At 65.1% G+C, this 54,662-nt stretch carries 62 protein-coding genes, 1 tRNA gene and 1 pseudogene (2 of these 64 running past the window's edge); 44 read left to right on the forward strand and 20 right to left on the reverse strand.

What is annotated here, in order from left to right; translation table 11 throughout:
* The 4 genes from HTIA_RS09925 to HTIA_RS09940 all read right to left on the reverse strand — a co-directional run.
* A protein-coding gene (locus HTIA_RS09925) for a histone deacetylase family protein (RefSeq protein ID WP_008528210.1) crosses the window boundary here: on the reverse strand, nt 1-351 show its 5' portion. 660 nt of this gene lie to the left of the window's left edge; the window shows 351 of its 1,011 coding nt (coding positions 1-351); it begins with the start codon at nt 349-351; the stop codon falls past the left edge of the window.
* Nucleotides 348-788, reverse strand: a complete 441-nt coding sequence (locus HTIA_RS09930; protein WP_008528211.1) for a histone family protein — start codon at nt 786-788, stop codon at nt 348-350. Before HTIA_RS09930 ends, HTIA_RS09925 begins: the two co-directional genes overlap by 4 nt.
* A gap of 53 nt (nt 789-841) precedes the next feature.
* Nucleotides 842-2,320, reverse strand: coding sequence for a single-stranded DNA binding protein (locus tag HTIA_RS09935; RefSeq protein WP_008528212.1), 1,479 nt, complete (start codon nt 2,318-2,320; stop codon nt 842-844).
* 194 nt (nt 2,321-2,514) lie between these two features.
* Nucleotides 2,515-3,231 (reverse strand): twin-arginine translocation signal domain-containing protein, encoded by a 717-nt coding sequence (locus HTIA_RS09940; RefSeq protein WP_008528213.1) that lies wholly within the window; start codon nt 3,229-3,231, stop codon nt 2,515-2,517.
* A gap of 123 nt (nt 3,232-3,354) precedes the next feature.
* Here HTIA_RS09940 and HTIA_RS09945 point away from each other — a divergent pair.
* Nucleotides 3,355-3,427: transfer RNA gene (locus tag HTIA_RS09945), tRNA-Arg, on the forward strand.
* 371 nt (nt 3,428-3,798) lie between these two features.
* On the opposite strand, the gene HTIA_RS09950 is transcribed toward HTIA_RS09945, so the two are convergent.
* A complete protein-coding gene (locus HTIA_RS09950; RefSeq protein ID WP_008528214.1) occupies nt 3,799-5,349 on the reverse strand; it encodes an alkaline phosphatase family protein in 1,551 nt (516 codons plus the stop codon).
* Nucleotides 5,350-5,426: 77 nt separating this feature from the next.
* On the opposite strand from HTIA_RS09950, the gene HTIA_RS09955 reads away from it, so the two are divergent.
* Genes HTIA_RS09955 through HTIA_RS09970 form a run of 4 tightly spaced genes read left to right on the forward strand, consistent with a single transcriptional unit; the run spans nt 5,427 to nt 8,346 of the window.
* Nucleotides 5,427-6,107, forward strand: coding sequence for a glycosyltransferase family 2 protein (locus HTIA_RS09955; protein ID WP_008528215.1), 681 nt, complete (start codon nt 5,427-5,429; stop codon nt 6,105-6,107).
* Nucleotides 6,104-6,454, forward strand: coding sequence for a DUF2304 domain-containing protein (locus tag HTIA_RS09960; RefSeq protein ID WP_008528216.1), 351 nt, complete (start codon nt 6,104-6,106; stop codon nt 6,452-6,454). The genes HTIA_RS09955 and HTIA_RS09960 overlap by 4 nt, the downstream gene beginning before the upstream one ends.
* The gene (locus tag HTIA_RS09965; RefSeq protein WP_008528218.1) at nt 6,447-7,310 is read left to right on the forward strand and encodes a polysaccharide deacetylase family protein; all 864 of its coding nucleotides are present in this window, start codon (nt 6,447-6,449) and stop codon (nt 7,308-7,310) included. The genes HTIA_RS09960 and HTIA_RS09965 overlap by 8 nt, the downstream gene beginning before the upstream one ends.
* Nucleotides 7,303-8,346, forward strand: a complete 1,044-nt coding sequence (locus HTIA_RS09970) for a lysylphosphatidylglycerol synthase transmembrane domain-containing protein (RefSeq protein WP_008528219.1) — start codon at nt 7,303-7,305, stop codon at nt 8,344-8,346. The genes HTIA_RS09965 and HTIA_RS09970 overlap by 8 nt, the downstream gene beginning before the upstream one ends.
* Before the next feature lie 22 nt (nt 8,347-8,368).
* On the opposite strand, the gene HTIA_RS09975 is transcribed toward HTIA_RS09970, so the two are convergent.
* A complete protein-coding gene (locus tag HTIA_RS09975; RefSeq protein WP_020936307.1) occupies nt 8,369-10,132 on the reverse strand; it encodes an ArnT family glycosyltransferase in 1,764 nt (587 codons plus the stop codon).
* Between the two features lie 127 nt (nt 10,133-10,259).
* Between HTIA_RS09975 and HTIA_RS09980 the strand changes: the two genes are divergently transcribed.
* A complete protein-coding gene (locus HTIA_RS09980) occupies nt 10,260-10,874 on the forward strand; it encodes a DUF309 domain-containing protein (RefSeq protein ID WP_008528224.1) in 615 nt (204 codons plus the stop codon).
* 49 nt (nt 10,875-10,923) lie between these two features.
* Here the strand turns inward: HTIA_RS09980 and HTIA_RS09985 are convergent, their stop codons facing one another.
* The 3 genes from HTIA_RS09985 to purS form a co-directional block, all read right to left on the reverse strand.
* Nucleotides 10,924-11,343, reverse strand: coding sequence for a CBS domain-containing protein (locus HTIA_RS09985; protein ID WP_021029363.1), 420 nt, complete (start codon nt 11,341-11,343; stop codon nt 10,924-10,926).
* 124 nt (nt 11,344-11,467) lie between these two features.
* Complete coding sequence (purQ, locus tag HTIA_RS09990) at nt 11,468-12,142, reverse strand: phosphoribosylformylglycinamidine synthase I (protein WP_008528226.1); 675 nt, start codon at nt 12,140-12,142, stop codon at nt 11,468-11,470.
* Complete coding sequence (gene purS / locus HTIA_RS09995; RefSeq protein ID WP_008528228.1) at nt 12,139-12,390, reverse strand: phosphoribosylformylglycinamidine synthase subunit PurS; 252 nt, start codon at nt 12,388-12,390, stop codon at nt 12,139-12,141. The genes purQ and purS overlap by 4 nt, the downstream gene beginning before the upstream one ends.
* 193 nt (nt 12,391-12,583) lie before the next feature.
* Between purS and HTIA_RS10000 the strand changes: the two genes are divergently transcribed.
* From HTIA_RS10000 to HTIA_RS10025, 6 genes are read left to right on the forward strand one after another with little or no spacing between them, the layout of a single operon-like run.
* Nucleotides 12,584-12,934: a hypothetical protein gene (locus HTIA_RS10000; protein ID WP_008528230.1), complete on the forward strand. Its 351-nt coding sequence runs from the start codon at nt 12,584-12,586 to the stop codon at nt 12,932-12,934.
* Nucleotides 12,935-12,939: 5 nt separating this feature from the next.
* On the forward strand, nt 12,940-13,515 hold the full coding sequence (locus HTIA_RS10005) for an NADH-quinone oxidoreductase subunit B family protein (RefSeq protein WP_008528231.1): 576 nt from the start codon (nt 12,940-12,942) through the stop codon (nt 13,513-13,515).
* Nucleotides 13,490-13,960, forward strand: coding sequence for an NADH-quinone oxidoreductase subunit C (locus tag HTIA_RS10010; RefSeq protein WP_008528232.1), 471 nt, complete (start codon nt 13,490-13,492; stop codon nt 13,958-13,960). Before HTIA_RS10005 ends, HTIA_RS10010 begins: the two co-directional genes overlap by 26 nt.
* Nucleotides 13,961-13,962: 2 nt before the next feature.
* Complete coding sequence (locus HTIA_RS10015) at nt 13,963-15,222, forward strand: hydrogenase large subunit (RefSeq protein ID WP_008528233.1); 1,260 nt, start codon at nt 13,963-13,965, stop codon at nt 15,220-15,222.
* Nucleotides 15,219-16,205, forward strand: a complete 987-nt coding sequence (locus HTIA_RS10020; protein WP_020936309.1) for a complex I subunit 1/NuoH family protein — start codon at nt 15,219-15,221, stop codon at nt 16,203-16,205. Before HTIA_RS10015 ends, HTIA_RS10020 begins: the two co-directional genes overlap by 4 nt.
* Nucleotides 16,202-16,561: an NADH-quinone oxidoreductase subunit I gene (locus HTIA_RS10025; protein WP_008528235.1), complete on the forward strand. Its 360-nt coding sequence runs from the start codon at nt 16,202-16,204 to the stop codon at nt 16,559-16,561. The genes HTIA_RS10020 and HTIA_RS10025 overlap by 4 nt, the downstream gene beginning before the upstream one ends.
* A gap of 14 nt (nt 16,562-16,575) precedes the next feature.
* Here the strand turns inward: HTIA_RS10025 and HTIA_RS10030 are convergent, their stop codons facing one another.
* Nucleotides 16,576-17,049: a hydrogenase maturation protease gene (locus HTIA_RS10030; RefSeq protein ID WP_008528236.1), complete on the reverse strand. Its 474-nt coding sequence runs from the start codon at nt 17,047-17,049 to the stop codon at nt 16,576-16,578.
* Nucleotides 17,050-17,350: 301 nt separating this feature from the next.
* On the opposite strand from HTIA_RS10030, the gene HTIA_RS10035 reads away from it, so the two are divergent.
* From HTIA_RS10035 to HTIA_RS10060, 6 genes are all read left to right on the forward strand, one after another.
* Nucleotides 17,351-18,841, forward strand: a complete 1,491-nt coding sequence (locus HTIA_RS10035) for a complex I subunit 5 family protein (protein WP_020936310.1) — start codon at nt 17,351-17,353, stop codon at nt 18,839-18,841.
* Complete coding sequence (locus HTIA_RS10040; protein ID WP_008528238.1) at nt 18,838-19,386, forward strand: NADH-quinone oxidoreductase subunit J; 549 nt, start codon at nt 18,838-18,840, stop codon at nt 19,384-19,386. Before HTIA_RS10035 ends, HTIA_RS10040 begins: the two co-directional genes overlap by 4 nt.
* Entirely contained in the window at nt 19,383-19,667 is a 285-nt protein-coding gene (locus HTIA_RS10045) for an NADH-quinone oxidoreductase subunit K (protein ID WP_008528239.1), read from the forward strand. Before HTIA_RS10040 ends, HTIA_RS10045 begins: the two co-directional genes overlap by 4 nt.
* Nucleotides 19,661-21,541 (forward strand): NADH-quinone oxidoreductase subunit 5 family protein, encoded by a 1,881-nt coding sequence (locus HTIA_RS15465; protein WP_020936311.1) that lies wholly within the window; start codon nt 19,661-19,663, stop codon nt 21,539-21,541. The genes HTIA_RS10045 and HTIA_RS15465 overlap by 7 nt, the downstream gene beginning before the upstream one ends.
* A gap of 185 nt (nt 21,542-21,726) precedes the next feature.
* Complete coding sequence (locus HTIA_RS10055; protein WP_008528244.1) at nt 21,727-23,010, forward strand: COG1470 family protein; 1,284 nt, start codon at nt 21,727-21,729, stop codon at nt 23,008-23,010.
* A 145-nt stretch (nt 23,011-23,155) separates the two neighbouring features.
* Complete coding sequence (locus HTIA_RS10060) at nt 23,156-24,130, forward strand: formyltetrahydrofolate deformylase (RefSeq protein WP_021029364.1); 975 nt, start codon at nt 23,156-23,158, stop codon at nt 24,128-24,130.
* A 35-nt stretch (nt 24,131-24,165) separates the two neighbouring features.
* Here the strand turns inward: HTIA_RS10060 and HTIA_RS10065 are convergent, their stop codons facing one another.
* Both HTIA_RS10065 and HTIA_RS10070 read right to left on the reverse strand, forming a co-directional pair.
* Nucleotides 24,166-24,387 (reverse strand): hypothetical protein, encoded by a 222-nt coding sequence (locus HTIA_RS10065; RefSeq protein WP_008528246.1) that lies wholly within the window; start codon nt 24,385-24,387, stop codon nt 24,166-24,168.
* Between the two features lie 339 nt (nt 24,388-24,726).
* On the reverse strand, nt 24,727-25,755 hold the full coding sequence (locus HTIA_RS10070) for a phosphoribosylaminoimidazolesuccinocarboxamide synthase (protein WP_008528247.1): 1,029 nt from the start codon (nt 25,753-25,755) through the stop codon (nt 24,727-24,729).
* A gap of 129 nt (nt 25,756-25,884) precedes the next feature.
* On the opposite strand from HTIA_RS10070, the gene HTIA_RS10075 reads away from it, so the two are divergent.
* Nucleotides 25,885-27,237 (forward strand): ATP-binding protein, encoded by a 1,353-nt coding sequence (locus HTIA_RS10075; RefSeq protein ID WP_008528248.1) that lies wholly within the window; start codon nt 25,885-25,887, stop codon nt 27,235-27,237.
* Nucleotides 27,238-27,276: 39 nt separating this feature from the next.
* Here the strand turns inward: HTIA_RS10075 and HTIA_RS10080 are convergent, their stop codons facing one another.
* Nucleotides 27,277-28,083, reverse strand: a complete 807-nt coding sequence (locus HTIA_RS10080) for an aldo/keto reductase (protein ID WP_008528249.1) — start codon at nt 28,081-28,083, stop codon at nt 27,277-27,279.
* Nucleotides 28,084-28,206: 123 nt separating this feature from the next.
* Here HTIA_RS10080 and HTIA_RS10085 point away from each other — a divergent pair, with 123 nt between their 5' ends.
* Nucleotides 28,207-29,082: an MBL fold metallo-hydrolase gene (locus HTIA_RS10085; protein WP_008528250.1), complete on the forward strand. Its 876-nt coding sequence runs from the start codon at nt 28,207-28,209 to the stop codon at nt 29,080-29,082.
* 23 nt (nt 29,083-29,105) lie between these two features.
* Here the strand turns inward: HTIA_RS10085 and HTIA_RS10090 are convergent, their stop codons facing one another.
* A complete protein-coding gene (locus HTIA_RS10090; protein WP_008528251.1) occupies nt 29,106-29,414 on the reverse strand; it encodes a hypothetical protein in 309 nt (102 codons plus the stop codon).
* 154 nt (nt 29,415-29,568) lie between these two features.
* Between HTIA_RS10090 and HTIA_RS16665 the strand changes: the two genes are divergently transcribed.
* Nucleotides 29,569-29,880, forward strand: coding sequence for a hypothetical protein (locus tag HTIA_RS16665; protein ID WP_021029367.1), 312 nt, complete (start codon nt 29,569-29,571; stop codon nt 29,878-29,880).
* 400 nt (nt 29,881-30,280) lie between these two features.
* On the opposite strand, the gene HTIA_RS10095 is transcribed toward HTIA_RS16665, so the two are convergent.
* Nucleotides 30,281-31,114, reverse strand: coding sequence for a hypothetical protein (locus HTIA_RS10095; RefSeq protein ID WP_021029368.1), 834 nt, complete (start codon nt 31,112-31,114; stop codon nt 30,281-30,283).
* Nucleotides 31,115-31,236: 122 nt separating this feature from the next.
* Here HTIA_RS10095 and HTIA_RS10100 point away from each other — a divergent pair, with 122 nt between their 5' ends.
* Both HTIA_RS10100 and HTIA_RS10105 read left to right on the forward strand, forming a co-directional pair.
* Nucleotides 31,237-31,884 carry a hypothetical protein gene (locus HTIA_RS10100; protein ID WP_008528255.1) on the forward strand — a complete coding sequence of 216 codons (648 nt, stop codon included), beginning with the start codon at nt 31,237-31,239 and terminating at the stop codon, nt 31,882-31,884.
* 72 nt (nt 31,885-31,956) lie between these two features.
* Complete coding sequence (locus tag HTIA_RS10105) at nt 31,957-32,169, forward strand: hypothetical protein (protein WP_008528257.1); 213 nt, start codon at nt 31,957-31,959, stop codon at nt 32,167-32,169.
* Between the two features lie 16 nt (nt 32,170-32,185).
* Here HTIA_RS10105 and HTIA_RS10110 read toward each other — a convergent pair whose 3' ends face one another.
* A complete protein-coding gene (locus tag HTIA_RS10110; protein WP_008528259.1) occupies nt 32,186-33,154 on the reverse strand; it encodes a DUF5787 family protein in 969 nt (322 codons plus the stop codon).
* A 129-nt stretch (nt 33,155-33,283) separates the two neighbouring features.
* Between HTIA_RS10110 and HTIA_RS10115 the strand changes: the two genes are divergently transcribed.
* From HTIA_RS10115 to HTIA_RS10140, 6 genes are all read left to right on the forward strand, one after another.
* Entirely contained in the window at nt 33,284-33,835 is a 552-nt protein-coding gene (locus HTIA_RS10115; protein WP_008528261.1) for a mechanosensitive ion channel domain-containing protein, read from the forward strand.
* A gap of 132 nt (nt 33,836-33,967) precedes the next feature.
* On the forward strand, nt 33,968-35,203 hold the full coding sequence (locus tag HTIA_RS10120) for a translation initiation factor IF-2 subunit gamma (protein WP_008528263.1): 1,236 nt from the start codon (nt 33,968-33,970) through the stop codon (nt 35,201-35,203).
* Nucleotides 35,200-35,574: a PIN domain-containing protein gene (locus HTIA_RS10125; protein WP_008528265.1), complete on the forward strand. Its 375-nt coding sequence runs from the start codon at nt 35,200-35,202 to the stop codon at nt 35,572-35,574. Before HTIA_RS10120 ends, HTIA_RS10125 begins: the two co-directional genes overlap by 4 nt.
* A 1-nt stretch (nt 35,575) precedes the next feature.
* Entirely contained in the window at nt 35,576-36,145 is a 570-nt protein-coding gene (locus HTIA_RS10130; RefSeq protein WP_008528266.1) for a DNA-directed RNA polymerase, read from the forward strand.
* Nucleotides 36,142-36,342 (forward strand): transcription elongation factor subunit Spt4, encoded by a 201-nt coding sequence (gene spt4, locus HTIA_RS10135; protein ID WP_044950789.1) that lies wholly within the window; start codon nt 36,142-36,144, stop codon nt 36,340-36,342. The genes HTIA_RS10130 and spt4 overlap by 4 nt, the downstream gene beginning before the upstream one ends.
* 3 nt (nt 36,343-36,345) lie before the next feature.
* Nucleotides 36,346-36,960: a GTP-dependent dephospho-CoA kinase family protein gene (locus tag HTIA_RS10140; protein WP_008528270.1), complete on the forward strand. Its 615-nt coding sequence runs from the start codon at nt 36,346-36,348 to the stop codon at nt 36,958-36,960.
* Here HTIA_RS10140 and HTIA_RS10145 read toward each other — a convergent pair.
* Entirely contained in the window at nt 36,946-38,406 is a 1,461-nt protein-coding gene (locus HTIA_RS10145; RefSeq protein WP_008528272.1) for a PAS domain-containing sensor histidine kinase, read from the reverse strand. The genes HTIA_RS10140 and HTIA_RS10145 overlap by 15 nt on opposite strands.
* Nucleotides 38,407-38,768: 362 nt before the next feature.
* Between HTIA_RS10145 and HTIA_RS10150 the strand changes: the two genes are divergently transcribed.
* From HTIA_RS10150 to HTIA_RS10165, 4 genes are all read left to right on the forward strand, one after another.
* Nucleotides 38,769-39,548, forward strand: a complete 780-nt coding sequence (locus HTIA_RS10150) for an electron transfer flavoprotein subunit beta/FixA family protein (protein WP_008528273.1) — start codon at nt 38,769-38,771, stop codon at nt 39,546-39,548.
* A gap of 1 nt (nt 39,549) precedes the next feature.
* Nucleotides 39,550-40,593, forward strand: coding sequence for an electron transfer flavoprotein subunit alpha/FixB family protein (locus HTIA_RS10155; RefSeq protein ID WP_008528274.1), 1,044 nt, complete (start codon nt 39,550-39,552; stop codon nt 40,591-40,593).
* Nucleotides 40,594-40,676: 83 nt separating this feature from the next.
* A complete protein-coding gene (locus HTIA_RS10160; protein WP_044951108.1) occupies nt 40,677-42,017 on the forward strand; it encodes an FAD-dependent oxidoreductase in 1,341 nt (446 codons plus the stop codon).
* Between the two features lie 2 nt (nt 42,018-42,019).
* Entirely contained in the window at nt 42,020-42,337 is a 318-nt protein-coding gene (locus tag HTIA_RS10165; protein WP_008524030.1) for a ferredoxin family protein, read from the forward strand.
* A gap of 46 nt (nt 42,338-42,383) precedes the next feature.
* Here HTIA_RS10165 and HTIA_RS10170 read toward each other — a convergent pair whose 3' ends face one another.
* Both HTIA_RS10170 and HTIA_RS10175 read right to left on the reverse strand, forming a co-directional pair.
* On the reverse strand, nt 42,384-42,836 hold the full coding sequence (locus tag HTIA_RS10170) for a hypothetical protein (protein WP_020936318.1): 453 nt from the start codon (nt 42,834-42,836) through the stop codon (nt 42,384-42,386).
* 122 nt (nt 42,837-42,958) lie between these two features.
* Nucleotides 42,959-43,816 carry a ZIP family metal transporter gene (locus HTIA_RS10175; protein ID WP_008524024.1) on the reverse strand — a complete coding sequence of 286 codons (858 nt, stop codon included), beginning with the start codon at nt 43,814-43,816 and terminating at the stop codon, nt 42,959-42,961.
* Nucleotides 43,817-44,008: 192 nt separating this feature from the next.
* On the opposite strand from HTIA_RS10175, the gene HTIA_RS10180 reads away from it, so the two are divergent.
* Complete coding sequence (locus tag HTIA_RS10180) at nt 44,009-45,058, forward strand: NAD(P)-dependent alcohol dehydrogenase (protein ID WP_020936319.1); 1,050 nt, start codon at nt 44,009-44,011, stop codon at nt 45,056-45,058.
* A 65-nt stretch (nt 45,059-45,123) separates the two neighbouring features.
* On the opposite strand, the gene HTIA_RS10185 is transcribed toward HTIA_RS10180, so the two are convergent.
* Entirely contained in the window at nt 45,124-45,540 is a 417-nt protein-coding gene (locus HTIA_RS10185; protein ID WP_021029371.1) for a hypothetical protein, read from the reverse strand.
* 177 nt (nt 45,541-45,717) lie between these two features.
* Here HTIA_RS10185 and HTIA_RS16385 point away from each other — a divergent pair, with 177 nt between their 5' ends.
* The 10 genes and pseudogenes from HTIA_RS16385 to tgtA form a co-directional block, all read left to right on the forward strand.
* Nucleotides 45,718-46,359: a hypothetical protein gene (locus tag HTIA_RS16385; protein ID WP_148290951.1), complete on the forward strand. Its 642-nt coding sequence runs from the start codon at nt 45,718-45,720 to the stop codon at nt 46,357-46,359.
* Entirely contained in the window at nt 46,352-47,110 is a 759-nt protein-coding gene (locus HTIA_RS16390) for a hypothetical protein (RefSeq protein WP_021029373.1), read from the forward strand. The genes HTIA_RS16385 and HTIA_RS16390 overlap by 8 nt, the downstream gene beginning before the upstream one ends.
* Before the next feature lie 61 nt (nt 47,111-47,171).
* Nucleotides 47,172-47,285, forward strand: a pseudogene (locus HTIA_RS17455) (NAD(P)-dependent alcohol dehydrogenase); the annotation flags it as partial.
* Between the two features lie 85 nt (nt 47,286-47,370).
* Entirely contained in the window at nt 47,371-48,294 is a 924-nt protein-coding gene (gene rnz, locus HTIA_RS10190; RefSeq protein ID WP_044951111.1) for a ribonuclease Z, read from the forward strand.
* 75 nt (nt 48,295-48,369) lie between these two features.
* Nucleotides 48,370-49,521, forward strand: a complete 1,152-nt coding sequence (locus HTIA_RS10195; protein WP_008524012.1) for a sensor histidine kinase — start codon at nt 48,370-48,372, stop codon at nt 49,519-49,521.
* Nucleotides 49,522-49,578: 57 nt separating this feature from the next.
* On the forward strand, nt 49,579-49,968 hold the full coding sequence (locus tag HTIA_RS10200; RefSeq protein ID WP_008524010.1) for a VOC family protein: 390 nt from the start codon (nt 49,579-49,581) through the stop codon (nt 49,966-49,968).
* Nucleotides 49,965-50,834 carry a polysaccharide deacetylase family protein gene (locus tag HTIA_RS10205; protein WP_008524008.1) on the forward strand — a complete coding sequence of 290 codons (870 nt, stop codon included), beginning with the start codon at nt 49,965-49,967 and terminating at the stop codon, nt 50,832-50,834. The genes HTIA_RS10200 and HTIA_RS10205 overlap by 4 nt, the downstream gene beginning before the upstream one ends.
* A gap of 83 nt (nt 50,835-50,917) precedes the next feature.
* Nucleotides 50,918-52,894, forward strand: a complete 1,977-nt coding sequence (locus HTIA_RS10210; protein WP_020936321.1) for a DUF460 domain-containing protein — start codon at nt 50,918-50,920, stop codon at nt 52,892-52,894.
* 78 nt (nt 52,895-52,972) lie between these two features.
* On the forward strand, nt 52,973-53,497 hold the full coding sequence (locus tag HTIA_RS10215) for a hypothetical protein (RefSeq protein ID WP_008524005.1): 525 nt from the start codon (nt 52,973-52,975) through the stop codon (nt 53,495-53,497).
* A 312-nt stretch (nt 53,498-53,809) separates the two neighbouring features.
* Nucleotides 53,810-54,662, forward strand: partial view of a tRNA guanosine(15) transglycosylase TgtA gene (gene tgtA, locus HTIA_RS10220; RefSeq protein WP_008524001.1) — the 5' portion only. The gene runs 617 nt beyond the window's last position; 853 of the gene's 1,470 nt are visible here — the first part of the coding sequence; it begins with the start codon at nt 53,810-53,812; its stop codon lies off the right edge, out of view.

The following is a 54,662-nucleotide window of genomic DNA, read 5'->3' on the forward strand; positions in this document are numbered from 1 at the left end:
CCGACCCAGCGCGAACGGCGTGTCCGCGCCGTCGGCCCCGTCGAGCGCCTCGCGTGCGGCCCACGTGGCGAGCGCCGCACTCGCCATCGCCGCGTCCCAGGTCGCTTCGACGGCGACGGTGTCGGCGTCCCAGTTGCCGCCCCCATTGGCACAGAACTGCCGGACGTCCCGGAGATACTCGTCGTCGTGGATCCCGTGGACGGCGTCACGAGGGAGATCGTTCGCCGGCACGTACTCGACGTGGTCGGTCTCGGCGAGCGTGCGCTTGATCGCCCGCAGTCGGTCGGGACTCTCCGGATGCCGACTGCCGGTGTCGTGTTCGAGACAGAGCTCGCGATACCCAAACTTCATTCAACGTAGTTGGTCAGTTCGGCGTAGCGTTCAACGTCCGCTGCCTTGATCGTTCGGCGGCCGGCGTGCTCGGCCAGCAGTGCCGCCGCGGCCGCGACGTTGTCAGCCTCACGCTCCAGGATCGACGCCAGCGCGATGCGTGCGTCCATCGCGACGCGATACCGGTCGTCGATGTCGAGGCGTGCGATACGATCGACCGGGGCGATCGGGAGTTCGAGTTCGTCTTTCTCGGGTACCCCTTCCACCCCGAAATCCGTCGCCATCAGCGTCTTCCGTCCGTCGGCGCTGGCCGCCGCCGCGGCGTCGACGGCCAGCGCGGCCCCCCGCGACTGGATGCGGCGGGTGAGTGCCTCGGTCGCTTCGGCGCTCACCCGCAGTCCGTCGGCGTTGCGCCGGATGATCGAATCCACGGGGGCAAACGGTAGCTCGACGCTCATACGCCACAAGCGGGCGGTTTCCGTCTTAAGCGTTTCCTCACGCCGCCGACGATCTAGAACAGTTCTTCGGCGTCGATCTCGCCATCGCGTCGCTGGCCTCTGATCGTGACTTCCTCGCCAAGGCGGACCGACTCGGCGGTGTCGACGGTGACGGTCTGCTCGCCGTCGTCGACGATCACCGGATCACCAGTCTGGACGACGGTCCCGGTGAACTCGATTTGCTCGCCATCCGCGTCCGTGTCGTCTGTCTTCGCTCCGTCCGTTCGGCCACTCTCAGCGTCCGAATCATCGCTCGCTGTCTCCCCGCCGTCTCCGTCATCGGCGAACGCCGAGAGCCCGGTCGAACTGCCAGCGTCCCGACTGGCACTATCGCTCCCGTCACCGCCAGAATCGCCCGCGTCGGGCGTCCTCACCATCGACGCGCCGTCCTCGAGAACGACGACTGTCGATCCCCACCCGGCCGAGGCTTCGAGGTCGTCCTGCCAGCCGTCCTGGATCTCGACGTCCGCACAGACGACCTCGTCGCCCGGCGCGAGGTCGCGGTCGGCCTTCTCGCCCCACAGCGCCACCCGGATGTCGCCGGTGTCGTCCTGGATCCGGATGTTCTTGACCTGGCCCTCCGAGCCGTCGTCGCGGTCGAACGTCCGCGTCGGATCGGTCGAACGAACGACGCCCCCGATGTCGACTGTCTCGTCTAACTCCACGTCATCGATCGGCGTCGTCTCCGGCGCGTACGCGACATCCCCGTCCTCGAGCTCGTCGATCGCCCCTTCCTCGCCGACGTGAACCTCCAGGTCACCCTCGCGTTCCCGGACGTAGCCGTCGACGACCTCGACGGTCGCGCCAGCGTCGATCTCTTCGACCCGGTCGGCCCGCTCGTCCCACAGCGTCACCCGCACGCGCCCGGTCTCGTCGCCGATCGAGAGATTGGCGACCCGCCCTTCCGAGCCGTCGTCGCGGTCGAAGGTCCGGACCGGTTCGGTGTCGAGGACGACGCCCTCGACGTTGACGTTCGACTGCCCCATTGTGAGCGCGTCGATGGTCTCGCCGTCGCCGGGTTCGACGTCGATCGACGCGTCGAGGTCCTGTTCGGCCTGATCGACGCTGACCTCCAGGCCGTTGTAGCCCTCCTGCGGGCGACCCTTCACCCGGAGAACGTCGCCGACTTCGACCTCACCCTCGTCGACGGCGACGGCCTCGCCGTCCCAGAAGGTCAGCCGGAGGCTCCCGGTCTCGTCGGCCGCCTCGACGTTGATCACGCGGCCGTCTTCGTCCGCCCCGTCGCGTTCGAAGGTCCGCAACTCGCCGATCGAGAGCACCTTCGCCAGAAACCGGACCTCCTCCATGCCGGCCTGGACGTCGGCGACCGTCTGGGCCTCGTTCTCGGTGAGTTCGTGGGCGATCAACATCGCCGCGGTTTCCTCGTCGGCCAGTCCCCCCATCTGTTCGACCTTCTCCTCGACGGCTTCCCTGAAATTGTCCTCGGAGACGTCGGCGTCGAGATCCGCGTATACGTCCTCTATCGCACCCATCTGTCTACCGAGGCCAGGGTTGCGCTCCGTTTAAGCGTTGTCGTCGACAGTTCGACCCACCGCTGTCGGGTGATTCACTCGCGAGATCGTGAACGGACATGAGCGACGGTGGTCGCCCTTTCGGTTAAAAAGATACGGTGAACCTACCGTTCGAGCGGGTGTGGAGCCTCACCCCTTCGGACGAGCGTGAAGCCTCACTCCTCGGGTGGCGTCGCACTCGAAGAGCCGTAGGCGGCACTCATCCCGAAGCGATCGCCGTGACTGATCGCAACCTCGGATGGAATGTCGTCCTCGAAGGAAAAAGTCGCCTCGTAGGGGATATCGACGAGGCACTGGCCGCCGACCCCGCCGTCCTCGCACTCCTCGCGGTCGACAGCGTCGACAGACACGGCGAGCCGGTCGGCGTCGGTGTCGTGGGAGACATCACCCAGCTGGGCGCGCTTACAGAGGTCGCTCCCACGGCGAATCCCCTTGACGACGATCTGCCCCTCCTCGGGCTGGAACTCGACGTTTGCATCATCGGTCCCCTGCCCGCACGTCGGTGCGCGGGAGGTGAACTCGAAGGCGACGCCGTTCATCTCGCCGCCGGCGGACCAGGCCTGTTCGCCCGAACCTGAGTCTCCGTCGTCGGGGGTTGCTGTTTGATGGTCCCCGTCCGATCCAGCCGTCTCCTCGTTCTCGTCGGGCGTTGTGATGGATTCGTCGCCGGATTCGCCACCCTGGTCGTCGGTAGCGTTCGCGGGCGAATCAGTGGGCGAGGGGGACGGCGTCTGGTCCGGTTGCTCGCTCGGGTCGTCGGTCGGGGAATCCGTGTCGGTGGGATCGTCGGTGCTCGCGCCGCCGAGACAGCCGGCAAGGAGGCCGATCGCACCGGTCGACGCGCCGATCTGGAGGAATCTGCGTCGGTTCATGTTCGAAGAAAGGGACGATCGGGAAAAGGGCCTTCCGGAGGGTCAAACGAACGTTTGTCCCGTCCGGCGGATGGGTCGGTGAATCGTAACCCCTTTATTTGCAACCGCGGTAGAGGGAGTCGAGTCCGGGTAGGGTAGTGGACTATCCTCTTGGCTTGCGGAGCCAGGGACCGGAGTTCAAATCTCCGTCCGGACGCTCACTCCTCGCGAGTGCTTCGCATTGCTCAGCACTCGCTTCGTGGCTCGGTCCGGACGTGCCCAACGCTCACTTCGTTCGCGTTGGACTCCGTCCGGACGTCATTCTCTCGAAGTAAACCAGCGAGCACCGCGTAGCGTGTGCCCGCAAACGCGAAGGGAGATGACGGCCAGAGGAGATTTGAGCAGACGAGGAACGCGCAGCGAAGCGAGCATTTTCTCGGCGAGTTCAAATCTCCGGTCGAACGGAGTTCGACCGTGCCCTACGTTCGCTTCGCTCGCGTGGGACTCCGTCCAGACGTTTTCATCGGCGTAGACCGTGAGCGGAGCGAGCGGCTACACCGATGCAACGGCTAAAAGAAGATTGACCATCTACTCCATGTAGCCGAGTTGCTGCAGCCGGTCGGCAACTGCCTCACCAGCCTCACTGCGTGCCTCCTCGTCGATCCGGATCGGATCACGCCGGCCCCAGTCGGGATCGCCGGCGACGATCGGGAGCACGTCGCCAGTCATGTCGTGGGGGACGTCACACCCGGCCGCGACCAGCAGCGTCGGGGCCATGTCGAGAATACTGATCCGGTCGAGTTCCCCGCCGGCCGTGAAGTCCGGGCCGTTCGCGAGGAAGATGCCCTGGCGGGTGTTCTCGGCCGCCCAGCGGTCCGGGCCGGCCGTGATCTCGCCGCCGCCGACGCCGTCGTTGACGTGGACGCCGGGGCGCATGTCCACGACGATCTCCGGCGCGTCCTCGACGTATGGTCCCGAATAGACGTCCTCACCCCGATAGATGCCGTCGAACAGCGCCCCCTCGCTGTCCTCGACTGCCCGAAGGTCGGCCATCAACGACTCGCGGACCGATGCGTCGTCGAACGTGGGGTTAAGATAGATCGGTCCCTGGCCGCTCGCGACGGCTTTCGTGCGGTCGAGGTCGATCGCTTCGAGCTTGCGATCGCGCTTGAGTCCCGCCTGCTGGGGCACGAGTGCCTGGAGTCGTTCAGGGACGACACGAGCGAGCACGTCGACGATCCCGAGGCGCTTGGCCACGCCGAGGGCAGTCTCCCGATCGAGGCCGATCCGCCGGAGGGCATCGTCGACCGTCGCCGTCCGGGCCTGGTAGCCGTTCTCGGCGAGCCACTCGTTGACGTAGAACTCCGTCGTGGTGGGGGCGCTGCCGTGGTCGGACATGAGGACGACGTTGAGGTCGTCGATCTCCGCCAGGCGGCCGAGATACTCGTCGACGAGTTGCCACGCCCGGTGGGTCGGTTCCGCGTCCCAGAAGAAGTGATGGAGGACGTTGAGGTAGAACAGCGTGACGTGGACGAAATCCCGATCGCGCTCCTCGAGCAGCCACAGCGCGACTTCGAAGCGCTTCTCCAGGACGTCGAGGATCGCCTCGACCTCTGCCCCCCGCTCGTCGTTGCTCGAGAGGAGCGGATCCGGGTGGACGCGGTAGTCGAAGCGCGATTCGATCTCGTCTTCGAGTTCCGGCGGGTGGGTGTACCCGCCCGAGATCGAGCGGTACTCGCCCTCGACGGCGTCGGGGCCGCCGGCGACGATCATCCCCGCGTCGTCCCGGGGCGGGTACATCGTCGGCATGTTGACGACGCCCGTCGAGCGGCCGGCGTCCGCGAGGTAGTCCCAGAGTTCGGCAGTGTGAAAGTCGCTCCCGTCGGCGACCGTGATCTCACCGCCCGCCAAATCGACGTGCTCGAACCAGAAGACGCCGAACCCGCCCGGATCCTTCCCCGACGAATAGCACTTCCAGTTCGGGAACGTCACGGGCGGGAGACAGCTCTCGGTCTCGGCCCACGACCCGGACTCGCGGAGGGCAGCGAGGTTCGGGAGGTCGCCGGCCGCGATCCAGGGGTCGAGCAGACGCCAGCTCGCGCCGTCGAGCCCCACGACGACGGTCCGATTGCCGGTCATTGTCTCGCGGGACGCGGGCGATCCACTAGTGGGTTTCGAACGATACGCCTAAGTGACCTCCCGAAGGCGATCCTACCGTGCGAACGGTCGCCGTCATCCCCGCGTACAACGAGCGCGAGACCGTCGGGTCGGTGATCGACGGGGCGAGCCAGCACGTCGAGGAGGTCGTCGTGGTCGACGACGGCTCGACGGACGGCACGCCCGACCTCGCCCGAGAAGCCGGCGCGACGGTGATCGAACACGTCTTCAACACGGGCGTCGGCGGCGCGGTCCGGACCGGCTATCGGTACGCGATCCGGGAGGACTTCGACTTCGTCGTCCAGGTCGACGCCGACGGCCAACACGACCCCGAGGAGATCCCCCAGCTGCTCGGGGTGGCCGAGGACGCGGACATGGTGATCGGCAGCCGGTATCTCAACGAGAGCTTTCAGGAGTACTCCTGGCTCCGGGATCTCGGGATCCGGTCGTTTACCGCGGTCGTCAACCTGCTGGGCGGCGTCGACGTCACGGACGTCACCAGCGGCTTTCGGGTCTATCGCGTCACCGCTCTCAGACGACTGTTGCATCGCTCGGACAAACACTGGGCGGTCGAACAGACTCTGGAGGCCGCCAGGCGCGATATGGACATCCGGGAGGTCTCGATCGCGATGCCGACCCGCGAGACGGGCTCCTCGCAGTTCACGGTCGAGACCTTCGCGCTCTATCCGCTGCGCATGACCGACGCCATCCTCCGGGTACTCCTCTTTCGAAATCCATGACCTACAGCCTCGTCAACGTCCTCGCCGTGCTCGTGGGAGTCGCCTTCCTCTGGAACGCCTATCGCCTCGTCGATCGCGGCCGGGAGGATCTGGCCATCCTCGCGCTGTCGCTCGTCCTGGGCGGCGGCCTTATCTTCGTCGCCATCTTTCCGAACACCTTCGAAGTCGTCGCGACGGTGCTGGGCCTCGAATGGAAGGCACGGGCGATGCTCGTCCTCTCGAACCTGACGCTGTTCGTGGTCGTCACCTATCTCTTCGATCGCCTCGGCCGACTGAGCGAGCGGGTCTCGACGCTCAACGAGGAGTTGAGTCTGCTCGAAGCCGAACGCGACAAGCGCGATGACTGACCACCGGGCGGTCCTCTCGATCGACGTCGAACTGTTCGACCAGACGCCCGCGTATCGGAATGCCTCGGGGAGTACCGGGGAGAGCGGTGTCGGTCTCGACGGCCTTTCCTTCCTTCGGGACGCGCTGGCCGAACACGACGCGCGGTCGACGGGCTTCGTCGTCGCCGAACTCGCCGAGACCTATCCAGACGCGATTCAAGCGTTCGCCGACGACGGCCACGAGATTGGCTCGCACACCCACTCTCACCGCCTACTATCGGACCTCGATCCGGCGACACAGCGCGAGGAGATCGAGCGCTCGCGAGCCGTGCTGGCTGAAACGACCGGCGCGAAGGTTCGTGGCTTTCGCGCACCGGCGTTCGACCTGGCCGAGAATCACTTTCAGGTGCTCGCGACAGCGGGATACACCTACGATTCGAGCGTCGTGTCGAGTCGGGCGATTCCGGGGTGGTACGGCGGCGAGTACGACGTTCATCGGCCGACGCCGGCAGCGGAGATCGACACCGACGCGCCCGGAAGCATTCGCGAACTACCGGTCAGCGTCATGCCGAGACTGCGGCTGCCACTGACCGGAACGTGGCTCCGGTTTTTTGGCCCGCGATACACGATCCTGGGAATGCGATGGCTGGCTCGCCGCGGAATCACGCCGGTTCTGTACGTCCATCCCTGGGAGTGTGTCGATCTTCCCGACGTCGAGGGTGTTCCATCGCGGGTGTACTACCACACCGGCGCGTGGATGCGCCGGGCGATCGAGCGGATCCTGTCGAGCGAATTCACGTTCGTTTCGGCCGGTGAGGTCGTGGCCGGGGGCGACAGCGGGAGTCCCGAAACCGGCACGATCGACGGAGGTGACTGACGTGGACGCGAATCGCCTCCGCGACGTCGCCGTCACGCTCGCCCAGTACGCGATCGCGCTCGTGACGCTTGCGTGGGCGCTCTCACAGACCGACCCGGCCGAGGCACTGTCGCTGCTCGCCGGACTCGACGCGCTCACAATCCTGGCGCTGCTCGGCGTGACCGTCCTTGGACTGCTCGCCCGCTTCGACACCTGGCAGGCTGCGATCGGTCCCGTCGAGTCGACCGACCTCCGGACCGCCGGGCGAATCGACCTGATCGTCAACTTCGTCAACCAGTTGCTGCCGTCCCGGTTGACCGGCCGCCTCGCCGCCCCGTTCGTCCTCCGGAGCGAACTCGGGGTGTCCTACGCCGACGCGACCGCCGTCTCGGGCGTCCACACCGCACTCTACGCGCTGCTGTACGGTGCCGTCGCGACCGTCGGCCTCGCGTTCGCCGTCGGTCGACTCTCGATCGGGCTCGCGGCCGTCCTCGCGCTCTCGATCGGGCTCTATCTCGCTGCGGGCGTAAGCGTCCTCGCCGCCGGGACGAACCTCGAACGGCTGGACTGGGTGTTCGGCGGGATGACGCGACTACTCGGTTATCTCCCGCGGGTCGGGGATCGACTCGCCGCGCAGGCCGAAGACGCAGTCAGCTTCACGGCCGACGCGACGGACGCGTTCCGCTCGATCGCCTTCGATCCGGGTGTCTGGGCCCGGTACGCCGCCGGCTGGACTGTGGCGATGGTACTCGCGCCCGGCGCGCGTGTGTTGTTGCTGTTCAGCGGCTTCGGCGTGGCCTTCGAGCCCGTCGCGCTCGTGCCGGTCTACCTCGTGATGGCCTACAGCGTGACGCTGCTGCCGCTGACGCCGGGTGGCTTCGGCGTGACCGAGGCGACCACGACGGCCGTCTTCGTCGCGCTGGGAGTGCCGAGCGCGGCGATCGTTCCCGTCGTGTTCGTCGATCGTTTCCTCGGCGTGTACCTCCCGGCACTCGCGGGCTGGTATCCCTCGCTCGGGATCGATCGGGCGTCACTCAGGACTGGCGACGGGGAGTGAACGCGCGTCACGCCGTCGCCACTCAAAACGGCGGGTCGCGGTCGGGACTGCACTCGCCGGTCGACCGAAGCACGAGCGTGTACTGGTTGGGGCGCAGTTCCTGTTCGTCGGCGTACTGATCGACGTGCGGGACGATCCCGTGCGGAAGCAATTCGAGCAACGAGCCCGGCGTCGGCCGCTGTGGGACGAAATCGGGCGGGCGCGGGCCGAACTCGGCGACGGGTTCGTAGCTGTCGTTTCCGTCGAGCAGCCCCCGTACGTACGCTCCTCGAAGCGACGATGTCCGGTAGTACGTATCCTCGTCGAGGTAGAGCAGGTCGCGATAGGTCAGCATGATGTATTCCGGACAGGCGGTGAATTCGCCCTCCCGGTGGGTCACCGTCGCGCCGTGGGGGAGTGCCGTGTCCTGGAAGTGCCGCGTGTACACCTCGATCGTCTCGTTCTCGCCGATGGTGTCGTCCAGCCAGGCCGCGGCCCGATCGCGTGGCATGTCGGCGTACCCGGCGGCGCCGACGCCGGCGTAGGCGGCCGAACTCACCACCAGCGCGACCGTGAGAACGCGAGCGACTGTCGCCCGGCGCTCGCGCAGGTCGACCAGCCACGCCGCGACGAGAATCGCGAGCAGCGGGAACGTCGCCAGGAGGTGATGGACGCGGAAGTCGTGCCAGGGGACGAACAGCGCGACGAACGCGAGGAAGGCGATGAGAACGAACACTCTCCCGGCCGAAAGCCGGCGACGCACCGCGAGCGCGACCGTCGCAACGACCGCGGTGAGGCTGGCGACGACCATCGGGAGCCCGAGACCACTGAAATACTGCCGGGCGAACCACCACCACGTCGGCGCGTCGGGACCGGTGGCGTGGGTCGCCCGCCCGACCGGTCCCCCGAAGATCCGTTCGAGGAACGGCTCGAACGCGCCGACCAGCGCCGTCGGGAAGCCGAGCAGGATCGTCAGAGCCCCGAGCGCGGCTCCCGTCGCAAGGAGTCGCGGCCGGTACAGCGATCGGGGCCACTCCGTACTCTCGCGGGCCCGCAGCAGGTGGGCGACGGCGATCAGCCCGATGACGGGAGCCGTCGTGAGTTTGAACGCGATGGCGACGCCGCCGGCCGCGCTCGCGGCGAAGAACTGCCAGTCAGCGCCGGTATGGACGTAGCGAACCAGCAGATACACCGCCACCAGCAGGAAGAACAGCGCCGGCATGTCCTCGCCACCCTCGTGGGCGATGGTCAGGAATCCGAAGGTCAGCGTCAACAGAAGCGCCGCAAGCCGACCCGTCGATCGATCCGCGATCGTCCTGGCGATCCGGTACGTGAGATACACCGAACCGACCGCGAAGGTGACGTTGAAGAGCCGAACCAGCCCGATGTAGCCGGTCCAGAACCAGGCCGGAATCTCGTTCCAGATCGGGAAGTGGCCGAAGTCCCAGCTGATATGCGGGGTTCCGGTGATCGCATCGAGGTTGCCGGTCAGCACGGCGACGGCGAGCATCGGAATGAGGGCGAGTCCGAACAGATAGAACGTCGCCCCGAACGGAACGCGGCCCCACGCGACGCCCTCTTTGACCCCTTCGAAGCTGGGATCGGCGACGACCGACCGGACGGCCACGAGGGGATCCAGCGCCCGGCTCCACTCGTCTCTGGTAGCGAGGTTCGGGAGCCGGTGCCAGAACCAGAAGCCCGACAGCACCGCCGCGAGAATGAGCAGCGCGGGGAGATACGGGTCCGTCCGCAGGTCCTCGAGAACGCGGGTTTTCGCCCGGCCGAGAAGTGCGCGAACGGGGACCATCTACCGGCTCTTTTCCCCGAAGCGTGCAAAAATCTGTCTCACTGGCCCGACTGAACCGGTGAACCGAACTGACGAGTGCCGTGTCACAGACAGAGGCGTTTAGTCGGCCCGGGTCCGAAAGTGGTGCATGGACGCCGCTTTGCGGGCCGGGATCGCGCTCTACAACGCCGGGTACTACCGGATCACCCACGACGCCTGGGAAGCCCCGTGGATCGGGATGGGGTCCCGCCAGGAACCCAAGGACTTCCTCCAGGGACTCATCCAGTTCACCGTCGCGATCCACCACGCTACCGTGGGCAACGAGTCCGGCGCGCGGAAACTGGCCGGGCGCGCACAGACGTATCTGGAGGGGTATCCGGAACAGTACCAGGGCGTCGACCTCGCTCCCGTGCGGGAGTATCTGGCCGCACTCGAAGCAGACCCCGACCACGTCGAGGACACCGATCCGCCGACGGTGACCCATCACGGCGACGTCATCGAACTCGCGGATCTCGACTTCGCGGAGACGACGTTGGCCGCGGAGGCGATCGCAGAGGTCGAGGGCGACGAGGATATCCTCGACGATGCGATCGAGTACGCCGAGGACGACCTCGAGGCCGGCGACGAGGGCAGTCAGTTCATCACGTTCGTCTTCGATTACGTCCGGAGTCCGGACGACCGACCGATCATCCGACAGCGATTGGACGAACACGTCGATCGGCGGCAGGGGCGGGAAGCGGACGTCGAGGGACTGTTCGAGTGACAGCGTACACTGTGCCGAGAAAGTGAAAACTCCGCCCAGCACCGGTGCGTCAGTACGCCGGCCGCTGGGCGCGGATGGTCGAGGCGAGTTGCTGTTCCTCGTCGGCGATGAGTTCCGTCAGGTCGTCGGCGGTGACGATCCCGGCGAGTTCACCACCGTCAGTGACAGGGAGCCGACGAACGCTGCTCTCGCTCATCAGGTTCGTCGCCTCGTAGAACCCGGCGTCCGCCTCGATGGTCTTGAGGTCCTCGGTCATCACGTCCGCGGCGGTCGTCGCTGTCGGGTCCCGTTCCTCGCTGACGACCCGGATCGCGAGGTCGCGGTCCGTGACGATGCCGACGGGCGTCTCGCCGTCGGTGATGACGACGCTGCCGACGTCGCCCTCGTCCATCGTCTCGGCGAGATCGGGAACTGGTGTGTCTGGTTGTGCTGTGACCACGTCGCTTCGGGCAAGGTCTGATACTGGCATTTGGGCACCCCGTTGGGAGTTTACCCGGCACATACATAATAGTTGATTATATTTTTCAGGGGAGAAGAGTCCGGATGGAGGAGAACAGGCACGTCGCACCGTCCCGAGGGTGGATCGAACCCGGTCAGGCGAACCCCGAAAGCACGCCGCGTCCGTCAGTCTCGCCGATGTCGTCGAGAGCCATCCGTTCCGGATGGGGCATCATGACGGCGATGTGGTCGCTCTCGCCCGTGACGCCCGCGACGGCGTGTTTCGAGCCGTTGGGATTCGCCTCGGGCGTGACGTTGCCGTCGGCGTCACAGTATCGAAAGAGAATCCGATCCTCGGACTCCAGGGCGTCGAGGCGGTTGTCGCTGATCTCGAAGCGACCCTCGCCGTGGGCGATCGGCAACTCGATTATCTCGCCTTCCTCGTAGTGGCTGGTCCAGGGCGTCTCGCTATTCTCGACGCGGAGGTGGACGTGTTCACACTGGAAGCGAGCGCTCACGTTGGTGGTGAACGCGCCCGGGGTCAGCGAGGCCTCACACCCGATCTGGGCCCCGTTGCAGATCCCGAGCACGGGCGTCCCCTCGTCGGCGGCCGCCCGAACCTCGTCCATGATCGGCGAGTGGGCGGCCATCGCGCCCGCACGGAGGAAGTCACCGTAGGAGAACCCGCCGGGGAGGACGATTCCGTCGACGGCTTCCGGCAGGGCGTCCTCGTGCCAGACGAGTTCGGCCTCGACGCCGAGCGATTCGAGTGCCTGGACGGTGTCCCGGTCGCAGTTGCTTCCGCCGAACTGGATGACGGCGACGCTCATTGGTCCTCGATGGAAACCTCGTAGTCGTGGATGGTCGGATTCGCGAGCAGGCGCTCGGCCATCTCCTCGGCGCGGTCGTAGGCGGCCTCGCTGTCGGCCGCCTCCAGGTCGATCTCGAAACGGTCGGCCGCGCGCAGCGCCTCGAGTTCGAAACCGAGGCGTTCGAGCGCCTCCCGGGTCGTCTCCGCCTCCGGATCGAGCACCCCCTCCTTGAGCTGGACTGTCACTGTCGCCGTGTACGTACGCATCGCGTGAAATGCGGATGTCATCCGCGAAAACTCTTGTGACTCGCGTCAGGTCTTCGCGCCCGCCCACTGATTTATACGATAACTGATATACTGGCATTCCCCGGCAATATCTTCCCGATAGTTCAGGAGGAAAACCAAACATCTACAATCGAGACAAGCTTTATCTACTGGAATTACCTACTTTTAACTCGATATGGTTACTGATATCCTTCTCGCGCCGCCGCTCGCGTTTGCTCTCTTTGTTCTGATAAGTTTCACTATTGATCGTGTAGGGAACACGATCGCGTCGGATCGGGCCGACGCCGGCGAGGCGTTCCGGACGGCGTGGGCCAGCGGTGAGGAGCCGCCCGAGAGCCAGGGGCGGCCGCGGTATCGGCTCTATCACGTCGGGATCGGCTTTACGATCATTCACGTCGCCGTGTTGCTCGTCGCGACGATCCCGATCGACGCCAACGGGGCGATACTCGGCGTGCCGCTGCTCGCCGTCGTCGGACTGGCGCTGTTCGCCATCGTCGACGCCGGACGACCACAACCAGGGAGGTAACACACATGGGACGCATCATCGACTGGGCGCGGAACCGATCGCCGTGGATACTCCACCTGAACTGCGGGAGTTGCAACGGCTGTGACATCGAGACGCTGGACGCGCTGATGCCCCGGTACGACGTCGAGCGCTTCGGCATCCAACAGAAGGACACGCCGCGACACGCCGACGTCCTCGTCGCGACCGGGCCGGTGACCAAACAGATGGCTCCTCGCCTGGAGCGGGTCTACGAGCAGATGCCCGAGCCAAAGCTGGTGATCGCGGCCGGGTCGTGTGCCTCGACCGGCGGCGTGTTCAAAGACTGTTACAACTGTCACGAGGGCATCGACGACGTGATTCCCGTCGACATGTACATTCCCGGCTGTCCGATCTCGCCCGAGGCGCTGATCGACGGTATCGTCGCGCTGCTGGAGGAGGCCGGCCAGGACGCCAAAGCCGAGCGACTCGCCGCGGCCAAACCCGAGATCGTCCAGGATGGCAAACGCATCGACGAGGCTGTCCCGGACGGGGCCGCGGGCCAGCCAGCAACCGACCCAGAGACACAGGAGGGAACGGATGACACCGAGCCAGTTGAAGCGTAAGCTCGACGACGAGCTGTCGGCGTTGCTCGCCGCCTCGGAGGAGCACGACTGCGGTCGCCTCGAGTTCGTCCTCGCGGACAGAGGCGACCTGGTCGAGGCCGTCACGACGCTGCAGGAGCTGGGCATCACCCACCTCATCACGATCACCGGCGTCGACGCCGGCGACGAGATTGAGGTGCTGTATCACTTCCTGCGGTACGGCGAGTACGACGACGGCGACCTGGGCGAGGGCGTCGAACTCACGATCCGGGCGATCGTTCCGAAAGCGGACCCGACGATCGAGACGCTCACCGACGTCCTGCCCGGCGCGACGCTGTACGAACGGGAACTCATGGACATGCTCGGCGTCGAGGTCACGGGCCACCCCAACCCCGAGAAACTCCTGCTGGCCGACGACTTCGACGGCGGGCCACCCCTGCGGGCAGAGAACCTGGAGGTGAACTGATCATGTCAGAGGAAGTCTCCGGCACGGAAATCCCGGTCGGCCCCCAGCACCCGTCGCTGAAGGAACCCGCGAACTTCACGCTGACCGTCGACGGCGAGGTCATCACGGGCGCCGACCTCAAACTCTCGTACAACCACCGCGGGATCGAACAGGCAGCTCTCTCGAAGTCCTACCTCGAGAACATCTACCTGCTCGAGCGCATCTGTGGCATCTGCTCGCACGCCCACACGAGCTCGTTCGTCACCGGCGTCGAGGACCTCCTTGATCTCGACGTTCCCCGGCGGGCGAACTACATCCGGACGCTGATCGGCGAACTCGAACGCATCCACAGTCACATGCTCTGGCTCGGGGTCGCCGGTCACGAGATCGGCTTCGACACGCTCTGGCAGTACGCCTGGCGCGATCGCGAGCTCGTGTTGGACCTCTTAGAGGAGATCACGGGCAACCGGATCCACTACTCGATCAACACGATCGGCGGCGTCCGCCAGGACCTCACCGACGAGCAACGCGAGACCGTCCTCGAGAAGATGGACGAACTCGAGGAGCGCATCGACTTCTACTTAGAGACGGTCCCCAACGAGGAGACGGTCCGGATGCGGTGTGAGGGCGTCGGCACCGTCTCGACCGAACTTGCCCGCGAGTACTGTGCGGCCGGGCCAGTCGGGCGCGCCTCGGGACTCCCTGTCGACGTTCGCAAGGACGCCCCTTACGCCGCCTACGACGAGATGGACTTCGACGTCATCACGGAGACGACGGGCGACCTGCTGGCGCGCACGACGGTTCGGATCCGCGAGATCGCAGAGAGCATCTCGATCATCAGACAGGCTGCCGAAGGGATTCCAGAGGGGGACCTGAAAGCCAGCCCGCAGCCGATGCAGGCGCTGTTGGCACAGATCCCCGAGGGCGACGTCGTCAGCCGTTACGAGGCTCCGCGTGGGGAACTCATCCACTACCTCCGCTCGGACGGGACCGACACGCCCGAACGCATCCACATCCGGGTGCCGACCCTCGCCAACTGGCCGACCGTCGTCGAGGCCCTGCGGGGGAGTTACATCGCCGACACGCCGATCGTCGTCGCCGGGATCGACCCCTGTATCTCCTGTACGTCCCGGATCGGCGTCGAGACCGATGGGAGCCACGCCGGCGAGAACTCCTTCAACCTCGACGAACTCCGGGAGTACGGCATCGAGTGGTACGACGACCGTGCCGAGGGTGGCTCGGTGCGGACCGAACCACAATCCGGCCGAGGTGACCGACCGTGAGTCTCGAAATCGACCTCGCGACCGGCCTGCTGTACCTGCTGGTGTTCCCCGGGTTCGCGTTCCTGTTCACCTACGCGTTGGCCGCCGAGTACGTCGACCGGAAACTCTACGCGCGCGTCCAGAATCGCGTCGGGCCGCCGCCGCTGCAGCCCCTGGCTGACTTCCTGAAGCTGCTGGCCAAGGAGTCGGCGGTCCCCGAGGACGCGACCGCACGGATCTACAAGGCGGCTCCACTGACTGGGTTGGCCGGCGTCTTGACCGCGATGTTGTACATCCCGGTCTGGAGCGAGACGGCGGCGATGTCCTTCGAGGGCGATCTGGTCGTCGTCCTCTTTTTGCTCTCGCTGCCGTCGTTCTCGCTGTTCTTCGGCGGGTGGTACTCCGGGAACGTCTTCAGCCAGGTCGGGACCACCCGGACGATCACGCAACTGTTCGGCTACGAGATCCCGTTCTTCCTGGCGTGCTTTGCCCCGGCGGTCGCCGCGGGGACGCTCGAACTCTCGGGCATCGTCGCGTTCGTCGGGTCGAACCCGCTGCACATGCTCGTCTTCCTCCCGGCGTTCGTCGTCGGACTGCTGTCGTTGCAGGCCAAACTCGAGCGGATCCCCTTCGACGCGCCGGAGGCCGAGTCCGAACTCGCGACCGGGGCGCTGGTGGAGTACTCGGGCCGGAAACTCGCACTGTTTCACCTCACCAAAGACGTCGAACTCGTCGTCGGCGCGGCGCTGCTGTCGGCGCTGTTCCTCGGCGGGCCCTACCCCGTCGGATCGGTCGAAGGGGTCGCCGGGGCCGCGCTGGGGATCGCCGTCTTCCTCGTGAAGACCCTCGCCATCGTGGCCGTCCTCTCGATCCTCAGGGGCGTGCTCGCGCGACTCCGGATCGAGCAGGTCCTCAGCGTGTTCTACCGGTGGCTCGTGCCGATCGGGCTGGCCCAGATCGGGATCGTGCTGGCGGTCGGGCTGTACGCGGAGGGACTGTTATGAGCTTACCAGGCAAACTCGTCCCCGAGGCGCTGAAGACCCTCGGGAAAGACCGGGCGACCGTATCGTACCCCAAGAACAAGCGGACGCTCCCGGAGCGCTTCCGTGGCGCTGTCGAGTTCGATCCCGACCCCTGTACGGGGTGTGGGATGTGTGAACGCCACTGCGCGGCCGACGCGATCGAAGTCGGGACCGACGACGACGGCAACGTCACCTGGGCGTACGACGTCGCCAGGTGCATGTTCTGTGGGCAATGTGCGGAGTCCTGCCCGACCGACGCGATCGTGATGGGCCAGGAGTTCGAACTCGCAGACAGTGACCGGGAGTCCTTCGAGGAATCGTACACCTTCGAACGGTGACGGGCGGCACCCGCCTACTGGGTACCGCCGAGCACGTCGCTCAATTCCGCGGCCAGCTCGTCGAGGCGTCGCTCCACGGCGGGCGAAAGCTCGGTCCCGAACTCGATCCGGGCCGGCTCGACGCCAAACAAGGCGACGTTGGCGTCCATCTCGCGAGTGAGGAACGTTTCCAGCATCGCCGGAGTCGACTTATGAGACGAAAAGGACTCGCCACCGAGGTCGGCAGAATCGATCCACTTGGAGTCACCGGGCTCGCCGTCGAAGGCGATCGCGTCGACCAGCACGATCCAGTCGGGCTCGAACCGACGGATCACGCCCGTCTGGTTCTCGGGGGCGACGCCGCCCTCGATCACGCGGAGTCGATCGTCCTCGATCCCGGACAGTCGCCGGACGACTTCGAGGCCGACGGCGTCGTCGCCGCGCAGTTCCGAGCCCATACCGACGAGGGCGACGCGATCGGCGGTGTCGATTTGCGGTGGCGTCGTCACAGATCCAGACAGGACGCCAACCGTCTAAAGCGACTCGCTCGCGAGGGGCGTCCGTCGCCGCGAACCAGGTGGTCGCGGCGACCAGCCGTCCCGGACTGGACGACCACAGACAGACCACGTTCGCGATCGAAAATGAACGATTCCGCAGCTACCATCCGAATTAAGTCGAATGATTCAAGAAGTATTCGCCGGAAAACCGAGGTATGGATATGTCCGTGAGTGAGCGAACGCGGCCCGTTCGGAAGGGTGGAGCGAGCGGGACGAGCGGTGTGTGTCGAAGGCGCACGCCGGGAGGCCAGCCGTGACCGAGACGCCGCTCGCGACGGTCCCGTTGCTCGCGCTGTTCGCGGGCATCTTCGCCACGTATCTGGTCGGCCGAATCCGACACGAGCGATCGACCCAGGCGACCGGCGTCGTCGCGGTCGCATCGTTGCTCGTCGCACTCGGCGCGACCTGGTCACTGTGGACGTCGTCACTTCCGATCGAGTACGCGATCGGCGGGGCCGGTGTCGGCATCCAGGTTACCGCCCTCGGCGTCTTCCTGTCGGTCGTCGCGTGTCTGGCCGGGCTCGCAGTCGCCGTCTACGCGATGGCTGGCACGGACGACGACGGGGCGACGGAACTCTATTATCCCCTGGTGCTCGCGGCAGTCGCCGGCGTCGTCGGCATCGGGGTTTCGGCGGACCTGTTCTCGCTGTACGTCTTCTTCGAGGTGATGGCCGTCGCGACGTACGCGCTTGTGCCGTTCGCGGTTTCCCGGGCGAGTGCCGTCGAGGCCGGATTCAAGTACGTCGTGCTGAACGCCGTCGGATCGGTGCTCGCGATCTTCGGGGTCTCGCTGGTGTACGCCGAAACGGGCGGAACGCTCGCGTTCGGCCCGGTTGCGGCGGCGCTCTCGGACACGACGGAGATCGCAACGGCCGCCGTGCTCTTCCTGGTCGTCGGCTTCGGCGTGAAGGCAGCGATCGTCCCGCTGCACACGTGGGTGCCGGACGCCTACGCCGAATCGCCGGCCGGCGCGAGCGCGTTGCTCGCAGGCCTGGCGACGCCCGCTGCCGCCGTGGCGATGGTCAAGGCGCTGTCTGTGTTCCCGGGCACGGTCCCGGTCGGACTCGTCCTGGTCGTCTTCGGCGCGATCACGATGACCGTCGGGAACTTCCTCGCGCTCGGGCAACGTGACCTCAAACGGTTGCTCGCCTACTCGTCGATCCCCCACGTCGGCTACGTGATTTTCGGGTTCGGGATCGGTTTCTACGGCGACTTTGGCGTCGCGGTCGACGGGGCGCTCTTTCACGTCCTCGCGAACGCCTTTATGAAGGGCGGGGCCTTCCTCGCCGTCGGTGCGATCGCCTACCGCCTCGCGAGTACTGACGTGGCGAACCCGCGCCACCTCGACGACCTCGCGGGGATCGGCTACCGGATGCCGGTCGCCGCCGGCGCGATCGCGGTCGCGGTGCTGGCGCTGGCCGGCGTCCCGCCGCTCGCTGGCTTCTGGGGCAAACTCCTCATCGTCGTCGGGGGCGCGGAAGTGTCAGGATGGCTCGGCGTCGCCCTCGCGCTGCTGGTGATCGGCAACTCGTTCCTCTCGCTGGGGTACTACCTGCCGGTTCTGCGGAGCCTCTTTGCCAGCCCAGAGGACGCTGTGAGTTCGGCCGCTCGGACGCCGACGCTGCTCGCGATTCCGATCCTCGGACTGACGGCGGGGACGATCCTGCTCGGGATCGTGCCCTCGGTCGGGTTCGATCTCGTCGGGCCGGCCACCGACGTCCTGCTCTCCGGGGTGATGCCATGACGACGCTGACGACGGCGGCACTCGTGGCGACGGTCGGCCTCGCAGTGATCGCCGTCGCCGCCCGGGACTTCCTCGTCTCGATTCTCTCGTTGTCGGGCGCGAGCGTGGGGCTCGCGGTGTACTTCTATCTCGCCGGCGCGCCGATCGCGGCCGTCTTCGAGGCGGTCGTGGCCGCCGGACTGGTGACGGTCCTGTTTCTCATGATGATCAGTCTGACCGACGCCGAGACCGCCACACGCATCGAGGGACGCAAGCTGCCAATTGTCGGACTCGCGCTCGGTGCGCTCCTCGGCGTCACCCTGGTCGTCTGGGGCTGGCTCGGCGGGCTCTCGGCCGGCGGGGGAAGCGAGATCGAACTCGCCGAGGCGCTGTGGGCCGAGCGGTCGATCGACCTGCTCGCGGTGACCGTCCTGCTGTTCGTCGGCGTGCTCGGGATCGTCCGCCTGACCGCCGAGCGCTTCGACGCGACTGACCGGGCCGTCACGAGTGAAGGCGCGCCGATCGGTGGGGACGAAACGCGTAAAAAATCGGAGGGAGACACATGACTGCACTCGCCTACGGCGCGGCGATCGCACTCCTGCTGGTCGGCCTCGCGGCGGTCCTGAGCGGGGCCAACGCGGTGAAGACGCTGATCGGCGTCGAACTCGCTTCGAAGGGCGTCCTCGTGAACTTCGTCGCGACCGATCCGACCGGCAGCCAGGGGATCGTGATCCTGTTGATCCTGATCGACGCCATCGTCGTCGCCGTCCTGCTGGGGCTGGTCGTTGCGGTGTATCGCCAGTACGGAGCCCTCGATCTCGACGAACTCGGGAGGTTGACATGGTAACGAACCGACAGACACTGCTCGCATCGACGCCCGGCGTGCTCGTCGCCGGCGCACTCGCCCTGGCGGTCGCGCTCATGGGACCGGGTCTCGAGACGCCCGCCATGCTGGCGCTCGGGGCGATCGCGTTGCCGTTCGTCGGCGCGGCGCTGTTGCCGTACGTCGCCGTCGCCGGCGACCGGACCCGGAACGCGGTCGCCGTCGGTGTCGGTGTCGTGACTGGCGTCCTGACGCTTGCGCTCATCCCAAGAGCACTCTCCGGGGATCCGTCGGTCGTCCACTACGACCTGTCGTGGGTCCCAGCCATCGACGTCTCCTTCGGGCTGTACCTGGACGTCCTCGGCGTCATGATGGCGACCATCGCGGGCGTCGTCGGCGCGCTCGCGCTGGTTTTCTCGACGCGCTTCATGGAACGCGAGGACGGCCTCACTCGCTACTACGCGCTGACCCTGCTGTTCGTCGGCGGGATGATCGGCTTCGCGCTGACCGACAGCCTCGTCGCGCTGTACGTCTTCTGGGAGGTCCTGGGGCTGTGCTCGTTCGGGCTGATCGCCTTCTGGCTCAAGGACGACGCCTCCTTCGCGGCGGGCGTGAAGGCGTTCGTCACGACCCGTTTCGGCGACATCGGCCTGCTGGCCGGGATCGCCGTGCTGTACGTCGGCGGCGGGACGTTCTCGATCCGCGGGCTGACCGAGCAGGCAGCCGCGGGGACGCTGCCGGAGTGGACGCTCGCGGCCGCTGGCGGGCTGTTCATCGTCGCGGCCGTCGGGAAGTCCGCGCAGTTCCCCTTACACGTCTGGCTGCCGGACGCGATGGAGGCCCCGACCACGAGCACGGCACTGATCCACGCCGCCTGCATGGTCAACGCCGGGCTCTATCTCCTGCTTCGGACCCGGCCCATCTTCGACGGGCTGGCGTGGTGGACGACCGCCGTGCTCGCCATCGGGACGATCACTGCGTTCCTGGCGGCCGTCTTGGCGACCGTCGAGAACGACTTCAAGCGCGCGCTGGCCTATTGTACGATCAGCCAGCTCGGGTACGTCACGGCGGCCATCGGGCTGGCCGGGGGCGTCCTGCCGGCGACCGCCCACGTCCTGAGTCACTCGATCTTCAAGGCGCTGCTGTTCCTGGCGGCCGGGTCGGTCATCTTCGCGCTGGGTGGCACCGTCCACAAGCACGTCGACATGTACGAGTTCCGTGGCGTCGGTAACCGCCGGCAGATGCCGATAACCAACGTCGCCTTCCTCGTTGGCATCCTCGGGCTGATCGGCGTGCCCGGGTTCAACGGCTTCTGGAGCAAGGAGTACATCTTCAGCACGGCGATGGACGGCGGGCCGGTCGAGGTCGCGGCCTTCGTCGTATTGGCGATCACGGCCGTGCTCACGGTCGTCTACTCGCTGCGGATCTACTACCTGATGTTCCTGGGCGAACCCAGTGAGTCCGTCATTGAGTCGCCGCCGGCGATGACCGGCCCGCTGGCGATCCTGGCTGGCCTCACGGCCACGTCGTGGCTGGCGATCGGGCCGCTATCGGGCGCTCTCGAGACCTACTTCCCCAGCGCTGACGTTCACGGCTATACGATCGTCGGCTTCGTCGAGCACACGCTCACCGTCCAGACACTGGCGCTGACCGCCGCGATCCTCGGTGTGGGCTATCTCGGATTCCGCTTCCGGAAGCCGATCAACGACGCCGCGCCGAAGGGGCTGCTGTCGGCACTGGCGATGGGCTACGGCTTCGACGCCGTCTACGAGCGCGTCGTGGCAGTCTACCGGTGGTGGTGTGCCCGGGCGCGAGTCATTCAGACCGGTGACGTCAACTACAACGTCGTCGGCATCGTGGTGGCGCTCGTGATCGGGGCAGTCGTGCTGGCCCTCTGAGCCGTCTTCTGTCAGGGAAACCGCATCGGAGTATCAAGACTGGAAAGAACGTAGCGTTTGCCAGTATTGACAGACACCTCGATTGTATCCCCGTACTGAACTACTAGAAAGTATATCCGGAACGTTGATTAGTTGGGCGAAAAATAGCCTTTGATGAGGGTTCTAGCCCTCCAGGAGAGAATCCCATGAAGCACCGCAATGTACTGATTATTGCGCTGGTAGCCGCGTTGATAACGCCGGCTGCCGCCGCCCACGTCCCGCTGGAGAACAGTGCACCCGTCCAGGGTGAACCAGTCGCCGCTGACGAGCCCGTCACGACCGTGAGTGCCGGATCGTCACAGGCAAGTGCCGGATCGTCACAGACGAACGCGACCAATTACACGCATCTCTACCTCGACGATCAATACCAGTACGGCGAAGTCAAACCAGGCAATTCGACGACGTTCAACATCACCGTCGCCAATGGCGAAGACCACGCCGTTGAACTGTCGCCACACGTCGTCCTGCCACAGCTAGAGGCACACCCGATCCAGGACGCCTGGATAACGATCGAAGACGCGAACACCACCCTCGGAGCCAATGCCGAACGGACGTTCACCGTGACCGTCTCGGTCCCCGAGGACACGGAACTCGGTGACTACCAGGCCGCGATCGCGTTAACCGAGGAGACGATTTCCTATCCGGCACGGCCACCCCAACCGATTCACGCGGCCACCATCAGCGTGGAGGTCTATCAGGAGCCGACTGTGACCATCCAGAGCCCGTCGTATTACTCGACAAGCATCCAGGCAGGGAGTGACTACACCTATGAGGTCGTCGTCGAGAACACTGGCGAGAACGCGGTGCCGCTGAACCCGTCGATCGAGACGGAAGAGTCGCGCTATCGCGACCAGGCAACGGCACAGCGCTCGTGGTTCGACATCGAAGCGCCGAGCGAGGTCGCCGCTGGGGAGAACGCGACGGTCGAGATCACCGTCAACGCGCCCTCGGACGCCAGCGTCGGCGACTACGACGCGATGGTCGACCTCGGACTGAAAGATCCCGGCCGTCAGGACCAAAGCGACTACTGGCAACAGGTAGACCTGGGCTTCCAGATCTGGGAGCAGCCCGAAGACCCCTTCGTGACGGACTTCCAGGTCGGCGATGAGGTCGAAAACGTCACGCTCACGCTGTCGGCGAGCCAGTATCGTGAGATGGCCAACGATCGCCCGGCGAGTTTCGACGTGACCTTCGTCGCACCCAACGGCACGGTCGCCGACCACCAGCGTGCGCAAGTCACGAACCGGGGTAGCGTCAGTCTCACGAGCGCAGCGAGTCGAGGCGAAACCCAGGGTCCGTATACGAGCGGTAACGAGGCCAAACAGTTCGTCTACGGCGTCGACGATCCAAGCGCCGGTGAGTGGACCGTCCAGATCATGCCACACAACACGACGGACTTCAGTTACGAGATCGTCCGCAACGAATCATAACGGTTCGGTCCAGATCTCGTCTCGCGTTCGTCCGATCACTCGTACGCGGAGATTTCCGACGACCGCGGCGGACGCAGAAAACGCACCCTTTTTGCTCGCGTGGCTGCCATAGCTTCCCAATGAGCGCCAGCACGCGACTCCCGAGGTGGTGGCCGTGACTCGTGAGTTCACAGAGATCACCGTCGTCGGCGACGACTCCACGGGACTGATCGCCGAAGTCACCTCGCTACTGTTCGAACGCGGTGTCAACATCGAGGACCTGGATCAGGCGGTCCGGGAGGGACTCTTCCGGATGACCACGATGGTCGACACCAGCGAGATGATCGTCACGGAGGAGACACTCAGAGCGGATCTCCAGGCCCTCGCCGACGATCTCGACGTCGACATCACGGTCCGGTTCCCGAAGGACCGAGAGACCCAGTCCATCGCGGTCCTCGTCACGAAGGAGAGTCACTGTCTCGAGGCGATCTTCGAGGCCTGGGCGAGTGGTGACCTGGGGGCAGACGTCGAGGTCGTCATCGGCAATCATCCCGACCTCCAGCCCCTCGCCGAGAAATACGACGTGCCCTTCCACGACATCGGCGACGAGAAGGGCACGCCCGACGAAGGAGAACTGCTGGATTTGCTCGCGGAGTACGACGCCGATCTGATCGTCCTCGCACGATACATGCGCATTCTCAGCCCGGACGTCGTCTTCCGGTACGAGAACCGAATCATCAACGTCCATCCCTCGCTTTTGCCCTCCTTCCCCGGCGCGTCGGCGTACATGCAGGCCATCGAGGAGGGTGTCCGGATCGCGGGCGTCACCGCCCACTACGTGACGACCGACCTCGATCAGGGGCCGATCATCACCCAGCGCGTGTTCAACGTCCCGCCGGAGGCGACCGAAGAAGAACTCCAGAAGATCGGCCAGCCCCTGGAGGCCGAAGCACTGCTGGAAGCGATCGACCTCCACCTCGACGACGAGATCTACGCCCATCGCGGGCGGACTCGGCTACGTGATCCCGAAGAGACCGACGCCCAGCTCGGCGCACCCGAGCAACTCGACGAACTCAACCCCGACCGGCCCATCGACGGGCTGGGCGAGGTTGTGACCGACGGCGGCGATTCCGAGGAGTGAGCGAAAAAGGGGAGCAGGCGGAGCAGACGAGGGCGTTATTCGAGGCCGAGGTCCGCGAGCGAGTGCGTGTGTTGCCACGCGCCCGAGACCTCGTCGACGTCGAACGTGAGCACGCCGTCAGTGAGTTCGAGTCGGACCGACTCGTCGTCGATTTCGGCGTCGTGGAGGTGGAGTTCCAGCGGCTGGTCGAATTCCGCGACCGCGACCATCAGTTCACCGTTCGCTTCGAGCATCTCCTGGAGTTCATCAGCGTCCATGATTCGATTCATACATACGGGAAACGGACCCAAAAAGATTGCCATCCGTCAGATTGCAGGGCCCGACGCTGGGAAGATCCGTAGAAAATTTCGTGAGGTTTGTTTTTGGGCAGCCTAAAAAGAGGCAGAAACGGCTCCTTCTGGAAGGGCTAAACCCCGCTGGTTCTCTTGGTGAAATAGTCATGCAGGTCACCCACTACGACACGTGCCAGGAATGCGGGAGCGACCTCGACTCCCCCACGAGCTACCAGCGCCACGCGTACTGTCCGTCGTGTCGGGAATCGCTGTAACACGTCTGGACCGGCTGGGAGGTCACGAAGCCGTCGTTCGAGCGCCGAGCTACAGGTTCCGGGCCGCCTCGATCGCGTCTTCGATCGACGGCGCGTCGAAGACCTCGCGGTCGAGATACGCGTTCGTCCCCGCGGCGTAGAGGTCGGCGGCGACGTCAATCACGTGCTGGTCGAGCGATTCGGGCCGGCGGTCACACAGTGACTTCCAGTCGGCGACTCCCTCGTCGCTGGCCGCCACTTTCGCCTCGCCGACGGCCTCGACCCACTCGGGCTGGGTGCGCTTGTGGTACTGCCGGATGACTTCTTTGCTGACCTCCTGACCGTCGTAGGAAAAGCGGTTCTCGTCGAAGGTCCCCACGACGTCGGCGACGCGGATCTCACCCTGGTAGTAGAGACACTCGATCTTGCCGTCCTCGTGGACGAACCCCGCCTCGGCGGCCCGGCGGTTGAGCAGGTCGTTCACCGCGCGGGCGACCGACTCGAGGTCGTCGACGTCCGCACGGCCGGCGATCCGGTCGGCCTCCGCCCGCGATAGATAGCGGTCCTGTTCCTCGTACTTCGTCGAGAACTCGACGACCGGTTCGGGCAGGTCGACAACCTCGTCGGGCCAGGTCTCCCAGTCGAGGCCGTAATCTTCGGGCGCGGAGCGCTTTCGCAGGCTCGACCCGACGGGGACGGTGTTCCGGAAGACGATCTCCAGAGGGATGAGATAGTTCTCGCCCGCTGCGTCGTGGTAGGCGTCGTAGTCGTAGCCGTCAACATTGTGAGGCAGATCCGGAACCTGGGTCAACTCGATGGCCATCTCGCGGGGCTGTTCGCCCACGTCGATCGCCGCATCGACAGCTGTCGTCTCACCGTCGACGACGACCCCCTCGTAGTGGGTGGGGATTCCCTCGTCCTCCAGGCTCTCGAAGTTGGCTGCGCCCATCGTACACAGCGCGGCTCCCTTCCCCGGGATCTCGTCGGGCATCGTCCCCCAGTCGAACACCGAGTAGTCGTCGGTGAAGACGAACGCGCCCCGACCGAGCGCGGTCGCGGTCGGCTCGTCGTCGATCCGAAATTCCTTGACGCTGGTCATCGAGTCGGCGTTTCTGGCGGGTCACCTTAGAGGTTGTACATTGGGAGCAACGCGATCACGAGACTGATCGACGACACGTCTGGCCGTCTTCGAGTGGCTTATGTCGCTTGCGCTACAAAGCTCCCGGAGATGAGCGAACCGGAACGCGACGTCGTGGAGTTTGTCCTCACGACGGATGTCTACTCCGAGCGAGAGGACCTCGAACCGGACGATCTGCCGTCGATCTATCGGACCGTCTTCTGGGAAAACGGCACGATCGAACGACCGCTGGTCCCGACTGTCGAGGCCACCCGCGAAGCAACGGGTGTCGATGACCCCTGGGACACAGTTTCGGGGCTGATGTTCACCAGCCACGACGACTTCTCGGAGGAGATCAAACTCACCGACCGCGAGATGGCCGAAGAGTGGCTCGGCAAGCGGATCGAGCTCGAGGAAATTCTCGAGAACCCGACGCTGGCCTCGATCTTCGAGGACGACTTCGACGAGGTCAGCTACAAGCGAGCGCGCGAACAGGTCCGTCCCGCCCGCGCCGACCGGGCCTGGATCGACAGCTTACTCGAGGAGTACTTCGCGGAGGAAGAGGAAGAGGAGATGCTCGACCTCGTGGACATCCGCGCGCCCGAGGAAGTCGACATGCGTCTCGACGATCTCGTGCTCACGGAAGACCAGGAGGGCGAGATCAACAAACTCGTCAAGGCCATCGAACACCGCGATTATCTGGCGCGGATCGGCCTCCGGGAGATCGGCAAACTCCTGTTCGTCGGGCCGCCGGGGACCGGCAAGACCAGCGTCGCCCGGGCGCTCGCCCACGAACTCGACCTGCCCTTCGTCGAGGTGAAGCTGTCGATGATCACCTCCCAGTATCTGGGCGAGACGGCCAAGAACGTCGAGAAGACTTTCGAGGTGGCCCGGCGACTCTCGCCGTGTATCCTCTTCATGGACGAGTTCGACTTCGTCGCCAAGACGCGCGCCAGCGACGAACACGCCGCGATCAAGCGCGCGGTCAACACCCTACTGAAGTCGATCGACGAGATCAGCCTCATCCAGGACGACGTCCTGTTGATCGGCGCGACCAATCACCCCGACCAGCTCGACGCGGCGGCCTGGCGGCGCTTCGACGAGATCGTCAACTTCCCCAAGCCCGACGTGGGGATGCGCGCCGACATCCTCCGGGTCGTCACCCGGGACATGGAGATCGAGGACTACGATCCCGAGGAGCTCGCCGAGATGACCGAGGGATTGACCGGCAGCGATCTCCGACTCGTCCTCCGGGAGGCCGTCCTGAATGCCCTGACCGAGGAACGCACCACGCTCACCCAGGACGACCTCGTCGACGCCGTCGCCAACTTCGAGGAACGGGACAACCTGAAGAACCTCGACATGATCGAGGGCGATCACGACGCGCTGGTCGCCGGCGGGACGCCGAGTGCGGACGGCGGCCACGATCACGAAGGGCACGACCACAGCCACTCCGAGGACTGAGTGGGCGGTCGGCCCGCCGGCTAGTGAGATATTTTCGCGCTACTGATTCCAGGGGGCGAAATCCGGGTCGATGACCCGGTGTTCCCGACCGATGGCGTCGATCGCCGCGACGTCTTCGGGATCGAGAGATACTTTCAACGCCGCCAGGTTGGCTTCCAGGTGCTCGCGGCTGCTGGCTTTCGGGATCGGGACGACGTTCTCCTTCGTGTCGAGCCACGCGAGGCTGACTGCCGCCGGGGAAACGCCGTGCTTGTCTGCGATCTCTTGAATCTTCGGCTCCTCGAAGACCTCGCCCTGGGCGAGTGGCGAGTACGCGACCAGCCAGTGGTCGTGCTCGCGGGCGTCCTCCCGGAGTCGATCCTGCTGGAGGAGCGGGTGACACTCGACCTGGTGGGCGGTGATCGGGACGTCCAGAACCTCACGGGCTTCATCGAGCAGTGCGGGTGTGAAATTCGAGAGCCCGATATTTCTGATCGCGCCATCGTCGTGAAGTTGCTCGAGCGCGGCCAGCGTCTCACTGGCCTCGTAGGTGTGGGTCGGCCAGTGGACGTACAGCAGGTCGAGATACTCGGTGCCGAGCCGATCGAGACTCGCCGTCGTCGACGTGCGGACGTCCTTGCGGGCGAGGTTATCGGGATCGACCTTGGTCGCGAGGAAGACGTCCTCTCGATCGACCGACGAGGTGGCGATTCCCTCGCCGACGTACTGTTCGTTGTCGTACCCCTGGGCCGTGTCGACGTGGCGATACCCAACGTCGAGGGCGGTCCGGACCGTCTCGACCCATTGCTCGCGGTTCGCGTCCGAGTAGGTGCCGAGACCGGGGACTGGCAGTGTCGCAGGTGGCATCGGCCTGCCTTGGCGGCGTGTCGTCTTCGGTCTGGCGGTCGCCTCCGTCAGTGAGTCCGTCGCCGCACTGCCCGGCCACCGGTATCGTCAGGCCCTTGCCTGACCGCCGCCACGCTCCCGTCGATGGAAGTCACGTTGCTCGGGACCGGCGACACGACCGGGACGCCGACGGTCGGGTGTACGTGTGAGGTCTGCGAACGTGCTCGCGATCCCGACGACGCGCTCCGCACACAGCTACGCGACCGCGGCGTCGCGGTCGGCGATCGCGGCGTCGAGCGAACCCGTTTCTCGGTCCACGTTCGCAACGAACGCACCGACGAGACGCTCCTCATCGACGCCAGCCCGGACTTCCGGACGCAGTTTCTCCGGGAGGACCTCGACGTTCCCGACGCCGCGGTGATCTCCCACGTCCACTTCGATCACCTCGACGGATTGGGTAACCTCTATCGCCTGACACGGGACATGCCGGTCTACGCCGCGAGCGAGGTCGACCCTGCGACGGGCCGGAGCGTCGCCGAAAGCGTCCGGCAGCGCTACGACTACCTCGACGTCATCGACGTCCGGGCTCGCGATCCCTTCGCGTCGTTTCGGGTCGCCGGCTTCGACGTCACGCTCGTCCCCGTCGATCACCCGCCGCTGTCGTGTTACGGCCTCGTCGTCGAGGACCCCGAGACGGGTGCGAAACTCTCGCTGTCGGGCGATACGAGTTACGATGTTCCCGAGGAGAGCCGGGACGCCCTCGCCGGGGCCGACCTGTTGCTCGTCGACGGCATCCTCCCGGCTGACCGGTGTGACACCCACCCGGCCGGCGGGGCGGACTACGTCGACGGCGTGCCGATGACCTACGGGAGCAAGCACATGACCATCGAGGGGGCGAGGCGGTTCGGCGAGGAACTCGACGCCGGCGAGTTACGGATCGTCCACCTCTCGCACTACCTGCCGGTCGAGACGGCCTTCGATCGGCCGCTGGCGGTCGACGGAGAGACGTTCGTGCTGTGAGACGGTGTTTTGCGACTGTGGCCTCACTGCGAAAGTTTCCCGTTGACGAATCCGTTCACCTGGTGGAGGAGGTCGAGCAGTTCGCTGTCGGCAGCGACACGATATCGCTGCGGTGATGAATTCGCGACGGGTTCGAGGACTTCGAGTGCGAGAAGCAACTCCAGGTGGGTGTATACCGACTGGCGGCTGACACCGGCTTCAGTGGCGAGTTCCGACTTCGTGAATTCACGACTTGGAAGCGCATCCATCAGTGCATCGAGGATGTAGCCGACGCTCTCGTTCTGGACGATGATCCGCCACCCGCTGGGATACTCGTCGCGCAGTTCGTCCATCGAGGGTAATTCTGTCGTCTTATCCGGGGGTTTCTGGCTCGACATGGTGTGCGTGTTGTCTCAACAATCATGTCGCCGCGTGTTAAATCTGTTGGACACTTGTGCCCATCAGAACTGGGCGAATATAAATAGGAAAGCGAGACAGTGTAGGCAAATGACAGACTCACGGGCGATATTCGTCTGGAAATTAGCTCGCCGGCATTCGTGGGGGTCGCCGATACCGGCCCGGCAATTGATCCGGCTTGTAGCGGGATCAGCGGACCACGATGAACTGGCAACCGTACTCGAAAGGGACGTGCTCGAACTCCCGTTCGTCGTCCGATCCCCCGATGGAATCCACATCCCGAACGGACAGGATGCCCACGTCGCCGCGGCGAACTGGTTACGGGAGAATACGGAACTTGACGATTTCAAGATCAGTGCGACGCTATCGCGCCTGCCGGCGGACTGGCCGGCCAAGGAATGACCGTCCCCGGACACTACCGCTAATCGGCCAATTGACCTCCTCCATGCCCTGAAGGACGTGGAATCCGACCATCGGATTTCCGCCGAGTGTGGCGTTCGAGGTTCCAACCCGCACTCAGAGGGAACCGGCGGCACACCGGGGGAACTCTCGTTTCCTCCCTCGTATAGGGCTGTGGCCCGGTCAAACAAGCCCCATCGGAATCCGTGTCATCGCCGTGCGAACCACCGCTGGTTCGCCGCCCCTTGTGGTTCGGGGCCGGCGTCTCACCGATTCCGTAGCAGACCATGGTACGCGGAGCCACACCAAAACGGTTGCGGTCGAAATCCGGCCCGGCCACCGTCGGCGGCTGTCGTGCCGGGCCTACCGCTTGACCTCCGCCTGAAGTCGGAGGTATGCGCTATCAGTCTGCATCAACGTCTACCGCCCACTGACCCGGTGCAGCAAGCGCGACGCTCGTGACGGCCTCCCGGAGGTCCTCCCTGGAGTGCCACGTTCGGCATCGATTCGCCACCTCGAACTGTCGGAAGAGAGCGAGATGGACCCAGCTGTAGGACGGTTCGGTTTCGTCTCTGTTTTCGAGCGCGTCATCGAGAAACACCGTGAGTTCGTGTTCGGTGAGCTCGATGCCGTCATCACGGGCAGTCGCGAGCAGGCCTCGGAGTTCCGCTTTCTTCTGACTCTCGTCCAGATCGTCGGCGAACGCGATGCGTCTGGCCACTGCCAGAACCTCGTCTTTCCCGCCGAAGTCAGTGTGTCCGATCCCGTAGTAGTCACGTGGAAGAACCACCGTTTGGTCGAAACAGTGATCCCCCCGGAGCAGTCCAAGTTCGACGGCCTCGCCGCCGGAGTCCTTTTCGTAGATGGCGACGTTTCGATCGGCGAACTCGGTCAGCAGATGGAACTTGAGTTCGAACTCCAGCGGATCAGTTCTGTCTCGACCGAGAGTGAGTCCGAGCGGTGGGGTATCGCCGAGGACGACGGCGGTCGCAGTCGTGGGCTTGGCGAGTTCGTACTGTGCGATCCGGAGCGAGCGGTGGTACTCCCGGCGATAACTCCCGAAGACGACGTAGGTGGTGTAGCCAGCGGCTTGCAACTGTGGTAACTCCTCGTTGACCCATGTCCGGATCGCCGTGTAATCCTCGCTCGACAGCGTTACCCCTGAAAGTGCTCGCTGTAGCGCCGCGTGTACCCGGCGACGCCGTGCAGCATTCCCATTCCCATTCCCGTTCCCCATCGGTACCGGCCCGGTACACAGTCTCGGCTAATGAACGTTTCGACCATGTCGGAGATAATCAAAAATACCGTCATGGTTTGCCCGAAACGTTTACCACACGTCCGCCAGTAGTGTGTCTCACGATGAGCCATCCCCACGTACCGCCGGACGGGGCCACCGGTCGCGGAAGTCCCGCTATCGAGGAGGTGTTCGGGGTGGACGATGGTGCGCCGTACGAAACACAGCGGACCGTCCAGCGGTATCTCTCCCAGGAGACGCGACACAACGTGCTCCAGGTCGTTCTCGGCCATCCCGCCCACCTGGTTTCGATCACCGAGTTCGACTACTACGTCCCGAAGAGTCGCTCGACGATCCGCGAGCAACTGGGTGATCTGGCCGAGCACGATATCCTCGCGCAGTACCACCACGAACCGAACGCCGACGTCAGGGACATCCCGGCCGACTTCTGGGAACTCACCCCGTTCGGCGTCGATCTGCTCGCGGAGTACAACTACCTTCGCGGCCTCCCGATCATGCGTGCTGCCCACGACGCGACCCACAAGACGGAGACGGTCCGGCGTCACGAAGACGCGCCTCGGCCAGCGCTTCCGGAACCAGTTCGCGAAGCCCTCGCATACGACGAGCCGACGGAATCCGACGAGACCGTGGATGCATCCTCGGTGGCCGAGCTTCGAGCGGAGACGTTCTACGCCGATGCAGCACCTGCTGATCCAGCCGTGCTCAACGAGGGAGCGGACGGCGATCGGACGCTCGACGAATTGTTCGAGTGAGTAGCGCACGTCTCACAGTCACGATAGGCTGCCGACGCCCAACATCTATGTGCTGGCGGGCGAAGGGCCGGCATGGATCTCGATCCTGCGTCGTTGAGCGATGTTCCGGCGGAGAACCCAGCCGTTGCCGTCGCGATCAGTGCCGTCGTCGCCACGGTCGTCTATCTCGCGATCCAGTTGGTGATGGACGGAGCGGTCAACCTCGTCGAAACGGCGGCGTTCGTCATCGTCTTTACCGGCGTCTACACTGCTTTCCTATACCTGCGACGGGAGATACAGGAGTAGCGCCAGGAGCGACCCCCTACCCGAAGCGATCGAGGCCGACCTGTCGGCGCTGTCGGCCGGCCGGGTCGTGTACCCAGATCGACCGCGAATCGCGGACGGCCTCGACGTCGACCGCGGACGGATCCGCCGGCTCGTGACCCGGGCAGGCCTCTCCGCAGTCCTCGACGGGGTTGACGATCCGGTCGTGATAGGCGCAGTATGGCACCGCAGGAGCGGCCTCGGCACCGTCGGGGTCACACCGGGTACACGCCGGCCAGGCGAAGGTCCGCCAGCCCTTGCCGTGGGCCCGCTCGGCGAGCCGCCGGCGGGCGCGACTTTTCGCCGCGGGATCGACTGGCTGGACGGCGGCCTGGCCCGGTTCGCGTTCGATCACCTCGAGACCCCACTCGTCGGTCGAGAGTGACGTCGGTTCCTTGAGCACCTCGCGCTCGCCGGTGTCGGGGTCGAACCGCCAGATTCCGACTTCCTCGGGGAGCCGGTTGCGGTGTGCGCCGGTGACGTGAGAGGCCGTCGCCAGGATCACTTCGTCGAAGAGGCCGAGCGAGACGTCGGTCCGGAGTTGGGTCTGGAGGTCGCCCGGTCGGTCGAGATCGGGCTTGTTTTCGATGCCGACCAGGCGGTCGAACCACGCGTCGGGGTAGCGAGTGACCTGCCGGACGTACCGATCCCCGTGCCGGCGCTCGGACTCGAAGAAGCCGGCCTCGACCGCCCGGTCGGCGATCCGGTGGCGCTCGTCGGGGCGGCGGTCGGGGAAGACGTCCCGGAGCGGCCTGGCCTGGCCGGGGCCGACCGGCGATTCGATGGCCGCCGGCGGAATCGTCCCGTCGGTGATGGCGGCTCGCTGCTCGAATTCGGGACCCGGGTCGAGGGCCACGACGTCGGCGATCCGGCGGCCGTGGACGTGCGCACCGAGTTGGCGGGCGAGCAGGCGCTCGCCATCCTCGAGTGTCCCACACAGCGCGAGTTCGAAGCGATACTCCCGCACGGACGGCTCTCGGGTGGCGAGGCACAAGAGCGTCTCGGCCGGGGAGACTCGGCGATGCTGTCTCCAGTGTCGTCGGGCGGCCCACCGGCGGGCAGTAGCGTTTTACCGCGTGAATCCGAGCCACGTCACATGGTCACGGTACTCGCTGTCGGCGTGATCGAGACGGTGATCGAATCGTTCCAGGCGGACGTCCTGGCCGCGATCCCGCGCGCGCTCTCCGGGCTGGTGTTTCTCACCGTCGCGTACGTGGGGATCAAACTCGTCACGACAGTCGTCCGGTCGGTCCTCGAACGGGTGTATCCCGCCGATCAGCGCCTCATCGTCGACTTCCTCCTGCTCGTCGTGGGGACGTTCCTGTGGTTCGGGGCCGGGCTCGCGCTGTTGAACGTCCTCGGATTGGGCAACGTCGCGGCGAGCCTCGGAACCGCCGCCGGGTTCATCGGGTTGGGGGTCTCGTATGCCCTCTCGAACATGATCGCCGACACGGTCGCCGGCGTCTACCTGCTCCGGGACCCGGACTTCAACAAGGGCGACACCGTGACGACCGAGTCGACGACAGGCACCGTCGCGGACATCGGGCTCCGGAAGAGTCGGTTGCGGACCGACGACGGGCTGGTCGTTCTGGCCAACCGCAACGTCGAGTCGCGCTGGACGTACCGATCCGGTCCCGGCGAGGAGTGATCGGGCAGCTGTCGGGCGCTTCGTGGCGTCGATTTCGAAGTTGAGGATTTCCCGTTGCGCACGGACCAGTGGGCCGAGAACAGTACCTTTATGACTGCCAGGCGGGAATATTCGGTCACGATTACTCTGGAGATGACAGGAAACAACGGACACCCGGAGGTGAACATCGGACTCGTCGGGCACGTCGACCACGGGAAGACAACGCTCGTCGAAGCTCTCAGCGGGGAGTGGACGGATCAGCACTCTGAGGAGATGAAACGCGGGATCTCGATCCGACTGGGGTACGCCGACGCGACCTTCCGGAAGTGTCCGGAGGGTGCGGACGCGGCGGGGTACACCGTCGCCGAAGCGTGCCCCGAGCACGACGTCGAGACCGACGTTCTGCGGACGGTTTCCTTCGTCGACGCGCCCGGCCACGAGACGCTGATGGCGACGATGCTCGCCGGCGCGGCCATCATGGACGGGGCCGTCCTAGTCATCTCGGCGACCGAGGACGTTCCGCAGGCACAGACCGAGGAACACCTGATGGCCTTAGACATCATCGGGATCGACAACATCGTCGTCGCCCAGAACAAGATCGACCTGGTCGACGCCGAGCAGGCACGGCGCAACTACGAGCAGATCCAGGAGTTCATCGAGGGGACCGTCGCCGAGGACGCGCCGATCGTCCCGATTAGCGCGGGCCAGAACGTCAACATGGATCTGCTCATCCAGGCCGTCGAGGAGGAGATCCCGACGCCCGAGCGCGATCGCGACGCCGACGCCGAGATGCTGGTCGCCCGGAGCTTCGACGTAAATCGCCCAGGATCGACCTGGGACTCGCTTGCCGGGGGCGTGCTGGGCGGCAGTCTCGCCCAGGGCAGCCTCGAAGCCGACGACGAGATCGAGCTCCGACCCGGCCGCGAGGTCGCGGAGGGCGGCCAGACCGAGTGGCGGCCCGTCACGACGAACGTCCGGTCGCTGCAGGCCGGCGGGGGGGCCGTCGACGAAGTCACGCCCGGTGGATTGCTGGGTGTTGGGACCGGACTCGATCCCTCGCTCACGAAAGGCGACGCGCTGGCGGGCCAGATCGCCGGGCCGCCCGGGACGCTCCCGCCGGTCCAGGAGTCGTTCACGATGGACATTCAGTTGCTCGACCGCGTCGTCGGCGAGGATACCGACGAGGTCGAGGAAATCTCGACGGGCGAACCGCTCATGCTGACGATCGGGACGGCGACGACCGTCGGCTCGGTCACGAGTGCTCGCGACGGCGAGGCCGAGGTCGCGCTCAAACGGCCGGTGTGTGCCCGCGAGGGGGCGAAGATCGCGATCAACCGTCGGATCGGCGCGCGCTGGCGGCTGATCGGCGTCGGGACGCTCCGCGAATGACTGCGGTCCTGGATACCAACGCACTGATGATGCCGGTCGAATGTAACGTCCGCGTCTTCGAGGAACTCGATCGGGTGATCGGTGAGACGAACCTGGTCGTCCCCGAGGCGGTCGTCGCGGAACTCGATCGGCTCTCGGACGGCGGCGGCGAGGAAGCCACGGCGGCGAGCGTCGGTCGCGACCTCGTCGAGCGGTGCACGATCCGGGAACACGATGCGACGAACGCCGACGACGCGGTGCTGGAACTCGCCCGCGAACTGGACGCCTACGCCGTCACCAACGACGGGCCGCTGCGAGAGGCCCTGCTGGCCGCGGACCGTCCAGTAATTGGTTTAAGGGGCCGGAACAAACTCGCGATCACTCAGCCATAACATGTACAAACGGGTTCGATTGCGCGACACGGTCGAGGTACCGCCCGAGCACCTGGCAGACGTCACGCCGGGACTCGTGAAACGACTGCTACAGGACAAACTCGAGGGGCAAATGGACGAGGACGTCGGGAGTATCGTCTCCGTGACGGAGGTCCACGACATCGGCGAGGGGGCGGTTGTCCCCAACGAACCGGGCGTCTACTACGTCGCCGAGTTCGACGCGCTAACCTACGACCCCCAGATGCAGGAGGTCGTCGACGGCGAGGTCGTCGAGGTCGTCAACTTCGGCGCGTTCGTCGGGATCGGCCCGGTCGACGGTCTGTTGCACGTCTCCCAGATCTCCGACGAGTATCTGGCCTACGACGGCGAGAATCAGCAACTCGCCTCCCGGGACTCCAATCGGACGCTCACGGTCGGGGACTCGGTGCGAGCCCGGATCGTCACCAAGTCCATCGACGAGCGCAACCCCCGGGATTCGAAGATCGGCCTGACGGCAAAACAGGTCGGCCTGGGCAAGCACGGCTGGCTCGAGGAGGAGCGCAAAGCGCGCGCCGAAGCGGGTGAGAACTGATGGCCGATCGGTACGTCTGTCGTGAGTGCCACCGGGTGCAGGACAACCCGGAAGCCGACGTCTGTCAGGCCTGCGGGTCGAGTTCGCTCACCGAGGACTGGGCGGGCTACGTCATCATTACCCACCCCGAAGAGAGTGAGATCGCCACCGAGATGGAAGTCACCGAACCCGGCAAGTACGCGCTGAAGGTTCGATAGACCGTGTCGGAAGAGCCATCGACGCCACTCGACCGTGACGGCAGCGGTGCCGGAGGCGACGTCGTCCTCTCCTTGCCAGAGTCGCTTCGGAGTGCGCTAAAAGAGCCGTTCGGCCCCGTCTTTACCGACGCCGACTCGCTACTGGCCGAAGCGGGCGATCCCCTGATCGCCGTCGGCGACATCGTCACCTATCACCTGCTCGAGGCGGGACGACCGCCAGATGTCTCGCTGATCGACGAGCGAACCGAGCGGTGTGCGGTCGAGGCGGGAGTCAGAGACCGTATCGTCGGGACCGACGCGGACGAGGAGTGGTTCGAGTACCGCGTTCAGGTCGACAATCCGGCCGGGACGGTGACTGCCGACCTGCTTGCCGCCCTGGCCGAGGCGCTCGACCGTGAGGACCCCTCGACGATAGTGGTCGTCGACGGCGAGGAGGATCTCGCGACGTTGCCCGCGATTATCGTCGCGCCGCCCGGGGCCAGCGTCGTCTACGGCCAGCCCGGCGAAGGGATGGTCCACGTCGCTGCCGATACAGCAGCCAGCGAGCGTGCGCGGTCGATTCTCTCACGGATGGACGGTGACCAGGATCGGGCCTTCGAGTTGTTAGGCATCTCGTGATCGCCGTCCCGACGACGAGGCGTCGAAGTTCCTGACGCCGTGGAACTCGAAGCGTGCGCCCCCTTCCTCGCTTTCCGTGAGATTGATCGACCAGTTGTGAGCGTCGGCGATGGTTGCGACAAGCGCGAGTCCGAGCGTCGAGGTGTTCGACCCCGAAAGCCCCGGTTTGAGAAGTTTTTCCTGATGGTCAGCTGACAATCCGACCCCGTCGTCGGCCACGAAAAAGCCGGTTCCGTCGGGGAGGTCGCCGACGGTGATCGTCATGACGCCGTCCGCGTCGCGGCCGTGCTCGATCGCGTTCTCGAACAGCTCTTCGAACAGTTGCCGAACACGACCGGAATCGACATAGATCGTCGCGTCAGTCGAGACAGTCAGTCGGACTCCCGCTGTGGCGTGCTCCTCGAAAACATCGCGTACGAGATCGGCGAGTGGGACGGCGTCCAGATCCGTCGCAGGTTCACCCTGTCGCATGACAGTGATGATGTCGGAGACGAGCGCGTCGATGCGATCGTGCGCGCGCTCGACGGCCGCGAAGTGCTCGGGATCGCCGGTCTCCCGGGCGATCGCCAGGCGGCCCACCGCGACCGACAGCGGGTTCCTGATGTCGTGGCTCACCATCGTGGCGAGGCGTCTGAGGCGCTCGTTCTGGCGCTTGAGTTGATGTTCGTACTGCTTGCGCTCGCTGATGTCACGGGTAACGCCGATCGTCCCGCGGACGCTCCCGTCCGGGCCGTACCAGGGGACTTTCGACGTCACGACGCTCGAACCCATGCCGCGCTCGCCGTAGGACTCCTCGACGCGATCCTCGACGGGCTCGCCGGTCTCGATGACGGACTGTTCGGCGTCGGTACTCTCGACGGCGAGTTCCGGACCGTAGAGGTCGAAGTCGGTCTTCCCGAGGACGTCCGCCGGATGATGATGGCGTTTGCTCTCTTGATTTTCGATGTACGGCGGACCGATCATGTCGATCATTTCGTCGCTGACAGCGACATGTCGCCCGTCGCGGTCCTTTGCGTACAGCGACAGCGGGACATTCGCGAGTAGCGACTCGAGTATCGACCGCTCGCTGCGAGCAGAAACGTGTTCCTCGACGACTGACGCGAGTTTCGAAAGCAACGCGACGCGGTCGACCTCCGGAGCGACCGTAAACTGACTCGTCACCCCGTCGGGAATGGCCGACTCGAGGTCAGTTATCTGTCCGACCCTGACGACGATGATCGGGACTGCCCCGAGGCGCTCGCCCACTGCCTCGACCCACGCGCTCACGTCGCGGTCGGCTCTGGCTTCGAGGACGACACAGTCAACTGGCCGCTGGTCGTCGGTCTCGGCCGAACTGTCAGTCTCCCAGGGTCGAAGGACAAACGGACGGTCGGGCCCGTTCCAGCGCTCGGCCAGGGACGCGGCGTCCGGCCCACGATAGGCCACGACCGGGACGCCGACCGTCACTGCCGGAAGGGATGACAGGGATACACCACCTGATTAGGTATCGTTGTGTGGGCTCCGGTTTAACTCTTGTAGGCTACGTCCCCGCTCGCTGCCGAGCGATACCTGCTCACAGGCCAGCAGTCAGGCGTGACTACCGTCCCCCAATATACGGGCGTACAGAACAATGATGCATCACGATATCGTGGTCAAAAAAGACCGTGATGCGTCCCGGATGTGAGAATGAGAGCGACGTGATGCATCTCGAATTCGGGCTGGAGGCGTTTTCACGCGCTGGGAATCTCGCTGTCATTTACTATCGTGAGGAACCGTTCTCCCGATGTGAACCGAATCGCAATCCCACTATATAGGGGGACTACGTATCGATGAGTGACGGTTGGAACATCGTGGTCTGTGTCAAGCAGGTCCCGGACGCCGCGGAGGTGTCGATCGATCCCGACACGGGGACGCTCAACCGGGCTGACGCCGACGCAGTCATGAACGCACCGGACTACAACGCCGTCGAGGCGGCCCTGGAGGTACGGGACGCGGTCGGCGGCACGGTCACGGCCCTCACGATGGGGCCACCGAGCGCCCACGAGGTGCTCCGGGCGGCCGTCGGGATGGGTGCCGACGACGCCGTCCTCCTGACCGATCGCGCGTTCGGCGGCAGCGACACCTGGCCGACGAGTCTCGCACTGGCCCGCGCGGCCGACGAACTCGACGCCGACGTCGTCTTCGGCGGCGAGGAGACGACCGACTCCTCGACCGGGCAGGTCCCGCCGGGGATCGCGGCCCACAACGACTGGGCCCAGCTCACCTACGTCGAGGATCTCGAACCCCGGCCCGAGGAAGATCGCCTCGTCGCGAAACGCGACGTCGAAGGCGGCTACGAGCGGGTCGCCGCCGAGTTGCCCGTCGTCGTCGCCATGGAGTTCGGCGAGAACGAGCCCCGGACAGCGGGACTCCACCGGAAGATCTTCGCCGAGACCGACTTCGAGCCGGTCGAGTGGGCAGCGTCGGATCTGGGCATCGAAGACGAGGTCGGCCTGGCCGTCTCGCCGACGCAGGTCGGCGGGATGGCGACCGCCGAGCCGGTCCCGCGCGAGCAGGAGACTGTCGACGACGTCGAGAAGCTCGCCGACCGGATCGCGGAGGTGCTCTGAGATGGCCGCCGGTGCCCAAGCGGACACCGCCGCCGACGTCGCGGCCCACAGCGACGTCTGGGTGTTCGTCGAACAGCACGACGGCGAGGTCGCGAAGGTCGCCTGGGAACTGCTCGGCAAAGGTCGTGATCTGGCCGACCAGAAGGACGAGGATCTCGTGGCGCTGGTGATGGGCGAGGGCGTCCGCGAGTCGGGCATCCCCGACGAAGCCATCGCCCGCGGCGCGGACCGTGTGCTCGTGGCGGACGATCCGATCTTCGAGCCCTATCGCGCGGATCCCTACGGCGAACAGTTCCGTCACCTCGTCGAGGAACGCAAGCCCGACATCGCGATGATCGGCGGGACTCACACCGGCCGGGACTTCGCCGGTCGCGTCGCCGTCCCGACCCACGCCGGGTTGACGGCCGACACGACGGAACTCGAGATCACCGACGAGCGGTACGAGATGCGCCGGCCGGCCTTCGGCGGGGACGCGCTGGCGACGATTATCTGCCCGAATCACCGCCCGCAGATGTCAACGGTTCGGCCGGGCGTCTTCGACACGCCAGATCCAGACGAGAGCCGTGAGGGCGAGATCGAGGGCGTCGATGTCGTCGTCAGCGAGGACGACACACGCAGCGAGGTGCTCGAACGCGAGGTCGGCGACGTCGCCGACATCACGGATGCCGAGGTCGTCGTCGCCGGCGGCATGGGCCTGGAGGGCGACTTCGATCCCCTCTGGGAACTCGCAGACCTGCTTGGTGGCGAAGTCGCCGCCACGCGGGAGGCCGTCGAGGAGGGCTGGATCGAGCCGGCCCGTCAGGTCGGCCAGACGGGCAAGACCGTCCGCCCGAAGCTCTACATCGCCGTCGGGATCTCCGGGGCGATCCAGCACGTCGAAGGGATGGACGACTCCGAGACCGTGATCGCGATCAACAACGATCCCAACGCTCCGATCTTCGAGAACGCCGATTACGGCATCGTCGAAGATTATGCCGAGGTCATGCCCGAACTGCTCGAACTCCTTCGCGAGGAACTCGGTGAGGGCCAGGAGGTGACAGCATGAGTACGGACGCACAATCCGGCGAGGGCGCCGGACCAGACGCCGAACCGGAAGAAACGGACGACCTCGAGAGCGAGGGGCCGCCGATGCCCCAGCCCACGAGCGAGACACCGAGCTACGACGGCGAGTTCGACGCCATCGTCGTCGGCGCGGGACTGGCGGGTAGCGCCGCCGCGCTGACGATGGCCGAGGAAGGACTCGACGTCATCGTGCTCGAACGCGGGACGACGCCGGGGACGAAGAACGTCTTCGGCGGGATCATGTTCACCCCGCGTATCCGGGAGCTGACGGACTTCGACGACGCGCCCACGCAGCGATTCGTCGCCGAGAAGACCTTCTCGATGCTGAGCGAGGAGGGTGACGCCACCGAGATCTCGATGCAGCCGGCGGCCTGGAAGGACGACCCCCACAACGACTCCTGGATGGTCCTTCGGGGTGACTTCGACGAGTGGTTCGCCGAGCAGGCCGTCGAGGCCGGCGCGACGCTGATTACGGAGACGACAGTGACCGACCTCGTTCGCGAGGACGGGGCCATCGCCGGCGTCGAGACCGACCGCCCGGACGGACGGCTGCACGCGCCGACGGTCGTCCTCGCGGAGGGAGCCAACTCCCTCGTGAGCGAGGGGGCCGGCCTGGCCGAACCCCAGCACCGCGACGACGTCGCGGTCTCCGCGAAGGAGGTTCGCAAATACGACCGCGAGACCATCGAGGATCGCTTCCACCTCACCGACGACGAGGGGGCGGCGATCCACTACTTCGGCGACGGCGCGGTCGGCGACGCCGTCGGCGGCGGGTTCATCTACACGAACAAACGCACGCTCGCCATCGGTGTCGTCTACTCCATCGAGGACGCCGTCCACGACGAGCGTACACCCGACGACGTGCTCGACGACTTCAAGTCCCACCCGGCGGTCGCGCCGCTGGTCAAGGGCGGCCGGATGGTGGAATACTCCGCCCACGCGATTCCCGAGGGCGGCCCCGACGCGATGCCCGACCTCGTCCACGACGGGGCCGTCATCACTGGTGACGCCGCGGGCCTGGTGCTCAACAACGGTCTGCACCTCGAGGGAACGAACATGGCCGTCGAGAGTGGCTATCACGCCGGGAAGGCGGTCGCCGGAGCGATCGAAACTGGGCGGACCGACGCCGCCGCACTCTCGGCTTACGAGGACGACCTCAGCGAGTCGTGGGTGATGGACAACCTGAACCATTACGGGTGGTTCCTCGATGCGGCCGCAGAGGACAAGGAGTTCCTCTTCGACGACCTGCCGCGGGCAATCGCGGACGCCGAGACCGACTACTTCCGGATGAACGACGAACCGAAGACCCGCCACACCAAATCCGCCCGCAAGCGCCTCGTCGGCGCGATGGGTGGCTATCTCGGTGCGGCGAAGAAAGCCTGGAAATACCGCAAGATGTTTCGCTAACAATGAGTGTCAAACCCGGAACCCCCGACGTCGAACAGCCATCGATCGAAGACCGCCTCTACACCGTCAAGTACGAGGACCCCGGCGACTCCCACCTCGACGTGGAACTCGCCGGCATCTGCGAGGAGAAGTGTGTCACCCAGGACTGCGTCTCCGTGTGTCCCGCCAACGTCTGGCGCGACGAAGGTGACGACGGCGTCCCGACGATCGCCTACGAGAACTGCCTGGAGTGTGGCAGTTGCCGGTGGGCCTGCCCGCACGGCAACGTCGTCTGGGAGTACCCCGAGAACGGCAGCGGCGTCTCCTACAAGTTCGGATAACGCGTCCCCAACTGGGCACTGCTGACGACCCGAGAAACCAGCCGATTCAAGCGTTTTCCGGCAGCACGTCCGCGTTCGTGTTCACGATGATCAGTCGGTAGTCACCGCTGTCCAGCGAGACTGTCGCCGTCCCCGAGTACGTTTCCTCGACGATACTCCCCTCGATAGCCTCGAAACCCGACTCCTCCTCGGCCAGGATCTCGTACTCCTCGGGCGTCACGAGGTAGCTGTGGATGGGATCGCCGCGGACGACGTCGACCTGGTAGCTCACCTCGGTCGGCCCGTCGAGGGAGAACTCGAAGTAGTAGTATTCGAGGCGACCGAGGGAGACTTCCTCGTTTTTGACCGGCGTCCGCGTCTCGCCGGTGGCCGTATCGGTCAGTGACAGGGTCGTCTCGGTTTCGGCCGGGTTCCCCTCAGCCAGACACCCGCTGAGTCCCGCAAGCGCCCCACTCCCAGCGACCGCGAGGAGGGTTCGCCGGGAGATCGCTGCGTCCACAGAACCGGAACTCCGATCGGTCATTACGCCAAATTACGACGAGTGGTTACTTTACTTCCCGGGAAACGACGGGGTTGACACCGTGTGAACCCGCATCGCGTGTCCAGAAATCGATCAGCCGCTCACCCCAGCGCGACGTCGAGATACAGCATCACGACGACGCCGGCCATCGTGCCCAGCGTCGCGACGCGTTCGTTGCCGCGTGTGTGGGTCTCGGGGACGATCTCGTCGCTGATGACGAACAACATCGCGCCCGCCGCAAACCCCATCGCGTAGGGGAGCAGCGGCTCGACGACGGTCACCGCGATCGCACCGGTCACGGCCAGTGGAATCTCGACGACGCCCGCTCGGATCCCGGCGACGGCGGCGTAGAGTCGCCGATCGAGGCCAGCGTTGATCGCCGCGATCGAGACCGCAAGCCCCTCCGGGACGTTCTGGATCCCGATCGCCACCATGAGCGCCAGGGCAGCGCCGACGTCACCCGAACCGAACCCGACGCCGACGGCGAGCCCCTCGGGAATGTTGTGGAGCGTGATCGCGAGGATGAACAGCACGACACTCGCGATCCGCGGCTCGTCGATCGGGAGCTGCTCGGACTGGCCGGCCGCGTCCTCGCGCTTGCGGCCAGTCAGCAAGATGTGGGCGTGCGGGACGAGTGCGTCACCACGATCGAGGACGAGGACGCCGAGTGCGATCCCGATCAGAACGGGCAGCGGCCGCAGAAATCCGTCCGCGGCGACGCCCGGGACGAGGATCTCGGTCGCGTCGATCCCGGGAACGATGAGGCTGGTGAACGCCGCGGCCATCATCACGCCGGCGGCGAGTCCCAGCGCGCCGTCCAGCGCGCGTTCGCTCGGATCCCGCCAGACGAGGACGAGCGACGCGCCCAGCAGGTTGAGCGCCGCGATCACGATCCCGCCCACCAGCGCCTGAACGACGCTGTTCTCACCGACGAGGTCGACGAACGTCTCGGCGATCATCCCGTCGTCCCTCCGTGGATTCGCCCCATCGTCTGTGGCGTTCGATCGGCACTGAAATGTATCTATGCCCGCCGCGAGTCTCGCCACTGACAGCGTTGCCGTCGGGGACGGCCAGTCCTCGAAGTTCCCGGAAGACGAAAACGGAGCCGACCTTTATAAGCAAGGCAGCCGTTGGGATATATGTTAGCAACCATGAAAGCATTTGTAATGAGCGAAGTCGGCGAAACGGCCACTATCGAGAAAGAACGGCCCGAACCGGGGCCGATGGACGCGATTCTCAAGCCCACCGAAGGGTTGATCTGCACCTCTGATTGTCATACGGTCCACGGTGCGATCGGCGAGCGCGAGGACCTCACGCTGGGCCACGAGGTCGTCGGCGTCGTCGACGAGGTCGGCAGCGAGGTCGAATACTTTGAGGAAGGCGACCGGGTCGCCGTCGGTGCGATCACACCCGACTGGAACTCCGTCGCGGCTCAGGACGGCCACCCCTCCCAGTCCAACGAGGCACTTGGCGGCTGGAAGTTCGCCAACGTCAAGGACGGCACGTTCGCGGAGTACGTCCACATCAACGACGCCGACGGGAACCTGGCGAAGATCCCCGACGGTGTCACCGACCACGAGGCCGCCTACGTCGCGGACATGCTCTCGACAGGCTTCGCGGGCGCGGAGAACGCCGACATCCCGATGGGTGGGACCGTCGCCGTCTTCGCGCAGGGTCCCGTCGGGCTGATGGCGACGAAAGGGGCCGTGTTGCAGGGTGCCGGTCGGATCATCGCCGTCGAGACGGTGCCCGAACGGAAGGAACTCGCCCGCGAGTACGGCGCGACGGACGTCGTCGACTTCGGTGAAGTCGACCCTGCCGAAGAGATTATGGAACTCACGGACGGCGAGGGGGTCGACGCCGCCATCGAGGCCCTCGGCGCAGACGAGACACTCCAGGACTGCATCAAGGTCACCAAACCCGGCGGCACGGTCTCGAACGTCGGCTACCACGGCGAGGGTGAGTTCCGGAAGATTCCCCGCGCCGAGTGGGGTGTCGGAATGGCCGAGATCGACATCGTCACCGATCTCTGTCCTGGCGGCCGCCTGCGCATCCAGCGCCTGCTCCGGCTGCTCGATCAGGGCAAGGTCGACCCGACGAAGATGACCACCCACGAGTTCGAGTTCGACGATATTCAGGAGGCCTTCGAGATGATGGAAACGAAGGAAGACGGGATGATCAAGCCGCTGATCCACTTCTAGAGAAAATATCGTTCATTGTCATTTGAAACAGCAAAGACTATCAATCCATCTTCTGAGAAACAGTATTAGAAGGAGATTTGAGTGCCATTGACGAACAAAAATATGTCGTACCAGGTTTCGTTACGCGAAACGTAGACGTGGGGTGCACCGCCCATCGGTGCACCACCATGGTCGGCCTCCCGGAGGTTCTCTTGAACGCGATCGGTGAACGATCGGGCCGCCGCGGAATCGGTGGTGCAGACGACGTGGAGTTCGTTCTCCGCCAGCGGTCCGTCGACGAACGATTCGTCAAGAAACGCTCGTTCATCTGCCGGCAATTCCTCGTAGACGATCGGTTCGTATGCATCTCGATACGTCGGCGGTGGGGGATCGCGAACGAGCCTGATCCGAGTCTCGTTTTCGCAGGACGACAATGACGCACAGCCGGCCGTCACCGCGACGGCTGCGGTCGAAAGCCCCGCAAGGAGGGTCCGTCTTCTCATAGTACTACATATTTATTATAATTATATAAACGTTACTTTTTAAATTGACGTAAGATAGTCATATATGTGGATAAACGATACAGAATTGAGTTTTGGTAATACTGGCACTCCATACTCACCAATCTAAATGATATTGAAAAGAGTTAAGTTGGTATGTATTATCAACTAGAATTGCAGATGGAGACACAATACAATCCAACAAGACGGCAGTTGTTGTCCACGGTTGGGGTCGGCATGATAAGCCCTGTTGTCGGAAAGGCTGTCGCCAAAACTGGTCGAAAATATATTGGTGTGGCTTACGATACGAAATCACGCCGGAAGTATGGGTCCGTTGATGCGAAACTCTCGAGAAAGAAAGGGAATGGATCTCTACAGGGTAAGCTAAAAATAAACGGAAAACCAATTCCGATTGGCCAACAGGAGGTAACACGCGGTAAGGAAAAAGGCGGGAAACGCAACAAGATCAAATCACAATCACCACATCATAGTCGAAAAGGGCCCAAAACCAACCGACAGCAGGACGTTTTCCGCCCAGGATCCAAAGAGATAACTCAGCCCTATCTTGTGAATATTCTCTCAGTATCAGACGGCGAAGCTATAACCGGGTACATTACACATCCGACGCCTCGGTTCGGAAAATTGGGATTCACTCTTCTCCCATCTGAACAAGTAGATGCTAAAACGAAACAGGCTCTCCAGAAACCACTCAAAGCGAAGAAAACGAGTATCATGAGCCAGGAAACGAAATTCCCCAGAATACCTACGGCCACTGGGATCGCTCGTGGTCACCAACGTCAAGGAGGAAAGAACGATGTCTGATCCGGTCGTTGGTGGACTCGACTCAGATGACATCGATGGAACGCTCACAATGGACCGATTGTACGATACTCGAGGGCCATTTGAGACCACATGGAAATATGAATTCCTCACACACGCCCACCATGATGAGTTGCAAGAGCAGGCGTACGATGAAGTCCGCGAGAACAAACAAAATCGGTGGAACATGCAGGGATATTTCACCGATGTTCCAGAAAGTCCAGTTCCGGAATCATCCCTCTACCGATGGACAGATCCGCAAAGTGTAGAATATCATATAACTACTGCTGGAAACACGGATGGTACCGACAGAGTTGATTTCGCAAATCCCTACCCAAGTGAAGACCATTCGGATGCGAATATCTCTGCTGGATTCGATGTCGGAGTGAGTGCTAATGTCCTACCCGGAATTGGATTGTCCGCAAGCCTAGGGACCGATTACTCGGCTGGCTCAGACCTCACGTACGACCAATCTCACACAGAACCACACCACAGCTATTGGGATATCCCATTGACTAGCGGGTATCCAACCGATCCTGAATCAGCAGAAGACGCCACTGGAGTTAGTCTCGACGTCAAGTGTTACAGCGATCACGATAATATTGATACTGAAACACTTCGGACATCGTCACAGTTCACCTTCGTGTATTGGCAGGATGTACGACCAATAGTTCCTGTTCCTCAGTATCAACCATTCACGTTCACGACCGATGAAGTGAGTACAGAAATTGATTTCCGAGTCGGTCCACCGTAGAAGAGAGATCGGGTGACGCAAGTCAAAAAACGGCGCGACCGATGTCGTCGACTTCGCCGAGGTCGACCCGACGAAGATGACCACCCACGAGTTCGAGTTCGACGATATTCAGGAGGCCTTCGAGATGATGGAGACCAAAGAAGACGGGATGATCAAGCCGCTGATTCACTTCTAGATCAGTCCAGGCGGTGGTCCTGCAGGGCGACGCCGCCCGGGTCGTTCCGAAGGGGGTTTATCCCTCGCCCGGCGACCGGAAGACGATGCGCGTGACGTTTCTCGGGACGAGCGGCGCGGTGCCGACGACCGAACGCAACCCCTCTGCGGTCATGGTTCGACGGGAAGGCGAGCGACTGCTCTTCGATTGCGGCGAGGGAACCCAGCGCCAGATGATGCACTTCGGGACGGGCTTCGACGTCGCTCACATTTTCGTCTCGCACATGCACGGCGATCACGTGCTGGGGATTCCCGGCTTGCTGCAGACGATGGACTTCAACGACCGCGAGGACCCGCTGGCGATTCACGCGCCACACGGGACCCGGTCACGATTAGAGGACCTCATCTCGGCCACCGGCGATCGGCCGTCCTATCCGCTGCGGATCACGCAGAACGGCCCCGGCGATGTGGTGCTCGACGCCGAGGGCTACGAGGTGCGGGCGGTCGAAACCGAACACCGGACGCAGTCGATCGGCTACGCGCTGGTCGAGGACGACCGGAAGGGTCGCTTCGACCGCGAGAAAGCCGAGCACGAACTCGGCATCTCACCCGGCCCGAAGTACTCGAAACTCCACGCGGGGGAAGCGGTCGAACACGACGGCCGAACCATCCAGCCCGAGGAGGTGGTCGGACCGCCCCGACCAGGGCGAACGGTCGTCTACACCGGCGACACCCGGCCAGTCGGGGCCGTCCTCGAGGCCAGCGAAGACGCCGACCTGTTGATCCACGACGCGACCTTCGGCGACGACCGGGCCGAGCGCGCCCAGCGGACCGGTCACTCGACTGCCCGGGAGGCGGGCTCCCTGGCGGCCGAAGCTGACGTCAAGCGCCTCGCGCTGACGCACATTTCGACGCGATACGCCGGGCAGGGCGACCGCCTCCAGCGGGAAGCTCGCGAGGCGTTCGGCGACGCCGCCTTCGTCGCAAGCGACGGCCAGGCAGTCGACGTGCCGTATCCGGACGACGGGTGAGACGAGCCAGCAGGGCCGTCACACGGTCTCACGGATCACGGAACAGTTACGCCGACGTATCCATTGCATTCGTCAATGGCAAAACAGCGGGCCGACGCTGCCCTCGCCGGGGCGCTTTCGACCGTCTCGCCGTGGGGTGTCCGCCTCGTCTGTGCCGGCGTCATAGCAGCGACAGGACTCGCAGCCGGCCTCGTTCCGTTCGCTCGCCTGTTCGCCATGCCAGCCGGTGTCTCCGGGCCGGTGGTGGGTGTCTTCGCTCCGGTACTGTTCGGCGGGGCCGTCCTGGCCGGTGGCTACTGGCTCGCACGGAGTGACTTCGACGGATCGCTGGCTGCCGCGGTCACGATCTGGTGGTTTCTAGGGACGGCCTTCGGTGCGTTCACGGCGCTGGGTCTCGTCGCCTATCAGATCGGGGCCGGCGTCAGTGTCGCTGACGTGGCGATCGTCCTCAGCGCAATCGCGTCGATCGGTGGCGTCGGTGGCCTTCTCGTCGGTCGTTACGACGTCAGAAGCCAGCGCCGACGACGCGAACTCGAACGCGAACACGAACGCCTCGCGGACGAACGCCAGAAACTCGTGCTGCTCAACCGGATCGTCCGCCACGACATCGGCAACGACCTCCAGATCATCAGCGGGATGAGTGGACACCTCGAGACTCACGTCGACGAGGGCGGTGCGGAGTACCTTGCCCGCGTCCAGCGGACGACCGAAGAGGCGATCCAGTTGACCGAGCAGGTCCGGGCGTTCGTCACGTCGCTCGGCGAGAGTGAGTATTCGACGAAGCGCCGGATATCCCTCCAGCGCGTGCTGGATACCCAAGTTCAGAACACGCGCGAAGTCTACCGGGAGGCGTCGGTTTCTGTCGACGGCGAGGTCCCGGACGTCGAAATATACGCCGACGAACTCCTTTCGACGCTCTTTCACAACCTCCTGTCGAACGCCGTCGAACACAACGACCGGGACTACCCCTCGGTCGAAGTGAGGGTCGAACGCGACAACGAGTCGGTCACGGTCTCCATCGCAGACGACGGGCCAGGCATCCCACCCGCGGAGCGCGAACGGCTCCGCGGCGTCGATACTGACCCGGATCCGTCCGGCGAGTCGGGCCTCGGGCTGTATATCGTCGGGATGCTCCTCGAGCGCTACGACGGGTCTGTTTCGATCGACGACCGGAAGCCCCGCGGGACAGTCGTCACCGTCGAGTTGCCGATCGCAGACGGCGAGTGATTCCGACAGATCGGTCCGACAGTAACTGTCATTTGTCACCGGCTGGAATGGCGAGACATGGAACTGTCACACGTCGCGATCTGGGTGACCGACCTCGACCGATCCCTCGAATTCTACGGGGCGCTGGGCTTCGAGCGGGCGTGGTCGTTCACCGACGAGGGCGTCGAGAACGTCTACGTCCGTGGCGAGGGCGGCGAACTCCAGTTGCGCCACGACCCCGACCGGACGACGCCGATCGCACCCTCGCGGGCCGATACCGACCACGTCGCACTGAGTGTCGATGATCGGGACGCCGTCGACGCTGCGGTCGAAGCCGCCGTCGAAGCCGGGGGCTCCGTCGTCGCCGATCCCCACGCCGTCGAGGCGGCCGACGCCTACGCCGCGTTCGTCGAGGACCCCGACGGCTACACGCTCGAATTCGTCGCGCCGCTGGAGGGCGAGCAATGACCGACGCTCGCCTCGCGCTCGTCTTCGACGACGGGTATCGCAGCGACTTCGACATGCTCCGTCCCGCCCTCGCCGAACTCGACGCTCCGATGACGCTCGCGATCGTCCCCGGGTGGCTCGGCGGCGATGACCACGTCACGCCCGAGGAACTCCGGACGCTCGCCGAGGACGGTCACGAAATCCTCTCGCACGGCCGTCGCCACCGGTATCTGGGAACCCACCGCGTGACCGCAGACGTTTCGGCTGGCGACCGGCGAGTTACCCTGGACGATCACGTCTTCCCCGAGGACGATCACGGCGTCTACGTCGGCGACGACTACGAGATCACCGACGGTGAGGAGAGCGAGACGGTGACACTCGCCGAAAAGGCAGGCACCGACGACGAACCGATCATGGCATTCGAGACCGCGCTGTCGGCGGAGTACGCCGCCGGCGAGGCGGTCGTCCGCCCGGCGATGGACACGATCGAGGACGAGATCGTCGGCGTCCGCGAGGAATTCGACGAGCTTGGCTTCGATCCGACGGGGTTCGTCTTTCCCTACGACGCCACCGATCCCCGAGCCTGGGCGGTCGCGAGCGAGGAATACGATACTATCGCGAACGCGGCCGTCCGGTCGCTGCCGAACCCGCCGGGGACGCTCCCGACGAACTGGCGGCGGTACTACCTCCAGACGGACCACCTGACCCGCCCGGAGATCGAATCGTACCTCGATACCCTCGCCGAGCAGGGCGGCGTTGGCATCCTCGCCGGCCACAGCGACTGGGCGTCGGTCCCCGAGGAGCGCGTGACCTGGACCGTCGAGGCCGCCCGCGAGCGCGGGATCGACGTGACGACGCTCCGTGAGGCGGCCGAGCGCGTTGAGTAGGTCCCGACTGCGTCGGCGTGGGTGACTGAAACCATCCCATCCGGCGTCATGGGTTTATACTGCTGAGACACCTAGGTGTCCACGTGCAACGGACGGCTGCCCTGGACGACGTGATCTTCGGCGTGGACGTCCAGAGCGGGGACGTGCGGGGGGATGCGCCCTCCTACGCGCTGGTCATCTTCGACGGCGAGCGCATCGAGCGAGACGTGGTGAGCCGCCGGAAACTCCGGCGACTCATCGACGACGAAGCGCCGGCGATCGTCGCCACGGACAATATGTACGAACTCGCCGCGGACAAGGACGCCCTCGTCCACTTCCTCCGGGAGTTACCCGACGGAACCCGACTCGTCCAGGTTACCGGCGACGAACAGCCCGAACCGCTCTCGCGGGTCGCTTCCCGTCACGGCGTCCCCTACGGCAAGGACCCGATGAAAGAGGCCGAGGCTGCGGCCCGACTCGCGGCCGGCAACGTCGGCTACGAGGTGTCGGCGTTCAGCGACACGACCCAGGTGAAGGTCGCCCGCGGGCGCTCGACCGGCGGCGGTGGCGGCTGGAGCGAGGACCGATTCACCCGGCGGATCCACGGCTCCGTGAAGAAGCGCGCCCGCGAGGTCGAGCGCGAACTCGAGGACGCAAATCTCGACTACGATCGGGAGGTGACCGAGAAGTACGGCGGCTTCTCGAACGCAGTTTTCGAGGTCGAAGCCCCGCCCGAGGCCATCCCCGTCTCCCGGGAACGGTCGGGCGATACCAGAATCGAGATCGAGCGCGAGCGCTTAGAGGGGATCGAGTTCGAGCCCCTGGCCCACCGGCGCGATCACGTCGTCGTCGGCGTCGATCCCGGGACGACCACCGCGATCGCCGTCGTGGGCCTCGACGGCGAGGTGCTCGACGTCCACTCCACCCGGACCGCCGACACCGCCGCAGTCATCGAATGGATCGTCGAACGCGGGCGACCGATCGTCGTCGCCGCGGACGTCACGCCGATGCCCGAGACCGTCGAGAAGCTCCGGCGGAGTTTCGACGCCGCCGGCTGGACTCCCGAAAGCGACCTCCCTGTCGACGAGAAACTCCACCGGACGCGCAAGCAGCCATACGACAACGACCACGAGCGCGACGCGCTGGCGGCCGCACTCGAAGCCTTCGACGATCACGCCGATCAGTTCGAACGCGTCGCCGCGAAAGTCCCGCCGCGCGAGGAAGTCGGCCCCGTGCTGGCTCGCGTCGTCGCCGGCGAGGAAAGCGTCGAGAGCGTCCTGGACGACCTCGCGGACGACGAGGGCGAACCCACCGAAACCACCGAACACACGCCACGCGAACTCACCGCCGAGGAGAAACAGATCAAGCGCCTGCAGGACCGCGTCGACCGACTCGAGTCCCACGTCGAAGACCTCGACGAGACGATCGAGGCGAAAGACGAGACGATTACCGAGTACGAGGAGAAACTCGAGGAAGCACGCAGCGAGCAGCGAGCGGAGACGCGAAAACGGCGGGAAGTCACCCGCCTTGAGCGGGAGAACGACCGGCTCGAACGCGAACTCCAGAGCGAGCGTGAGCGAGTCGAGGACCTGGAGGGCAAACTCGAACGCCTGAAAGCGCTCTGGAAACTCGATCACTCGAACTTCGCCGACGTCGAGGAGACAAAGGAGGGACTGGTGCCCGTGAAGGTCGTCGAGAAGTTCACGACCGCGGCGATCGAGGACGCCGACGACCGCTTCGGCCTCGCCGAGGGTGACATCATCCTCTTTCGGGACGCGACGGGCGCGGGCCGCTCGACAGCCGAGCGGTTGGCAGAGCTCGACCCGAAACTCGTCCTCCGGACCGGCGGGCTCTCGGATGTCGCAGACGAGGTGCTCTTCGAGGAGGACGTCCCGGTCGCGCCGGCCGAGAACGTCACCGTCCAGGAGGTCGACGAACTCGCCGTCGCCCGCGAGCGCGAAGTCGAGGCCGCTATCGAGGAGTGGCGCGAGTACGCAAGCGAGCGCGAGAAGGCCCGGACCGCGGAGATGGTCGACACGCTGATCAGCGAGCACCGGGCGTCGGGCCACGGCGGGAGCTGACGCGCCGGCAGTCGTTCCGGCGTGGCCAGCCGCGATCGAAACCAGTCTCGATTTTACCCTCGCCGTTCACGGCCCCGTATGGACCAATTTGTCGCCGAGAACCTCGACCGGTACGGAGACACCCAGGGGGTCCTGCCCGAGCGGCTGGACGAATTCGGCGAGCGGTACCGCCGGCAGGGCCACTTGACGCGCGACCAGCTGTACGAACTGGCCTACGAGACCGCGACCCGGAGCGCATATCACGTCGAGTCCAACTCCGAAGGGCGGTGTATCGAAGTGACCCGGAACGTCCGCCGCGTCGACGGGGACTTCTCGCAGGTGCAATTGCTCTCCGGCCTCTCGGGATTCAAAGCCCCCGTCGCCTCGGCGGTTTTGACGGCGCTGGATCCCGAGCGCCACGCCGTAGTGGACACCCGCGTTTGGGCCGCCCTGGAGCGACTGGACTATCTCGACGGGCGCAAGGAGGACTTCGACGCCGCTGAGTACGTCGCGATGATCGCTCCCATTCGGGAGATCGCCGGGGAGACGGGCCATTCACCCGCGGAGGTCGGGTACGCGCTGTTCGCTTACGACGACCACGTCCGGGAGGGCACGCTTCACTGACGCTCGGGGATCGGGCCAGGCACGGACCGGGGGGCGAACGCTCTCTTGCCCTTACTCCGGGCCGGGTTCCTCGGGAGTCGAGTCGCCGCCGCGCAGTTTGACGGCGGCGAAGGCAACGGTTGCGAGCGCGGCGACACCGGCGATGAGTTTCATTTTCGAACGCATATCCCGTAGTTGGGCGGTCTAGGATATAAACCGGCGACCAGAGCTTCCGAGCCAGCAGTGCACCAGTGAGCCGCCGTTAGAGCGCACTCGGCGGCCTGGGCCGGCCGCAAGCGGAATTCTTAGGCCCGCCGATCACCCAGGACGGCTATGCGCGATCACTTCGAACTCCAGGCCTACGACGCCGGGGGACGACTCGGGGAGTTGACCGTCCCGCGGGCGGACGTCACCGTCGAGACGCCGGCCCTCTTGCCGGTCGTCAACCCCCACCACGAGACGATCGAACCCGGACGCCTCGAGGAGTTCGGAGCCGAGATGCTGATCACGAACAGCTACGTCATCTACGGGAGTGACGAGGTTCGAGAGCCCGCTCTCGAAGACGGCCTGCACGAACTGCTGGACTTTTCTGGCGCGATCATGACCGACTCGGGATCCTTCCAGCTCGCCGAGTACGGCGAAATCGACGTCACGAACACGGAGATCCTGGAGTTCCAGCGCGAGATCGGCTCGGATGTCGGGACGCCAGTAGACATCCCGACGCCGCCCGATGCCGACCGCGAGCAGGTCGAACGCGAGATGGAGACGACCCAGCATCGCCTCGACGCGGCCGCCGACTTCGACGCTGGCGAGATGCTCGTCAACGCACCGATCCAGGGAGCGACCTACCCCGACCTCCGCGAGCAGGCCGCCCGCGACGCCTACGCGACCGGACTCGACGTCTTCCCGATCGGCGCGATGGTGCCACTCATGAACGACTACCGCTACGGGGAGATGATCGACGCCGTCGCCGGGGCGAAACGTGGCCTGGGCGAGGACGCCCCGGTCCACCTCTTCGGCGCGGGCCACCCCATGATGTTCGCCCTCGCGGTCGCGGCCGGGTGTGATCTCTTCGATTCGGCGGCCTACGCGCTGTACGCCCGCGACGGCCGGTATCTCACGGTTCGCGGGACCGAGCACCTCGACGAGATGGAATACTTCCCGTGTGAGTGTCCCGTCTGTTCGG

Source organism: Halorhabdus tiamatea SARL4B (assembly GCF_000470655.1).
GTDB lineage: Archaea > Halobacteriota > Halobacteria > Halobacteriales > Haloarculaceae > Halorhabdus > Halorhabdus tiamatea.

Bases quoted from the DNA above. Each gene is read 5' to 3' on its own strand.
- HTIA_RS16385 (WP_148290951.1), top strand. From the start codon at position 45,718: ATGGAGACACAATACAATCCAACAAGACGGCAGTTGTTGTCCACGGTT.
- HTIA_RS10180 (WP_020936319.1), top strand. From the start codon at position 44,009: ATGAAAGCATTTGTAATGAGCGAAGTCGGCGAAACGGCCACTATCGAG.
- HTIA_RS10045 (WP_008528239.1), top strand. From the start codon at position 19,383: ATGACTGCACTCGCCTACGGCGCGGCGATCGCACTCCTGCTGGTCGGC.
- HTIA_RS10005 (WP_008528231.1), top strand. From the start codon at position 12,940: ATGGGACGCATCATCGACTGGGCGCGGAACCGATCGCCGTGGATACTC.
- HTIA_RS10130 (WP_008528266.1), top strand. From the start codon at position 35,576: ATGTACAAACGGGTTCGATTGCGCGACACGGTCGAGGTACCGCCCGAG.
- HTIA_RS10215 (WP_008524005.1), top strand. From the start codon at position 52,973: ATGGACCAATTTGTCGCCGAGAACCTCGACCGGTACGGAGACACCCAG.
- HTIA_RS10195 (WP_008524012.1), top strand. From the start codon at position 48,370: ATGGCAAAACAGCGGGCCGACGCTGCCCTCGCCGGGGCGCTTTCGACC.
- HTIA_RS10100 (WP_008528255.1), top strand. From the start codon at position 31,237: ATGAGCCATCCCCACGTACCGCCGGACGGGGCCACCGGTCGCGGAAGT.
- HTIA_RS09965 (WP_008528218.1), top strand. From the start codon at position 6,447: ATGACTGACCACCGGGCGGTCCTCTCGATCGACGTCGAACTGTTCGAC.
- HTIA_RS10015 (WP_008528233.1), top strand. From the start codon at position 13,963: ATGTCAGAGGAAGTCTCCGGCACGGAAATCCCGGTCGGCCCCCAGCAC.
- HTIA_RS10055 (WP_008528244.1), top strand. From the start codon at position 21,727: ATGAAGCACCGCAATGTACTGATTATTGCGCTGGTAGCCGCGTTGATA.
- HTIA_RS10185 (WP_021029371.1), bottom strand. From the start codon at position 45,540: ATGAGAAGACGGACCCTCCTTGCGGGGCTTTCGACCGCAGCCGTCGCG.
- HTIA_RS10010 (WP_008528232.1), top strand. From the start codon at position 13,490: ATGACACCGAGCCAGTTGAAGCGTAAGCTCGACGACGAGCTGTCGGCG.
- HTIA_RS10200 (WP_008524010.1), top strand. From the start codon at position 49,579: ATGGAACTGTCACACGTCGCGATCTGGGTGACCGACCTCGACCGATCC.
- HTIA_RS10150 (WP_008528273.1), top strand. From the start codon at position 38,769: ATGAGTGACGGTTGGAACATCGTGGTCTGTGTCAAGCAGGTCCCGGAC.
- HTIA_RS10175 (WP_008524024.1), bottom strand. From the start codon at position 43,816: ATGATCGCCGAGACGTTCGTCGACCTCGTCGGTGAGAACAGCGTCGTT.
- HTIA_RS10025 (WP_008528235.1), top strand. From the start codon at position 16,202: ATGAGCTTACCAGGCAAACTCGTCCCCGAGGCGCTGAAGACCCTCGGG.
- HTIA_RS10085 (WP_008528250.1), top strand. From the start codon at position 28,207: ATGGAAGTCACGTTGCTCGGGACCGGCGACACGACCGGGACGCCGACG.
- HTIA_RS10070 (WP_008528247.1), bottom strand. From the start codon at position 25,755: ATGACCAGCGTCAAGGAATTTCGGATCGACGACGAGCCGACCGCGACC.
- HTIA_RS10095 (WP_021029368.1), bottom strand. From the start codon at position 31,114: ATGGGGAACGGGAATGGGAATGGGAATGCTGCACGGCGTCGCCGGGTA.
- HTIA_RS10165 (WP_008524030.1), top strand. From the start codon at position 42,020: ATGAGTGTCAAACCCGGAACCCCCGACGTCGAACAGCCATCGATCGAA.
- HTIA_RS16390 (WP_021029373.1), top strand. From the start codon at position 46,352: ATGTCTGATCCGGTCGTTGGTGGACTCGACTCAGATGACATCGATGGA.
- HTIA_RS10000 (WP_008528230.1), top strand. From the start codon at position 12,584: ATGGTTACTGATATCCTTCTCGCGCCGCCGCTCGCGTTTGCTCTCTTT.
- HTIA_RS16665 (WP_021029367.1), top strand. From the start codon at position 29,569: ATGACAGACTCACGGGCGATATTCGTCTGGAAATTAGCTCGCCGGCAT.
- HTIA_RS10090 (WP_008528251.1), bottom strand. From the start codon at position 29,414: ATGGACGAACTGCGCGACGAGTATCCCAGCGGGTGGCGGATCATCGTC.
- HTIA_RS09935 (WP_008528212.1), bottom strand. From the start codon at position 2,320: ATGGGTGCGATAGAGGACGTATACGCGGATCTCGACGCCGACGTCTCC.
- HTIA_RS09985 (WP_021029363.1), bottom strand. From the start codon at position 11,343: ATGCCAGTATCAGACCTTGCCCGAAGCGACGTGGTCACAGCACAACCA.
- HTIA_RS10120 (WP_008528263.1), top strand. From the start codon at position 33,968: ATGACAGGAAACAACGGACACCCGGAGGTGAACATCGGACTCGTCGGG.
- HTIA_RS09940 (WP_008528213.1), bottom strand. From the start codon at position 3,231: ATGAACCGACGCAGATTCCTCCAGATCGGCGCGTCGACCGGTGCGATC.
- rnz (WP_044951111.1), top strand. From the start codon at position 47,371: ATGCGCGTGACGTTTCTCGGGACGAGCGGCGCGGTGCCGACGACCGAA.
- HTIA_RS15465 (WP_020936311.1), top strand. From the start codon at position 19,661: ATGGTAACGAACCGACAGACACTGCTCGCATCGACGCCCGGCGTGCTC.
- HTIA_RS09930 (WP_008528211.1), bottom strand. From the start codon at position 788: ATGAGCGTCGAGCTACCGTTTGCCCCCGTGGATTCGATCATCCGGCGC.
- HTIA_RS09960 (WP_008528216.1), top strand. From the start codon at position 6,104: ATGACCTACAGCCTCGTCAACGTCCTCGCCGTGCTCGTGGGAGTCGCC.
- purS (WP_008528228.1), bottom strand. From the start codon at position 12,390: ATGCGTACGTACACGGCGACAGTGACAGTCCAGCTCAAGGAGGGGGTG.
- HTIA_RS10125 (WP_008528265.1), top strand. From the start codon at position 35,200: ATGACTGCGGTCCTGGATACCAACGCACTGATGATGCCGGTCGAATGT.
- HTIA_RS10065 (WP_008528246.1), bottom strand. From the start codon at position 24,387: ATGGACGCTGATGAACTCCAGGAGATGCTCGAAGCGAACGGTGAACTG.
- HTIA_RS09975 (WP_020936307.1), bottom strand. From the start codon at position 10,132: ATGGTCCCCGTTCGCGCACTTCTCGGCCGGGCGAAAACCCGCGTTCTC.
- purQ (WP_008528226.1), bottom strand. From the start codon at position 12,142: ATGAGCGTCGCCGTCATCCAGTTCGGCGGAAGCAACTGCGACCGGGAC.
- HTIA_RS10155 (WP_008528274.1), top strand. From the start codon at position 39,550: ATGGCCGCCGGTGCCCAAGCGGACACCGCCGCCGACGTCGCGGCCCAC.
- HTIA_RS09980 (WP_008528224.1), top strand. From the start codon at position 10,260: ATGGACGCCGCTTTGCGGGCCGGGATCGCGCTCTACAACGCCGGGTAC.
- HTIA_RS10205 (WP_008524008.1), top strand. From the start codon at position 49,965: ATGACCGACGCTCGCCTCGCGCTCGTCTTCGACGACGGGTATCGCAGC.
- HTIA_RS10075 (WP_008528248.1), top strand. From the start codon at position 25,885: ATGAGCGAACCGGAACGCGACGTCGTGGAGTTTGTCCTCACGACGGAT.
- HTIA_RS09950 (WP_008528214.1), bottom strand. From the start codon at position 5,349: ATGACCGGCAATCGGACCGTCGTCGTGGGGCTCGACGGCGCGAGCTGG.
- HTIA_RS10080 (WP_008528249.1), bottom strand. From the start codon at position 28,083: ATGCCACCTGCGACACTGCCAGTCCCCGGTCTCGGCACCTACTCGGAC.
- HTIA_RS10160 (WP_044951108.1), top strand. From the start codon at position 40,677: ATGCCCCAGCCCACGAGCGAGACACCGAGCTACGACGGCGAGTTCGAC.
- HTIA_RS10040 (WP_008528238.1), top strand. From the start codon at position 18,838: ATGACGACGCTGACGACGGCGGCACTCGTGGCGACGGTCGGCCTCGCA.
- HTIA_RS10105 (WP_008528257.1), top strand. From the start codon at position 31,957: ATGGATCTCGATCCTGCGTCGTTGAGCGATGTTCCGGCGGAGAACCCA.
- HTIA_RS10115 (WP_008528261.1), top strand. From the start codon at position 33,284: ATGGTCACGGTACTCGCTGTCGGCGTGATCGAGACGGTGATCGAATCG.